This window comes from Paenibacillus lentimorbus NRRL B-30488, from assembly GCF_000411595.1.
Classification (GTDB): domain Bacteria; phylum Bacillota; class Bacilli; order Bacillales; family Bacillaceae; genus Bacillus; species Bacillus velezensis.
On sequence record NZ_ANAT01000025.1, the window covers coordinates 1 to 53,094 of the forward strand.

Annotated in this window: 47 protein-coding genes and 6 pseudogenes; 39 read left to right on the plus strand and 14 right to left on the minus strand. The window is 43.9% G+C overall.

Annotation, left to right across the window (positions count from 1 at the left end):
* Positions 1–261 precede the first annotated feature (261 nt).
* Entirely contained in the window at positions 262–537 is a 276-nt protein-coding gene (locus tag D368_RS20225; protein ID WP_486129263.1) for a hypothetical protein, read from the minus strand.
* A 3-nt stretch (positions 538–540) separates the two neighbouring features.
* Between D368_RS20225 and D368_RS20230 the strand changes: the two genes are divergently transcribed.
* The 17 genes and pseudogenes from D368_RS20230 to D368_RS13930 form a co-directional block, all read left to right on the plus strand.
* Entirely contained in the window at positions 541–744 is a 204-nt protein-coding gene (locus D368_RS20230; protein WP_076983281.1) for a thiazolylpeptide-type bacteriocin, read from the plus strand.
* An 84-nt stretch (positions 745–828) separates the two neighbouring features.
* Positions 829–2,406 carry a lantibiotic dehydratase gene (locus D368_RS13855; RefSeq protein WP_486129264.1) on the plus strand — a complete coding sequence of 526 codons (1,578 nt, stop codon included), beginning with the start codon at positions 829–831 and terminating at the stop codon, positions 2,404–2,406.
* Positions 2,407–3,494: 1,088 nt separating this feature from the next.
* Positions 3,495–3,989, plus strand: a complete 495-nt coding sequence (locus D368_RS13860) for a hypothetical protein (RefSeq protein WP_128574893.1) — start codon at positions 3,495–3,497, stop codon at positions 3,987–3,989.
* Between the two features lie 2 nt (positions 3,990–3,991).
* A complete protein-coding gene (locus D368_RS13865; protein WP_128574894.1) occupies positions 3,992–4,414 on the plus strand; it encodes a hypothetical protein in 423 nt (140 codons plus the stop codon).
* Positions 4,414–4,947, plus strand: a complete 534-nt coding sequence (locus tag D368_RS13870) for a hypothetical protein (RefSeq protein ID WP_128574895.1) — start codon at positions 4,414–4,416, stop codon at positions 4,945–4,947. The genes D368_RS13865 and D368_RS13870 overlap by 1 nt, the downstream gene beginning before the upstream one ends.
* A 110-nt stretch (positions 4,948–5,057) precedes the next feature.
* Complete coding sequence (locus tag D368_RS13875) at positions 5,058–5,936, plus strand: hypothetical protein (RefSeq protein WP_128574896.1); 879 nt, start codon at positions 5,058–5,060, stop codon at positions 5,934–5,936.
* A 484-nt stretch (positions 5,937–6,420) separates the two neighbouring features.
* Positions 6,421–7,278 carry a YcaO-like family protein gene (locus D368_RS13880; protein ID WP_128574897.1) on the plus strand — a complete coding sequence of 286 codons (858 nt, stop codon included), beginning with the start codon at positions 6,421–6,423 and terminating at the stop codon, positions 7,276–7,278.
* A complete protein-coding gene (locus D368_RS13885) occupies positions 7,262–7,624 on the plus strand; it encodes a YcaO-like family protein (protein ID WP_128574898.1) in 363 nt (120 codons plus the stop codon). The genes D368_RS13880 and D368_RS13885 overlap by 17 nt, the downstream gene beginning before the upstream one ends.
* Positions 7,621–8,499 carry a nitroreductase family protein gene (locus D368_RS13890; RefSeq protein WP_128574899.1) on the plus strand — a complete coding sequence of 293 codons (879 nt, stop codon included), beginning with the start codon at positions 7,621–7,623 and terminating at the stop codon, positions 8,497–8,499. Before D368_RS13885 ends, D368_RS13890 begins: the two co-directional genes overlap by 4 nt.
* On the plus strand, positions 8,496–8,933 hold the full coding sequence (locus D368_RS13895; protein WP_128574900.1) for a hypothetical protein: 438 nt from the start codon (positions 8,496–8,498) through the stop codon (positions 8,931–8,933). The genes D368_RS13890 and D368_RS13895 overlap by 4 nt, the downstream gene beginning before the upstream one ends.
* Positions 8,930–9,772: a thiopeptide-type bacteriocin biosynthesis protein gene (locus tag D368_RS13900; RefSeq protein WP_128574901.1), complete on the plus strand. Its 843-nt coding sequence runs from the start codon at positions 8,930–8,932 to the stop codon at positions 9,770–9,772. The genes D368_RS13895 and D368_RS13900 overlap by 4 nt, the downstream gene beginning before the upstream one ends.
* 18 nt (positions 9,773–9,790) lie before the next feature.
* A complete protein-coding gene (locus D368_RS13905) occupies positions 9,791–10,048 on the plus strand; it encodes a hypothetical protein (RefSeq protein ID WP_128574902.1) in 258 nt (85 codons plus the stop codon).
* Positions 10,049–10,056: 8 nt separating this feature from the next.
* Positions 10,057–10,344 (plus strand): nitroreductase family protein, encoded by a 288-nt coding sequence (locus D368_RS13910; protein WP_128574903.1) that lies wholly within the window; start codon positions 10,057–10,059, stop codon positions 10,342–10,344.
* A complete protein-coding gene (locus D368_RS13915; RefSeq protein WP_486129265.1) occupies positions 10,338–10,559 on the plus strand; it encodes a nitroreductase family protein in 222 nt (73 codons plus the stop codon). The genes D368_RS13910 and D368_RS13915 overlap by 7 nt, the downstream gene beginning before the upstream one ends.
* Positions 10,560–10,564: 5 nt before the next feature.
* Positions 10,565–11,584 (plus strand): hypothetical protein, encoded by a 1,020-nt coding sequence (locus tag D368_RS13920; protein WP_128574905.1) that lies wholly within the window; start codon positions 10,565–10,567, stop codon positions 11,582–11,584.
* Positions 11,581–12,312 (plus strand): ABC transporter ATP-binding protein, encoded by a 732-nt coding sequence (locus D368_RS13925; RefSeq protein ID WP_065180931.1) that lies wholly within the window; start codon positions 11,581–11,583, stop codon positions 12,310–12,312. The genes D368_RS13920 and D368_RS13925 overlap by 4 nt, the downstream gene beginning before the upstream one ends.
* Positions 12,313–12,505: 193 nt before the next feature.
* Positions 12,506–13,042: pseudogene (locus D368_RS13930) on the plus strand (ABC transporter permease); the annotation flags it as partial.
* 492 nt (positions 13,043–13,534) lie between these two features.
* Here the strand turns inward: D368_RS13930 and D368_RS13935 are convergent.
* The gene (locus tag D368_RS13935; protein WP_045206666.1) at positions 13,535–15,067 is read right to left on the minus strand and encodes an MDR family MFS transporter; all 1,533 of its coding nucleotides are present in this window, start codon (positions 15,065–15,067) and stop codon (positions 13,535–13,537) included.
* A gap of 114 nt (positions 15,068–15,181) precedes the next feature.
* Here D368_RS13935 and D368_RS13940 point away from each other — a divergent pair, with 114 nt between their 5' ends.
* From D368_RS13940 to D368_RS13950, 3 genes are all read left to right on the plus strand, one after another.
* On the plus strand, positions 15,182–15,643 hold the full coding sequence (locus D368_RS13940) for a MarR family transcriptional regulator (protein WP_003156626.1): 462 nt from the start codon (positions 15,182–15,184) through the stop codon (positions 15,641–15,643).
* 63 nt (positions 15,644–15,706) lie between these two features.
* The gene (locus D368_RS13945; RefSeq protein ID WP_007409057.1) at positions 15,707–16,336 is read left to right on the plus strand and encodes a LysE family translocator; all 630 of its coding nucleotides are present in this window, start codon (positions 15,707–15,709) and stop codon (positions 16,334–16,336) included.
* Between the two features lie 64 nt (positions 16,337–16,400).
* Positions 16,401–17,162, plus strand: coding sequence for a YqcI/YcgG family protein (locus tag D368_RS13950; protein ID WP_128574906.1), 762 nt, complete (start codon positions 16,401–16,403; stop codon positions 17,160–17,162).
* Position 17,163: 1 nt separating this feature from the next.
* On the opposite strand, the gene D368_RS13955 is transcribed toward D368_RS13950, so the two are convergent.
* Complete coding sequence (locus D368_RS13955) at positions 17,164–18,492, minus strand: amino acid permease (RefSeq protein WP_007409059.1); 1,329 nt, start codon at positions 18,490–18,492, stop codon at positions 17,164–17,166.
* Positions 18,493–18,616: 124 nt separating this feature from the next.
* On the opposite strand from D368_RS13955, the gene D368_RS13960 reads away from it, so the two are divergent.
* Positions 18,617–19,213, plus strand: coding sequence for a DUF1989 domain-containing protein (locus D368_RS13960; RefSeq protein ID WP_011996295.1), 597 nt, complete (start codon positions 18,617–18,619; stop codon positions 19,211–19,213).
* Positions 19,214–19,347: 134 nt separating this feature from the next.
* Positions 19,348–20,166: an ammonia-dependent NAD(+) synthetase gene (gene nadE, locus D368_RS13965; RefSeq protein WP_128574907.1), complete on the plus strand. Its 819-nt coding sequence runs from the start codon at positions 19,348–19,350 to the stop codon at positions 20,164–20,166.
* Between the two features lie 46 nt (positions 20,167–20,212).
* Here nadE and D368_RS13970 read toward each other — a convergent pair whose 3' ends face one another.
* From D368_RS13970 to D368_RS13980, 3 genes are all read right to left on the minus strand, one after another.
* Entirely contained in the window at positions 20,213–20,497 is a 285-nt protein-coding gene (locus tag D368_RS13970; RefSeq protein WP_077721764.1) for an antimicrobial peptide LCI, read from the minus strand.
* Positions 20,498–20,677: 180 nt separating this feature from the next.
* A complete protein-coding gene (gene tmrB, locus D368_RS13975) occupies positions 20,678–21,271 on the minus strand; it encodes a tunicamycin resistance ATP-binding TmrB (RefSeq protein WP_128574908.1) in 594 nt (197 codons plus the stop codon).
* Positions 21,272–21,325: 54 nt separating this feature from the next.
* On the minus strand, positions 21,326–22,114 hold the full coding sequence (locus D368_RS13980; RefSeq protein ID WP_128574909.1) for a sugar phosphate isomerase/epimerase family protein: 789 nt from the start codon (positions 22,112–22,114) through the stop codon (positions 21,326–21,328).
* A gap of 198 nt (positions 22,115–22,312) precedes the next feature.
* Here D368_RS13980 and D368_RS13985 point away from each other — a divergent pair, with 198 nt between their 5' ends.
* The 9 genes and pseudogenes from D368_RS13985 to D368_RS14025 all read left to right on the plus strand — a co-directional run bounded on the left by D368_RS13985 (position 22,313) and on the right by D368_RS14025 (position 33,069).
* Positions 22,313–23,623: an MFS transporter gene (locus tag D368_RS13985; RefSeq protein ID WP_032857845.1), complete on the plus strand. Its 1,311-nt coding sequence runs from the start codon at positions 22,313–22,315 to the stop codon at positions 23,621–23,623.
* Between the two features lie 125 nt (positions 23,624–23,748).
* On the plus strand, positions 23,749–24,309 hold the full coding sequence (locus D368_RS13990; protein WP_003156609.1) for a shikimate kinase: 561 nt from the start codon (positions 23,749–23,751) through the stop codon (positions 24,307–24,309).
* Between the two features lie 144 nt (positions 24,310–24,453).
* Positions 24,454–25,410, plus strand: coding sequence for a cephalosporin C deacetylase (cah, locus tag D368_RS13995; protein WP_025284201.1), 957 nt, complete (start codon positions 24,454–24,456; stop codon positions 25,408–25,410).
* A gap of 65 nt (positions 25,411–25,475) precedes the next feature.
* Positions 25,476–26,259 (plus strand): annotated as a pseudogene (locus D368_RS14000) (nucleotidyltransferase domain-containing protein).
* A 187-nt stretch (positions 26,260–26,446) separates the two neighbouring features.
* Entirely contained in the window at positions 26,447–27,358 is a 912-nt protein-coding gene (locus D368_RS14005) for a proline dehydrogenase family protein (RefSeq protein WP_087920787.1), read from the plus strand.
* 17 nt (positions 27,359–27,375) lie between these two features.
* Positions 27,376–28,923 (plus strand): L-glutamate gamma-semialdehyde dehydrogenase, encoded by a 1,548-nt coding sequence (gene pruA / locus D368_RS14010; protein WP_025650331.1) that lies wholly within the window; start codon positions 27,376–27,378, stop codon positions 28,921–28,923.
* 91 nt (positions 28,924–29,014) lie between these two features.
* Positions 29,015–30,469 carry a sodium/proline symporter PutP gene (putP, locus tag D368_RS14015; RefSeq protein ID WP_017419372.1) on the plus strand — a complete coding sequence of 485 codons (1,455 nt, stop codon included), beginning with the start codon at positions 29,015–29,017 and terminating at the stop codon, positions 30,467–30,469.
* Between the two features lie 157 nt (positions 30,470–30,626).
* A pseudogene (gene putR, locus D368_RS14020) lies at positions 30,627–31,861 on the plus strand (proline utilization transcriptional regulator PutR).
* Positions 31,862–32,058: 197 nt separating this feature from the next.
* Positions 32,059–33,069: an NAD(P)/FAD-dependent oxidoreductase gene (locus D368_RS14025; protein WP_128574910.1), complete on the plus strand. Its 1,011-nt coding sequence runs from the start codon at positions 32,059–32,061 to the stop codon at positions 33,067–33,069.
* Positions 33,070–33,123: 54 nt separating this feature from the next.
* Here D368_RS14025 and cobA read toward each other — a convergent pair whose 3' ends face one another.
* The 4 genes and pseudogenes from cobA to D368_RS14045 all read right to left on the minus strand — a co-directional run.
* A complete protein-coding gene (cobA, locus tag D368_RS14030; protein WP_128574911.1) occupies positions 33,124–34,563 on the minus strand; it encodes a uroporphyrinogen-III C-methyltransferase in 1,440 nt (479 codons plus the stop codon).
* A gap of 66 nt (positions 34,564–34,629) precedes the next feature.
* Positions 34,630–34,950, minus strand: coding sequence for a nitrite reductase small subunit NirD (nirD, locus tag D368_RS14035; protein ID WP_070081341.1), 321 nt, complete (start codon positions 34,948–34,950; stop codon positions 34,630–34,632).
* A 20-nt stretch (positions 34,951–34,970) separates the two neighbouring features.
* Positions 34,971–37,388 (minus strand): NADPH-nitrite reductase, encoded by a 2,418-nt coding sequence (gene nasD, locus D368_RS14040; protein ID WP_071392148.1) that lies wholly within the window; start codon positions 37,386–37,388, stop codon positions 34,971–34,973.
* Between the two features lie 118 nt (positions 37,389–37,506).
* A pseudogene (locus D368_RS14045) lies at positions 37,507–37,635 on the minus strand (hypothetical protein); the annotation flags it as partial.
* A 144-nt stretch (positions 37,636–37,779) separates the two neighbouring features.
* Between D368_RS14045 and D368_RS14050 the strand changes: the two are divergent.
* The 6 genes and pseudogenes from D368_RS14050 to D368_RS14075 all read left to right on the plus strand — a co-directional run.
* Entirely contained in the window at positions 37,780–38,982 is a 1,203-nt protein-coding gene (locus D368_RS14050; RefSeq protein ID WP_128574912.1) for a GTP-binding protein, read from the plus strand.
* A 64-nt stretch (positions 38,983–39,046) separates the two neighbouring features.
* On the plus strand, positions 39,047–40,183 hold the full coding sequence (locus D368_RS14055; protein WP_063174920.1) for a zinc-dependent alcohol dehydrogenase: 1,137 nt from the start codon (positions 39,047–39,049) through the stop codon (positions 40,181–40,183).
* 14 nt (positions 40,184–40,197) lie between these two features.
* On the plus strand, positions 40,198–40,632 hold the full coding sequence (locus D368_RS14060; protein WP_021494203.1) for an RDD family protein: 435 nt from the start codon (positions 40,198–40,200) through the stop codon (positions 40,630–40,632).
* A 117-nt stretch (positions 40,633–40,749) separates the two neighbouring features.
* Positions 40,750–41,025 carry a YckD family protein gene (locus D368_RS14065; RefSeq protein ID WP_369719109.1) on the plus strand — a complete coding sequence of 92 codons (276 nt, stop codon included), beginning with the start codon at positions 40,750–40,752 and terminating at the stop codon, positions 41,023–41,025.
* Positions 41,026–41,128: 103 nt separating this feature from the next.
* The gene (locus tag D368_RS20235; RefSeq protein ID WP_194298544.1) at positions 41,129–41,245 is read left to right on the plus strand and encodes a family 1 glycosylhydrolase; all 117 of its coding nucleotides are present in this window, start codon (positions 41,129–41,131) and stop codon (positions 41,243–41,245) included.
* Positions 41,244–41,462: pseudogene (locus tag D368_RS14075) on the plus strand (family 1 glycosylhydrolase); the annotation flags it as partial. The gene D368_RS20235 and the pseudogene D368_RS14075, both read left to right, overlap by 2 nt.
* Before the next feature lie 42 nt (positions 41,463–41,504).
* On the opposite strand, the gene comJ reads toward D368_RS14075, so the two are convergent.
* From comJ to hxlA, 4 genes are all read right to left on the minus strand, one after another.
* Complete coding sequence (gene comJ, locus D368_RS14080) at positions 41,505–41,903, minus strand: competence protein ComJ (protein ID WP_043866822.1); 399 nt, start codon at positions 41,901–41,903, stop codon at positions 41,505–41,507.
* 21 nt (positions 41,904–41,924) lie between these two features.
* Positions 41,925–42,362, minus strand: a complete 438-nt coding sequence (locus D368_RS14085) for a NucA/NucB deoxyribonuclease domain-containing protein (protein ID WP_003156588.1) — start codon at positions 42,360–42,362, stop codon at positions 41,925–41,927.
* 358 nt (positions 42,363–42,720) lie between these two features.
* Entirely contained in the window at positions 42,721–43,278 is a 558-nt protein-coding gene (gene hxlB, locus D368_RS14090; RefSeq protein WP_077721772.1) for a 6-phospho-3-hexuloisomerase, read from the minus strand.
* Entirely contained in the window at positions 43,275–43,910 is a 636-nt protein-coding gene (gene hxlA / locus D368_RS14095; protein WP_014304319.1) for a 3-hexulose-6-phosphate synthase, read from the minus strand. The genes hxlB and hxlA overlap by 4 nt, the downstream gene beginning before the upstream one ends.
* 231 nt (positions 43,911–44,141) lie before the next feature.
* Between hxlA and hxlR the strand changes: the two genes are divergently transcribed.
* Together hxlR and srfAA are read left to right on the plus strand one after the other, a co-directional pair.
* On the plus strand, positions 44,142–44,504 hold the full coding sequence (hxlR, locus tag D368_RS14100; RefSeq protein ID WP_016936795.1) for a transcriptional activator HxlR: 363 nt from the start codon (positions 44,142–44,144) through the stop codon (positions 44,502–44,504).
* 588 nt (positions 44,505–45,092) lie between these two features.
* Positions 45,093–53,094: pseudogene (gene srfAA, locus D368_RS14105) on the plus strand (surfactin non-ribosomal peptide synthetase SrfAA); the annotation flags it as partial.

Below are 53,094 nucleotides of genomic sequence, written 5' to 3' on the forward strand. Positions count from 1 at the left end.
AATAAAGTGAGGACAATAGATTCAATATAAATAGGATAATTTTGATATAATTCTTGACTGGGATAAGTTCAACTGATATTTTAGATTATAACAACATGAAAATAATTGAAATAAATCAAATAAAGTGTATACATACCCAATATTTCCTTTTTAACTTCTTGATGTTCTGTATTGTGAAGATGAAAAAGATAACTATACTTATTCACATTCTAGGAGGTGATGTGATAAATTAATACGATTATTATATCGAACATCACAGATTTATACATAAGCACAATTAAAAAGAAGGGGAGAATATGGAAAAAATGATGAACCAAACTGTAAAGGAAAAGAAGATTCTTTAGACTTAACATCTATTTTAAATGAAATTGAATCAATTGATATTATGGAAGTTTCAGAATCCATGCTGCTTTCTGAAACAGGTGCAACAAGCGGATCAAGTTCCTCAAGCAGTACATCATGCTGCGGTTCTTGTTCGTGTGCTAGCTGCGGTGCTTGTACAAGCTGCGGATAAGTAAATTGTAGGGTGGTGTCCAAAGTTTGAAAACCAAATTAAACGAGCAAAACTCATTAGACCTAACATCTATTCTAAATGAGATAGAATCAATTGATATTATGGAAGTTTCAGAATCCATGTTGCTTTCTGAAACAGGTGCAACAAGCGGATCAAGTTCCTCAAGCAGTACATCATGCTGCGGTTCTTGTTCATGTGCGAGTTGCGGTGGTTGTACAAGTTGCGGATAAATAAAATGAGACAAGGGCGAGATCATTCTCGTCCCAGTTCTCTTTTTTGTGATATAAAATTTAATGACGGGGATGGAGAATAAGATGCATGCTTTTCCGTGGTATATCATTAGAAAGAATCCTATATCCGTTGAAGACTTTTCAGGTTTCCGCGATATAAGATGGATAAAACAAATAGAGAAATTTAAAATGGAAGAATCAAGATATGAGCAAGAAAAACAAGATACCATCAAAAGATTGGAGCAAATGTTCAAGAGAGACAAAAAAAACGAAATTATTAATGTGAAACGAAAAGTATACAATAATAAAATCATCAATCCTGATCAATATTCTGAGAGTATCTTAATTGCAGCAAAGGATTATTTATTTAGAAAACAACAATTGAGAGATGCTGAAATTAAGCTAACTGCATTTTATGATGAAAAGCATATGAGCGATCGCAAGTTAATGCAACGATTAATCAGTAATAATCATGAATTGACCAACCCACTCCCTCTTGTCAACTTGAATTTCTTCCATAAAGTAAATAAGTTTTTAGAAATAGATGTAAAGGAACACACAGCAAATATAAGGAAGGTTGATTATCAGTTAAGCAGAATCATATCAAGAGCGGCTTTGAAAACAAGTCCTTTTAGTTCTTTTACAAGTATAGAAATAAAAAAATTCAATGAAACACATACAAATAAACGCAAAACAAAGGCTTATCACACGGAGATCAATTTTTTTCTCTTTCAGAAAATATTACATATACTTTCTATGGATAAAGAATATGCAAGAAACTTTCGTTATAAAATGTCGTCCTTCTATGAAAAAAATGATCATTTAATATTTATTCCGCAAATAGACTTGAACCGAGGTAAAGTCTTTAATAATGTTGAGAAAGAGTTCTCGGTAAAAAATAATATAATGTTCAGAGAAATAATTCAAACTTTTCGTACCAACGAAACTTTGTCTTACGAAGAATTAACGGGTATTTTAAAACATTATATGGATAATAAGACAGTTGAATCATTTATTACTAATGGGCTGCTGAAAAAAGGTTTGCTGTTTGCAGATGTACAAACTGATGAATACTCCGAAAATGTGATAGAAGATTTTATTAGAAAATTAGAAAAGTTACCGAATAACTCCGGAAAAACGGAAACAATCATAAATATTGTACAAGAAGTGTATCAAAAAACGAGGGAGTATGAAACTCAATTCATACAGAACCGTTTTAAAATAATGAGAGAACTAAAAGAAATTATCTCGAAACTGGAAAATGTACTAAGATATCCTATAGCAAGTGAAGTAATATTTTATGAAGACTATATTATCAATGGATCTAATGATTCTTTTAATATAGAGCAGAATAATTTAGAAGAAATAAATATCCTTCAAAAGCTAGCATTAATGATTAATATTCCTATTCAAGTCCAATTTGAATTTGCTGAGGTTTTTAATAAGGAGTATTCTGATAGAGAAATTCCAGTTAATTCCCTGGAACTGAAAGAAATATTTATGAGTGTAATTAAAAACTTCAGAAATTGGTCAGATTTACTTGCCCCAATTTCAAATTTGAAGTCAAAAAAAGCACTTGAAATGGAAGCGTTGAAAAAAGAAATAAAAAACCATTTTTTTATTTCAGAAATCGAGAAAAATAAAAGAAATAAACATAGATAGACAACTAATAGAAGACTGGTATAAAACATTCAAAACAATTTTTACGGAAAAAGAACTTATTCTTCTACAGCTCTCATACAAAAAAGTGGCAGTTATTATGTCTTAAATAAGCTGTATGCAGGAAGTCTGAGACTCTTTAGCCGTTTTTTTGAATATTTTCCGGAGATTTATGAAGATCCGGATTTTAGAGACTACACAGGACGGATATTTCCAAAAAATACAATAGAAATCAGAGAAGGATACGGGTTTAATGCGAATCGCCATAGAAAACTTATTCCAAATCGTTTGATACTTCCGAATAGCCGGGGAAGCGATGATGATATCAACAAAATTTCAATTGATAATTTGTACTTTAAATATAATAAACAGACAGAGCTTGTAGAGATTTTTTCAGGTGTTAACAATAAGAAAGTAGAAATTGAATGTCTAGGGAGCTTAGTGGATTATATGCTCCCAAATTCAGTGCGGATGCTTTTAAGTTCAGTTGTCCCTCGCTTAGATACTGACTTTATTAATTTATGGGAACATGAAGGTTCTGAGGATTCTTTTGTTATAGATCATATACCATCTATTAGATTGGGAGATATTATAATTTCCAGGGAGAAATGGCTTGTAAACACAGCTTTCTTTAAAAGAAGTTTAAGTGCAGCTAAAGATGCAAAAAAATCTCTCTGAATTTTTTATTAAGCATGGTCTTCCTATGGAGTTTTTCGCAAAAAAATACCTGGGCGAGGAAAATTATCAACATGCTACAGCAAAAAAACGGATATGAAACCGCAATATTTTAATTTATACTCTCCTATTTTTATTAAAGATTTTAAAAAGTTTTTAGAAAGTAACAGGATGATTATAATAGAAGAAATTAAACCGATACCTCAAAATAGAGGTTTTAATAAAGAATATCAGATAGAAGTTTTGCTGGAGGATGAATAATTGGCTGATTATATAGAAGTAAAAGCATTTTTCTTTGGAAATGAGGCCGAAAAAGAACAAGTATATCTTAATTTTATTTTACCGTTTTTTCACCGATCCTTGGTCGTTTTCATGCAGAGCGGGGATGGACCGGAGGACCGCACTTTCGAATTATATTGTCAAAAAGTGATACAAGTATAATTGAAACATTTCCAAGTGAATTTAAGCGATACTGCACAACACATTTCCCTGAATTAACAAAAGTTGAGATAGAAACCAATTTGTCCCCTTATTTGACTCATCAAGATATTATACCGAATATGGAAAGAAGAGAAAGCATTCCAATTTTGATTGAGAATCATTTAAGCGTTCTAATAGGACCTTACAATGAAGAATATATGTATAATACTTTTAATTCTTACGCTCATTTTGTAGCGCATACCAGAGCCCTTTTTATGATGCAAGAGTTTATTTCTGTTAATATTTATAAATTCAAAGAAATAAGCCCGGAAACACAGCTCAAAACTTTGACAAGAATGCTTTATGATGTTTTAGCATTTTCCAGTTATACGGACAAATTCTCTGTGCTGGTTTATGTTTCAAATACGGAAGGCGTTTTTTCAATAGCTGATAGTCTAAATAAAAAAGGTCATTTGAAGACTCATTCTTAAAAATGTACAAAGCTTTAGAAATCCCTGCCTATTTTACAAATCAATCATACAATCTATCTATCGGTTCAAGCTGGTTTGATACTGTTTCAAAAATCGTAGATTATACAAAAAAAAATTTAGATGCTTTGACAGATTCAGAAGATGGATTTTATTCGATTGAAAAACAGAAAGAAGATTTAGTAAAGAATATTGAAAGTATTGATAGCCCTTTTCATAAGAATCTCTTAAATCAAATTGATTCATTACTTAATCATAATGAGCATAAAATGTTCAAGTTTTTAATCAATATCATTTATAAGTCAGTTCATATGTTGGGGTTTACTTTTGTTAAGAAAAATTTTGCTTGCTTTGCTGTGTCCAAATATGTATTAGATAAGCATCATACAACATGGGAAGAGATTTTAAAAGAAAGAGAGCGAGTATAATGATATTAAAAACGCGTTCGAATTTTTCTATCATGCGTATAGATCAATCGATTCTCATAAAGAAAATAAATGGACAGCACCAAGCTGTTTTGTCAGATGAAGACTATAAAACTTTTATTGACATATTGGCGGAATACCGTAATCCAAAGATGTTATCTTTAGTCAACCAAAGCAATGACTATTTGAAACTGTTTAAGTTTGCTCTCAAGAGCGGTTTGCTCATAGAAGTGAAGGGAAAAGCAAATCACCTTACAACGTTAATTACACAGAATATTGAGAACCGTTTTGAAGATTTTGAAACAATTTTAGAAGATTTAGATGAGAGATCTATAGAATTGAAAGGTGCACCAGAACAGGTTATTTCTTTTTTTATGAATAATGGGATTCTTGATGATGAACGTGAGCAAAAATCCATAATTTATTTTAATGATAATATTAGAGAAGCTCCCCTAAAAAGTATATGTATAGAAATAAATGAAAGCGGGCGCAGTTTTCTGTTTAAGAAAAAAGTAAGGAGCAATATGATTTCTTAAAAAGATATGCTAATCAATATCCAAAAGCAGATGGTGAACTTGCCAGAAGAATTTTACCTTTTTTAGTATACGTTTATGTCACCTCTGATCTATATGAGAGTGAACGCCAGGTGCAAGATACTTTGTTACTTGAGGATGGAACAATAATTTCGATTCCTGAAAAGGATATTACCGGAGTAATTGAAAATTATGAGCGAAAGTTACCAAATGTGAATGATGATGAATTAACCATTATTCAAAAACTTGAATCTGCTTTTGTAAACTGCCCGTTGTTTAAGTGTGAGTTTAACTCAACTGAGACATCCAGAATAAATCAATTTATGGCAGCTCATTATCAAATTGATATTAACAATGATTTTAAATATATGAGTACACATATTAATTATAAAAAAGCTGCATTACATACTTTAATGCACAGCATAGAAAAATTCTTAACTTACGAATCTGAGAGAAATAAAGAAAATACTTTATGGATAGCAGATCTTGATAAAGATCGTTTTTATATAAGAGGGATTGCCTCATTTATAAAGAAAGAAAGCTCCATTCATCTTATTGAACGAATTGATATTACAGCAAAAAAATTGCTTCAAACGATTTATCATATGACTGAAATTAAAGAAGTATTAATTGGAATCGACTATTTGTTTAAAAAGGATGTCGGCATTGTTTATCTCATTGATGAAGATCATTATATCCTTTATAAAAGCGAAGTAACGACAGATTTTAATGAATCAATAATCCGGGGATTAACAGAGATCATAAGCAACAAGGCAAATGGTCTGCTTAAAAAAGGTGAATCGGTTGAATTATCCAGCTTTCAAGTCCGAGATATCGGTCGGAAAAGACCAAACTCACTAATACTGGCTGAGATGCTTGAAGTTTTTTCCGATTATGATATTAAAGAAAAACCATGGATATACCAACCACTATTTGAGTCCAGTAATTTATTAATAGGAAGTTTTCAATTAACCGGGGAGAATTTAGAATGATGTACTCTATAAATAAAGATTACCAAAAAGTTAAAAAGAAGATATTTATGGTAAAGTTAACTATTATGAAACTTCTTCTTATGTTTTTATCGGTCCGTATGTAAATGATATAGAAGATCCATGCTTTAACTGCTTTAAAGAAGCGGTTAAAGCAAATGGGAGCAGATATTATTGGTGCATAGAGCAGGAACGAACTGAGTTAACTAGCTTTAATCTATTTGCGGATGATGATAAATGTACGGAAGAATTAAGGGGCGCAGTACTAATTTTTAATAAAAATACAGGAAGCATTAAAAAGAAAGAAATTTACAAAAATGCTTTTTGTGAAAATTGCAGTTCTGATTTCTTTGAGAACAAAAGACTGAAAGATAATCATAATGAAAAATTAAATAAAGAGGGTAGAGTCATTTCATTTACTAATGTTATTAATAAGCTGAAGAAGCATGAAAAACTCTTAATTGATCAGGATACAGGAATAGGCAGAATGCTGTTCAGAGATGCAGAATCAGATGTTATACCTATGTATGGTATTGAAGCGTATATCGGACAAAGGCAATATCATTCATATGGCCGGGCAGAGAGTCTAAGTGCCTCTAAGTATTCCGCAATACTTGAAATGATTGAGCGCCATGCGAGTATGATTCCCCAATTCACTAAACCGCTGCGTGCTTCTTATCATCAACTGAAGCAAAAGAAAATGGATGTAATTAATCCTGAATCTTTTATTTTGCATAAGAGTGTTGAAGGAGAACATTTATATTCTCATGATAAGGAAATTTATTGGACAGCGTGCCGACGTTTAGATAACAATAAAGAAGTTTTAATTCCAGAGCAGTTAATTTATTTTGATAACCAAATCATACGTGGAGAAAATCGATTTATATATGAGACATCAAATGGGGCAGCTCTTGGGAACAGTATGAAAGAAGCAGTTATGTACGGATTGTTTGAGGTAATTGAACGAGATTGTTTTTTGGTTCATTGGTATTGCAAAAAAATACCTAAAAGAATAGACGTTTCATCATCAAAAAATTTACAAATCAAACTTGTTTTAAAACAACTTGACGATTTGGGCTATGACGTGCACCTTTTTGATATTACTCTTGAAACTGATATCCCCGCTGTATGGGTTCTTGCAGTAAACCGTAAGGATGGTGCAAATTTAAAGTATTACAATGCAGCAGGAGCTCACTATAATCCAGAAAAAGCTATTTTTTCTGGTTTAGTAGAGGTAGCCACATCTGCTTTAATTTATGAAAAAAAACTTGATAATGAGAAATCCCATTTAAATTACTTAATACAAAATCCAAGTGGCGTAAAAAAAGATGGAGGACCATGTTAATTATTATTCCTTTGAAGAAAATGGTAAAGCTTTTGATTTTCTTCTGAATAATCTGGAGCAAATGGAGCTAATAGAAGTGCATAAAATGACTCCAGCATTTCCATTTACGTATGATGCACTTAAAAGAGCGGTATTAGATAAGCACCCTGATATTTACATAGCTGATTTAACTCATTATTTAACTGAAAAATTAGATTTTCACACTGTGAAAATTCTTATCCCAAGTTTGCAGCCGATGACTTTTGGACTTCAAAATGAGCGTCTGAATTTGGAAAGACTTAAGCAATATTGCGAAGATCTATCGCTTTTAAAAAATAAGGAAAGAGAGCCGCATCCATTCCCATGAGTATTACTCTTAATGACCTTACTTTTAATAGATATGAAAAGAACCGTAAATCTTTGTCTTTTCAATTTGTTTCACCAAGAGGCACTTCATTTAAATATGAAAAGGACCAGAAAAGAAACTCTCATCAAAATAGACCTTTCCGAAAACTGGCCCTATTTGTTGAAGAGTTGTTTCGATTTCAGAGTTATGAATACCAAAGTCCTTACTCATTTCATAAATATGCCCCCTCAGCTAGAGGAATCTATTGTTTATACCCTTATGTCATCTGTATGGGATATGTATGGCTTTATGATGCTCCGGACCATAGATGGGTGTGTATTGGATATGTCCCTTCTAAAGTTCAAGCTGTCGAGATTATCATCTCTTGTGATTTCTGGAGGTTATGCTCTGTTTATGGAAGTTTTGGGCTTGCACTAGGATTGTTAGAACTTGGACATATGACAGCAGATATTAAAATGGATTCCGAAGATCATGGTTTTCCTGTTAAAAAGGTTGGTTACATGTTTAACCGTTGGTATTATTCAAAAATACTGAAGGCTCCTGAAGATATTCTTCTTGGATGTCTAATAGAGTTTGAGCAGTCAAAGCCGATTGATCAGCCTGACGTACGCCACAATATTTATAAGTATAAAAAGACTTATAACTATCAAAAAGAACTTCTTCAAATTGGCATTATGGACTACATAAACGCTTTGACTAAAATGGACGAAAGTTTTAAAATAATGATTGGTTTTACGAGGAGTCTTCAAAAGGTAATAAAGCTCACAGACATTCAGGTAACCATGTATTTGGCTTACTGGATATTAGCTCTGCTTATTGTAACAAGACTTTTTTATCACTTGTTTTATTTTTGCAAAATACTAAAGGAAGAATGAATAGGTCTAATCAGTTTTCAATTTATATTGCTGTTCAGAATATAGAAGATTGGAACAAAGGTATTTATTCTATAACTGAAAACGGGTGCAAATTAATATCATCTGATTTTGAAATAAAAAAATTCTTTTATGATACATACGATTTCTTTGAAATAGAAAGATCTCCTTTCACACTATTTGTTACATATACTGGTGACGGAGAAACAAATCAAGAAAGTATATATTATGCACATGTGGGAGCAGCTGGCCTTATTCAGTATGTTGCTAGGTATATGGCAGATGGGAAGGCTTATACAAGGCCCATTAAAAATATAAATGATTTATACTGCCACGCGAAATTTAAAACCGAACCTAATGAACAGGTCATTTATGCTATGCTTTTCGGTTACAACAATACAGGTATAAGGAAAGTTGAAGGGAGAGATTTCGTATGAATTGGCACTCTTACCATCTGTTTATTCATGATCAAGCATGTCATGATCTTTTTCTGAAAGAGTATTTAAAAAAGTTTTTAGACAAGGAAAAGGGCTTAATAAGTAAATTTTTTTTTATAAGATATTGGCAAGGAGGGCCGCATATTAGGTTTCGGTTTCAAAGCCACAATCCTGAGAAGGTACTAAGAAAATTAAAAATTGTATTTGCTGATTTTTTAAAAAACTATAACCCTTCCTATAGGTTAAAAAAAGAACAATATTATCAAAATCATACATTTGACGGAGAGCTGCCTGATGAAGAGGATATGTATTGGGTGGAAGATGGTCAGATAGTTTCTATCCCTTACAAGCCTGAGTACGAAAGATACGGAGGCTTTGATATTATGGAGGTTTCTGAGACAATTTTTCATCATTCAAGCCAATTAGCCTTGCAGGTTATTGAACAAATAAATGATCCTAATGTGTTAACAAAGATTATCTTGGCTTGTGATTTTTTTATGTTGGCAGAAAGTCAGTTAGCATATAGCCAGCGCAAGATATTAAATGAAAGATATCATTCGTTTTGGCTGCACTTTGCAGGTGAAAGTGAAACACCCATTGAAGAGAACCTTTCAAAAATAAAAAATGCATATAAAGCGAGGGTAAAAAAAACAGCCCCATTAGATCTCGATATATACCATACCTTTAAAAAAGTTTTAGAGGAACAGATTCGACATGCTACAGCCATAAAACCAGATGTAAATATAAATCAGTTGATTTTTTCACATATTCATATGTATAACAATCGTATTGGGTTGCCACCTTATTATGAAAATCAGATTCCTGTGATTATTTCATAGACTGGAGTGATGTAAAAAATGAAATGGAACTTCAATCAATCAATTACTTATGAAAATACACTTTACAGAAAATATCATCTGCAATCAAACCATGCCCCCCATATTCAGATGATAAATGCTCCAAGAAGGGAATATGCTATTCATTCCTTAGACAGTGTAGGTGCAAAAGTGAAATATAAGTTAAAAAGTATAGAGAATTTGCCTTCTTTAGAAGTGGAATTATCAGAAGTGCTAAAAAAAGAAGATCTTCCTGGGTATTTTCTGAACTGGATTTAACTTTTGAAATGTTAGAGCAGTTATTGACATATAGCTTTGGTATTAGTAATATTAGGGAAAAAAAGCGGACATATCCCTCCGGTGGTCAATTTTACCCCATAGAGGTCTATTTTGTGCCGACAGCAAGAAGTGTAGATAGCAATTTGTTAGAGGAGAAAGTGTATAAATATAACATAGATCATCAAGAGATTGTGGAAATCTGCGATTTTAATATTGATGATTTAAAAGCTTTTAGTGCATCTACTGATGTGGGTTTTTTTCTATTGATGGATGTCAAATTGTTTTATTTTTGGTAGCTGAAGACAAGGATATATTTGCGAAATATCTTGAGTTTACATATAGAATTATTCATTTAGATGCTGGGCATATGGCACAAAATTTTTTACTTACCAGCGCTGCTCTTGGACTTTCAAGCATTCCTATAGGAGGCTTTTATGAAAAAACAGTAAAACAAATACTCGGTTTAGATAATACGTCAAAAATGGTTATTTATACACTCTTAGGGGGATAATCTGTATGTCTGAGAAGCTCATAAAACTTAAAGAAAACTATCAAATCATACGAAATCCGCAAAATCCAAGTCAAGTATTTATTTATGATAAAAATAAAGAAATGGTTTTTTTGAAATTTAGCATGAGTTCATTGGAAAAATTAGAGAAAGTAGATTTTAATCGCTGGGGGCAGCATTTTCAATCACTTCAAATATTAAAATCCTCTATTGAAGGTAATATAATCATTTCATTATATAACAAATATCCAGATTTGTTTATCAGTAATAATAATAGCGAAGATTTAATGATTGATGCAAAAATACTGGAGAGCGAAAACATTATTAATTATAATCACTTTTATAGTACATATCAATTATCCAACCACCAATATGATTCATCTCGAATTTTTTTGTGGGGAGCATCCCAAACAAATTTACTTGTTTTTCATCAACTCATGAATCTCTCAATAGATGTCACACTTATTGTATCGTTAAAGGAAAAATTAACTCCATATGAAAATATTCTTTCAGGCAGAAGTCCATTTCAGCAAGTGCCGGACTTTATAAATAGTGTGAAAGACCATTATAACCTGGAAAACAAAAAAGCAAAGATTTTAATTTTTGAAAAAATATATGATTTTAAAACATTAGCAGGAAAAAACGTGATTCATATTGTTGACAACAAGATACTAGATAAATATGTTTTGCCAGAGCTATTTAATAGAATCGAATCCTCAAGAAATAAAGGTATTCTATATTATGGTTCTTATGAAAATGAGTTAGTGATCGGTCCCTTAGTATTCTCAGGTGAAACTGTTTCTTATTCCGATTTTCTTTTTAACTACGATAAAGAAACAAAGGCGCCATCTTCAGTTTTAAATTTCTTAGCTGCAGGAATGATTCAACGGGTTATCTCATATCTTAATGCTGATTCACTAAAGTATCTGTCTGAAGATGCTCAGCTTCCCTTAAATGCTGTATTTTGCATTGATAAGTTTTCTCTTAACTCTAGGATAATCCAATTAAAGAGAGAGGTTTTAAAATGAAAGTTATTACTCAAGGTTTGAACAAATCATATAAAGATAAAAAAGTTCTGCAGGATATTAGCTTCACTATTGAAAATAACGAGATTGTGGCAGTGTTAGGCCCTAATGGGGTTGGAAAAACAACCATGTTAGAAATTTTAATGACATTGAAAAAATACGATTCAGGTGATGTTCAAATATTAGGTCATAACTTACATAAAGAATCTAATATTCAAAAAGTGCGTTCAAAGATCGGAGTTGTTTTTCAGGAGGGAGGGATGTATGCATACCTAAAAACAAAAGAAGTGTTAGACTTATTCGCCTCGTTTTATGATATATCTAATGATAGAATCAATGAAGTTGTTAACTTATTCTCGCTTACAAAACATATGAATACAAAGTATGAGAAACTATCGGGAGGTTGGAAGAAAAGAGTTTTGTTAGCTACTGCATTTTTAAACCAGCCTGAATTACTTTTTCTGGACGAGCCTACAACGGGACTTGATCCTAAAGCGACAAAAGATTTATGGGATGCTATTAAGTTGGCGAAAAATAACGGAACAACAATCTTATTGTCTTCTCATTCTATGGAAGAAGTGGATATGTACGCAGACCGCTCCCTTATTCTAAAAGATGGCAAAATTGCAGAATTCGATTCTCCAACAGTGTTAAAAGAAAAGTATCAATGTACGTATTTTAAAGAAGTGTATTTTGCTATTTTAGAAAGGGAGTCTTCACATAATGGGTAAATCTTTATTTAAATTATGTAAATATGATTTTGTTGTTTTTTACGTGAACCTTTTTTCGCCTTACCAATTCTTATGCTGCCTGGGATTTTCTTTTTTGTCTTTATGTCTATTTTCAAAGAGCAGATTGGAGGAGCTGAAAACTTTGGTCCGTATATTCCAATTTACAGCTTATTAATCTCATTTCTCGTATTGTTTTTTTAATATTGGTCTTCAATATGTAACAGAAAAAGAAAGAGGAATTCATAAACGTTTAATTATGTCTTCTATTACAATATATCATGTAATTCTTACATATATTATTAGAGGAGTTCTTATCTCGTTAATTGGTTTTATTGAGATATTGCTTGTTGGTAAACTTGTTTTCCATACTATTTTGACAGATCATATGTTTTTATTCATTCTAACTTTCCTGATTGTAATCGGTATAACCTTGTTGTTTAGTTTATCTACTCATAATCTCTTTAAAAATTCAAGGCAAGTTCTTCCTTATACAATAGTCATGTTTCAATATGTCTTATTTGGATCCGGACTTATGTTTCCTATCGAGTCTGTTCCTGAATTTGTTAAGTATATTGTTTATATAAACCCATTTTATCACATGAAAAATTTGTTGTTATCTGTGTGGAATTGGCAACAGATAATCAACTGGCAAGGGATAGCATATTTGGTATTGGTTATTTTTGTATGTATATGCTTAATCTATATAAAATCGCGTTCTAAGGAATACTAAATTAAGGAATTGTGTATCGGCTGTTTTAGCGGCTTAAAATTCACACTATAAAAAAGCAGAATTGTTTAGAAGTATTATACTCCCCTTAGGCAGGCAGATGTTATCCTAATCTGCCTGCCTAAGGGGAGTATTTTCGATAACTATTATCTATAAATTCAAAGCCCGAAAAATTTGCTTAGTGGACATTATTCTCAATTAGAAATGATATACGAGTGTCTAATATCCAGTTCGTCAATGTCAGGAAAATTGATGAAAAAGGATAGTCATAAAGCAGCCATGAACGAATGGTTGCCCTATGACAAAGGGCAGTTCAACAATCTGCTTACTATAAGTTAATGAGCATTTCTTCCCTTATAAAGTTTAAGTATAGAAATGTTGAGTGCATAAGTAACCAGGCATTTAATGAACTCACCTATAAGTGGGTAAATACTATACTATTCCATCTCTACTTGACAGGGGATAATTAAGTTTCACTAAACCCGATCTTCTTCGTTAATTCGCTTTTTTCGCCATTTCCTGAGAGGTTTTTACTCTCGCTTTTCCCATAAACAAAATGGTAACGGCCGCAATGACGATCGGCGCCAGCGCAAGCGTAAATACATATGTGATGCTTTGCGACATGGCGTCAATAATGCGATCCAGAATGTGCGGCGGAATATGAGCGCGCGTGCCGGCCTGGAAAATGTCCTGCGGATTTCCGATGTTCTGCATCGCGCCGCCCGCTCCTTTCATGCCGCTGAATGAATCTGTGAGCTTGTTGGTAAACACATTCGTCTGGATGGTTCCGAAAATCGTCACACCGAGCGTCATACCGAATGATCTCAAAAACGAGTTTGTTGAGTTGGCGCTTCCGCGGTAACGCGGCTCCAGATCGTTCATGGACGCAGCCGGCAGCAGTGAGAAGTTGAAGCCGACGCCGAATCCTGAGATCAGCATGAATACCGTCAGCATCGTACGCGCCGTATCCGGTGTCATATTGGAAAGCAGCAGCATTCCGATAAAGAAAGCGACCACGGAAATCAGCATTAAATTGCGGAACCGCACTTTCGTCTGGAAAATTCCGCCGATCATACTTCCGATAACAGAACCGATCATCATCGGCGTCAAAATAAAGCCCGCGCTTGTCGCGGTGCTTCCGTACACAGCCTGAACGAAGATCGGGATAAACACCGCTAAAATGACGAACGTGGCTCCGTAAAGGAACGCCAGAATCTGTGCCGTAGCAAATAAACGGTTTTTAAACATCCAAAATGAGATAATCGGTTCTTCCGCTTTTCTTTCCACGATAAAAAAGGCGATAAAGAACACGGCGAACACAGCGAACAGACCGATGATCTGCACGGAGTTCCAATCATACGTTTTTCCGCCGAGCTCAAGAGCGAACATCAGACCGACAATGGAAACCACCAGCGTAATCGCGCCGGCCCAGTCGATTTTCTGCTTCTTATGTTCAAGGGATTCTTTATAGTAACGAAGAATGAAAAACAATGATAGAATACCGATCGGCACGTTGATATAAAACACCCAGTGCCAGCTGATGGAGTCGGTAATGAGCGCGCCTAAAAGCGGCCCGAGAACGCTGGACAGGCCGAAAACGGCACCGAACATGCCCGACATTTTTCCGCGTTTTTCCGGCGGAAATAAATCAAAAATGATCGTGAAGGCGATCGGCATCAGCGCGCCTCCGCCGATTCCCTGAATGACGCGGTAAATAATGAGCTGATCCATTGTTTGGGCGATTCCGCATAATGCAGATCCGATTAAGAAAAGAATAAGACCGAATAAAAAGAAACGCTTGCGTCCGTACATATCGGACAGTTTTCCGTAAATCGGCATACCGGCCATAACGGCTACCATGTATGATGCCGTCACCCACGCGAACTTATCGAAACTTCCGAGGTCCGCCACGATATTTCCCATCGCAGTGGCAACGATTGTATTATCCATAGCCGACATTAAAATGCCCAGCAAAAGACCGATGACGACAAACTTTGTCGAGGCGTCCTTCGCGGCTGTTTGTTCCATGCTTTTTTCCTCCCATACTTACTTTTGATCATTAAATTTGCTATGATCATATTAGATTTGCCGAAAATTATCTTGATCGTCAAGATAAATTGATTTTATAGGGAGGCCTGTCAGTTGTCAACAAGAAATACCAGAAGCGAGACGGAGGAAACCGCCATACAGTTATTCCGGAAGATGGCCACAAGGACGATCCTGTTTCATCAGGCGGCCGCTCAATCTCTCGGTCTGTTTCCGACCGATTTGAAATCAGCTGATATCTTAAATGAAGCAGGCCCGATGACCGCAGGCGAGCTCGGGAAAAAAACCGGCCTCAGCACAGGTTCGGTAACGGCGCTCATTGACCGGCTCGAAAAAGCGGGATATGTCATGAGGAAAAAAGACCCCGAAGACAAACGGCGGGTGATCATCGTGCCGCTGACAGCCGGAAAAGCGAATGTGAAGCAATTATTCAGCTCCTTATCCCAGTCCACGATCAGCCTTTGCCGGCAATATAAAGAAGAAGAACTGCGGCTGATATTCGATTTTTTAGGAAAAGCGACGGACATGATGGAAGACGAGCTTGAGAAATTAAAATAATGTATCATAGCACGGCCCATTCATGAATAACTTGTACAAGTTGCATGAATGAGGGGGAAGCCAATGAACATCTTTTTAAGCTACATCGTTCTCGGGCTGTCATTGTCAGCACCTGTCGGCCCGGTCAATGCGGCGCAAATTGACAAAGGCATCAAAAACGGCTTTTGGCATGCATGGATTTTCGGTCTCGGCGCCATGGCCGCGGACGGGCTGTATATGATTTTGATCTATTTCGGGCTGTCTCAATTTTTGACCGCTCCTTTTGTAAAAACGTTTTTGTGGCTCTTCGGTTTTTTCGTGCTGACCTACACGGGAGTCGAAACGTTAAAAAATATAAGGGAAGCCATGAATGTCAGAAGCGGAAAAGGAAAACCGGCTTTTTACAAAACTTTCGGCGCGGGGTTTTTTATTTCTCTTTCCAATCCGCTGAGCATTTTATTCTGGCTCGGCATATACGGGAGCATTCTCGCCAAAACCGCTGAATCCTTCGATGCAAATCAGCTTTTGATTTACAGCTCCGGCATTCTTCTCGGCATTTTGATCTGGGATTTCTGCATGGCGGTCGCCGCGAGCACTTTCAGAAATCTCCTTCATGAAAAAGCGCTCCGCTGGCTGACGGGAGCGGCGGGTGTGTCTTTGATCGTTTTCGGGTTTTATTTCGGATGGCAGGGGATTCAAATGCTCATCTCATAAATAGAAGAGTCACCCATCGCCTATCTCCGTCATAACGTATCATGACGATACTGGAGGTGGGCCGATGGCAAGCGGGCTGTACACAAAAAGTTGCCTTGAGGAAAAGTTATTGGATCTGCCAAATTGGCAGAGAATCGCTTTTGAGCTTCTATCAGAAAAAGTAGGCGATAAAGCGGATACGTTTCCGTGCATTCCCGGACGTCAGGGATTTTTGACAGATCAGCTCCGGATATCCTTTGCGGGTGATCCCCGCGAAGAGGGAACCCCGGAGGAAGTGGGGATGCTGCTGTCAGAGTACGGAAAGATCTCAAGGAATACCGGAAGATACGCGTCGCTGCTTGTGATTTTTGATACGCCTGAGGATTTAGCTGAGCATTATTCCGTTGAGGCGTATGAAGAGCTGTTCTGGTCTTTTTTAAACCGGCTGAGCGGCTGCGACCCGAAAGACTGGCCGGAAGACATGCCGGAAGACCCTGAACATTATAAATGGGAGTTCTGCTTTGACGGCGAACCGTATTTTATTCTGTGCGCGACGCCTGCGCATGAAGCGAGACAAAGCAGAAGCTTCCCGTTTTTTATGCTGGCGTTTCAGCCAAGATGGATTTTCGAAGGATTAAATGATTCAACCGCGTTCGGACGAAACATGAGCCGGCTGATCAGAAAACGCTTAGAGGCGTATGATGAAGCCCCTCTTCATCCCCGATTGGGGTGGTACGGAGGAAAAGACAATTTAGAATGGAAGCAATATTTCCTCCGTGATGATGAGACCCAAGTGTCAAAGTGTCCCTTTTCTTATTTGAAGAGACTGTTTAAACCGACGAAATAAGCTATGATCCGGCAGGGCTGTGTCCCTGCTTTTTTTGTACGATCCATGTCACGATCGCAATGACGGCGAGAAAACAAAGGCTGACCAGAAAACCGGGCCGGCTCGATTTCTCAAACAGCGTCCCGGAGACGGCCGCGACAATCAGCACAAGGGCGATAACAATCTGTACGGTTCCCATCTTTGTCGTTTCAAGCAGTTTCTTGCCCGAGAACAAAATGAACAGCCACGTATAAAGAAGCATCAGGCCCGCCGCGGTTGTCATGTGTTCATATATATTTTTCGGCAGCACCAATGACAGGATGATGGAGACGATGAGTCCGGCAAACGTCAATCCGAGCGCGGGCCAGCAGATTTTTTTGTTTTCCTTTAATCTGAAGCATTTCGGCGCATCCCCGTCATCGGCCATTGTACAAAGCAATGTCGTCACGGCAAACAGCGAGGCGACGAGCGTGGAAAATCCCGCAATAATAAAAATTCCGTTAAAAATATCAAGAATGATATCTAAATGAAAACCCTTCAGCGATGTAATAAACGGGCTGTCCTGTTCGGTGAATTTGCCCAGCGGCACTAACAGCAGCGCCAGGCCGAGAGAAATGACGTAAATTACCGCAAGAACGGCAAGCATCAGCCGGCCTGATTTAGAGGCTTCCTCCGGTTTTTTCAAATGCACGGTCATCAGCCCCAAGACTTCAATTCCTCCGAAGGCGTAAAACGCATAAATCAGTCCCGTCCATAACCCCATCGCTCCGTGCGGGAACAAATCCTTTGATTCGTTCGGCACCTGCACATCCGGTTTATGAGAAAATATACCGCACAGCGCCAATATGGCGATCACGATAAACATAAAAATCGCCGCCGTCTTGACAACAGCGAGCACATTTTCCGTTTTTTGAAAAACGGACAGCCCCGTAAATATAATCAAAAGACCGAGCACCGCATAGATGGAGGCGAAAATCCACAGCGGCACATTCGGAAACCAATGCTTCGTAAACAGCGAGATCGCTGTCAGCTGGCTTCCCGTGATCAGCATCTCGGACGACCAGTACACCCATCCGTTGCTGAAACCGGCCCAAGTGCCGAAAGCCTTTCTCGCATAGGCGCAAAAAGACCCCTTTTCGGGCTGTTTGGCCGAAAGCTTCGCGAGCTGCTCAAAGACAAAATAGGTGCCAAGCCCGGCAATAAGAAATGAGATCAGCGCGGAATATCCGCTTTTGACAATAGCGATGCTGGACCCGAGAAAAAAGCCCGTCCCGATTGTGCAGCCGACACCGATTAAGGAGAGCTGCCACCAAGCGAGATTTCCTTTAGGCTGGTCCTGTGATTTACCCATGAAGTTCAACCCCTTTATCAAAGCTTAGATTGCGGCCGTCAGAAGGGGAATATACATCCAATAAATTGCTTTACATGAAACAAACGGCCGGAGTTCATAATAGAAGAAAAAAAGGAGCAGTCTGATGACACAGCAATTTATCGTACCGCCGAAAAAAGGGCTTGGCCTGAAGGTTCACAAAGGGCAGATCATAAAAGTAGTCGATGTGGAAGGACAGCAGGTGGCTGATTTTACGGCGTATCATGCCAAGGACTTTTATGAGCATCTTGATCAGGGCGCGACGATTGATGCCAACCAGTCCATTCATGTAAAAACGGGTGACCATATTTATTCGAATTTATACAAGCCGATGCTGACGCTGATTGAGGATACAGTCGGCAAGCATGACCTGCTGCTTCCCGCCTGCCGTCCGGATATGAACAGGCTTTTATACGGAAAGCATAAAGATGAGCTCCAGGATACGTGCTATGACAATATGAGCGGGGCGCTTGAACCGTTCGGGGTGCCGCGGCCGCATATGCATTACCCATTTGCCATCTTTATGAACACGGTGCTCGATGAGAAGGGAAACTTATCAGTCGAAACGCCTCTTTCTGACGCGGGTGATTATGTACGGCTCCGTGCGGAAATGGATCTCGTCGTCGCGTTTTCATCCTGTCCGATCGAAAAAGGAAAATGCAACGGCGACAGCATCACGGCGCTGCGGGTGGAAATCAGCTGATCCCGGTGTATTTGATTCACTTAAAATCCGCACCTGTGCTATATTTAACAAAGAGTCGTACATAGTGGCATGATTCATTTTCAGCGTGAACGGGAAATGAATCATAAAGAAACAATGCAGGAGGAGTGATCGGGATGAGCATCCAGAAACAAATTATGAATGATCTCCATGTAAAACCCTCAATTGATCCGAAACAAGAAATTGAGGACAGAGTGAACTTTCTGAAACAATATTTGAAAAAAACAGGTGCCAAAGGCTTTGTGCTCGGCATCAGCGGGGGGCAGGATTCCACGCTTGCGGGACGCCTCGCCCAATTGGCGGCTGAAAGCATCAGAGAAGAAGGCGGAAACGCGGAATTTATCGCCGTCCGTCTTCCGCACGGCACACAGCAGGATGAGGATGACGCCCAATTGGCGCTCAAATTCATTAAGCCTGATAAATCATGGACATTTGATATTAAGGCCGCTGTCAGCGCGTTCGCTGATCAGTACAAAAAAGACACGGGCGATCAGCTGTCTGACTTTAACAAAGGAAATGTAAAAGCCAGAATGAGGATGATCGCTCAATATGCCATCGGCGGACAAGAGGGCCTGCTTGTCATCGGAACCGACCATGCGGCCGAGGCAGTGACCGGTTTCTTCACGAAATACGGTGACGGCGGAGCTGATCTGCTGCCGCTGACCGGATTAACGAAACGCCAGGGCAGACGTTTATTAGAAGAGCTCGGCGCGCCGGAACGCCTGTATTTGAAATTACCGACGGCCGATCTGCTTGATGAAAAACCGCAGCAGACGGATGAGACCGAACTCGGCATCACATACAATGACATTGATGATTATTTAGAAGGCAAGGACGTTTCTTCCGAAGTGATTGAGGCGCTGGAAAAACGCTACCTCAGTACGGAGCACAAGCGCCAGGTGCCGGCATCAATGTTTGATGATTGGTGGAAATAGAATGAAAAAAACCTCCCTTTTGAAAGGGAGGTTTTTGTTATCGTTTTTATTTATCTACACTTTCATAAACCCCTATCCAAATCCCTCTGCCGCTGTCATAAGTTTTACTTTTGAAAATCCACGTTGTTCCGTTTAAAACGAAAGAAGCAGCGAAATTGCCGTCAGGGCTTTGAACGAGCTTGATGGCATTAATGCCAACATCTGCTTTCGTTGAGATTGGGCTATTTTCCACGGATGCGGATGCTGTTGGTGATGCGGCAAAGGCAGGAGCGGCAGACATCAGTAAGGCAAGAGACAGCGCAGAACCGGTTAACACTTTTTTGAATTTCATTTCGAACACTCCCTTTTCAAATGAAATGTATTACAGTGTTAATAATTAGATGATTATCCATATAATTCCTTCTTTATTTCTAAAATTTTTTTCTTAAATTGAAAAAAAACATCCCTTCGGAGGGACTTTTTATTTATTGATCCATTTGCATGGATCAGGGACATGTTTTCAAAACGTTTTTTATTTGATACGGATATGATTCAGCTTCACCATCAATCTGTTGGTGAATCTTCGAAGGCTGCCTCTCGAATCAGGCTCAAGAGGCAGATTTGCTTGGGCAACGATCGTTTCTGCGACCTGCTGAATAGACATTTGGTCTGTATGGAGATGTTCTGCGAAGAGGCTATCAGACAGGCTGTTGATGCAGCGGTCGATTTGTTTTGCGGCCCAGGAGTTTTTTCCTTCCGCTCTGGTGCGCAGGCGTTTCAGCAATGTTTCCTTTGAAGCCAGCAGGGTAAAGTGGTGAATGGTCCGGCCATCCTGTCTCAGCCTGCTGATAATGTCATGGAAGTATTGATCGTTCGTAATGGTCATGGGCACAATGATGATGCCCTGATATGTATCTGACAAATAGGAAAGCATGCTGTAATTGAATTCCCGCCACAGAGGGTAGCTTTGAAAGTCATCTTCAGCGATATCCGGCGGTATCATCGAACGCATCGCAAACCCCATCTTTTCAGGATCATATACGTAAGACGGTTTCAGTCTTCTGTGCAGTTCAAACGCTGTTTGTGTTTTTCCGGAACCGAAAGCCCCATTTATCCAAATGATCATCATGATATCCCCCTTTTTCTATATGATACAAAAAAAGACCCTTCGATCGAAGAGTCAGCGGGAAAAAACAGACGTATATTCCCGGAGCGATTCCTTTATATGCGTAAAGGCATGTTCTCCAAAATACTCAAGAGAAACAAAACCGTCATATTGTCTGTTCATCAGCTCTTTTAAAAATGCTTTTTGATCGAGATCTCCTTGAAAAATCGGAGTTGGCTTGCTGAGATACCAGTTGTCAAAATTCCAGTGATAGTTTTTCAGATGAATATGGCTTACGGTATGATACAGCTTTTCTAAAGCGGACATTTGGTCAACGTGATTGACGTGTAGGTTGGAGCCGTCAAAAATGGTGCGGACCCGCGGATGTCCGACATCCTCCAAAAATGCCAGCGCCGCCTCCGGTGTATCCGCGTACGTATCGTAATGAATCTCAAGCCCGATATCGACTTCATAGTCATCTGCGAGCCGTGCCGACTGCTGAAATTGATCAACCGCACGTTGCCACTTTTCCGGTGACGTCCGATGCGCAGGAAGATTGCCGGCAAAGACTCTGATCAAGGGGCTGTGCAGCTGTCGTGCCGCGCTTAATGCCCTTTGAACATCCTTTAACGCCTGCCTTTCATCCTGAGCGGCGAAGTCAGTGTACAAACTGACGGCAGGCACCCCGATGCCTTCCTCCTGAAGCTGCTGATCAAGCCTGTCGAGCGGGCCGATTTCCTCTATATATTGTTTAGCGTGTCCGTACCACAGTTCGATTCCGTCAAAGGAGTGCTCCTTTGCGAAAGAAATGATGTCGAAAATATGCTTTTTTTTAAATCCTGTCGTGCAAAAACTCAGTTTCATCGGTAATCCTCCCGTAACTGTATATGTGTACTTTTCCCCGGGTGAGATACGGATAAACAGGTGAAAAGGGCAGACACTTTTATAAGCAGGGTGTCAGTGCGGCATACAAATTGTTTAGCGCTTTTTTGCGTCAAAGTATTAAATAATTGACCGAAGTGTTGTACAATTAATTTCATTCGAGTAAGGGGGGAGAAGCCATTGAAAAATGAAACGGAGCTGACGGACTTCAGTCCCGTCCGCAATAAACCGACTCGCGCTCGTTATGTGATACTGTTTCTTTTGTTTTTTATCACTGCGATTAATTATATAGACCGTGCCAGTGTATCCATCGCCGCCCCGTCCATTCAGACATCGCTGAACATAAGCCCCGCGCTTTTGGGCGTCGTCTTTTCCGCATTCAGCTGGACCTATACGGGTATGCAGATTCCCGGCGGGCTCATTTTGGACAAATTCGGGTCAAAACGGACGTACGGCGTTTCTTTAATGATCTGGTCTGTTTTCACCGGAGTGCAGGCTTTTGCGGCCAGTTTCGGGTTTTTATTCGGCTGCCGCCTGATTATCGGGCTGGCTGAATCGCCTGCGTTTCCGGCAAACAACCGGATTGTCACGACATGGTTTCCAAGGCGGGAACGCGCCTTTGCGACGGGTGTTTATACGGCGGGGGAATATGTGGGACTGGCGTTCGCCACACCGGTTTTATTCTGGGTGTTAACGGCATTTGACTGGCGCGCCGTCTTTATTTCTTCAGGCGTGCTCGGGCTTGTTTTCTCCGTTTTCTGGTTCAAAATGTATCACGAGCCGAATCGGTACCGGAAAGTGAACCGGGAAGAGCTTGATTATATTAGAGAAGGCGGCGGACTGACAGAGGTGTCTGAATCAGCCGGCAGGATCACGTGGCGGGATTTCGTCCAGCTTCTTAAATACCGCAAGCTTGTCGGCTTGTATATCGGCCAATTCGCCGTAGCCTCCACGCTGTTCTTCTTTTTGACATGGTTTCCGACTTATCTGGCGGAGGCAAAGCACATGGCATTCTTGAAAGTCGGCTTCGCCGCATCAATCCCGTATATCGCCGCCTTTTTCGGCGTATTGTTCGGCGGATATTGGTCTGACGGAATGATGAAACGGGGCGTGTCGGTGAACGTTGCCCGAAAAACCCCCGTCATCCTCGGTCTTCTGCTGACAGGCTCCATCGTGCTCGCGAATGTTACGGATTCTGCTCCTGCGGTTTTGACGATCTTATCCATTGCTTCTTTTGCGCAGGGCATGTCCAATATATCCTGGACGATGCTGAGTGAGGTGGCGCCAAGCGAAACAATCGGATTGGCAGGAGGCGTGTTTAACTTTTTCGCCAATATGGCCGGCATTATCACCCCGCTTATCATCGGGTTTATCGTTTCTGCGACCGGTTCATATAACGGAGCGATTCTGTTTGTCGGCGCTGTCGCATTTATCGGGGCATTTTCTTATATTTTCATTGTCGGAAAGGTGGAACGCATTACGCTCCGATAGAAAGAAAAACTCATCTCTTCTTATAAAGGATGGGTTTTCTTTCATTGCATTATCTCTATATTTCAATATTGAGTTATCATATAATAAACATAACTTTTTCATTTCTTAGGAGGATTTCGCCGAAGATGAACGCAAAACGTGCCATTCCCGTAAGAGAAAGAAATATCGTACTGATCGGATTCATGGGGGTCGGAAAGACAACAATCGGCCAGCTGGTCGCTAAGAAATTATACAGAGACTTCATTGATATTGATTTGCAGATTGAGAAAGATTTCAATATGTCCATCCCTGAAATGTTTGAGAAAAAAGGTGAAGCCTTTTTCCGTCAGACCGAAAAGGATTATATATTAGATATCTGCCGCAATACGAAATTCAAGATCGTGTCGCTTGGGGGCGGTTCGTTTAAACAAGAGGAAATCAGACAGTGCTGCCTTGAAAACTGTCTCGTGCTCCATCTGGATCTATCATGGGAGAATTGGAAGCAGCGGGCTGACCTGCTGATTGAAAGCCGTCCCGTTCTGCATAACCGTTCCATGGATGAAATGCAGCAGCTCTTTAACGAGCGCCAAAGCATCTATGATAAACATAATTCAAAAGTGGCAACGGATAATCTGGAACCAGAAGAAATCGCCGATTATATCGTAGAAACGTTAAAAATCGGCTGGGATCTGTATCAGCCGATGTAAAAAGAGCCGTGACGCTGTGAGCGTACGGCTTTTTTGTTTTCTTTTAAACAAACGTTTATTAAAATGTTTAGAAAATGAGTGTAAAATCGTGTTAAGATAGAGTCAGAAAATTAAATCTTATAAAACAAAGGAGAATAATCGGATATGCAATTATACGACTTGCCGCTCGACCAACTGCAAACCTATAAACCAAATAAAACCGCTCCTCATGACTTTTCGGATTTTTGGGCATCATCATTACATGAGCTTGCAAAGGAAGAGGCAAAGCCTGAATTGACGGCTGAAAGCTACCCGGCTGACGGCGTGAAAGTATTCCGGCTGACATACCGAAGCTTCGGCAAGGCGGAAATTGAGGGATGGTACGCCGTTCCCGACCGGCAAGGACCGCATCCGGCAATAGTGAAATATCACGGCTACAACGCGAGTTATGACGGAGATATACATGACATCGTAAATTGGGCGCTTCACGGATATGCCGCGTTCGGCATGCTTGTCCGCGGCCAGCACAGCAGCACAGATACAAGCGTTTCACCGCACGGACACGTTCCCGGCTGGATGACGAAAGGGATTTTAGATAAAGATACATATTATTACCGCGGCGTGTACTTAGACGCCGTCCGGGCTTTGGAAGTCATCAGCGGCTTTGATGAAGTGGATGAGACGAGAATCGCCGTCATCGGGGGGAGCCAGGGAGGCGGACTTTCAATCGCCGCGGCGGCACTATCTGACATTCCGAGAGCGGTTGCGGCCGATTATCCTTATTTAAGCAATTTTGAGCGGGCCATTGATGTCGCTCTTGATGAGCCGTATCTTGAGATTAACTCCTTTTTCAGAAAGAACGGCAGCCCTGAGACGGAGAAGGCCGCGATGAATACACTGGCCTATTTTGATATCATGAATCTGGCGGACCGCGTAAAAGTTCCGGTGCTCATGTCCATCGGGCTGATTGACCGCGTGACTCCGCCGTCGACGGTGTTTGCCGCTTACAATCATCTGGAAACGGAAAAAGAATTGAAGGTGTACCGATATTTCGGACATGAATACATACCTTCTTTCCATACGGAGAAGCTGGCCTTTCTGAAAGCGCATCTGAAAGGCTGACAACAGCGAAAAGCCCAAGTACTTGGGCTTTTTTCAGGAATGATCACGGAAAAGGACGGATACAGATGGAACAAAGGATCATCGAAGAATTAAAACGAATTGAAGCACAGCACGGCGTCAAGGTGCTTTACGCCGTAGAATCAGGGAGCCGCGCATGGGGATTTCCGTCAAGCGACAGCGACTACGATGTGCGGTTTCTCTATGTGCCGAAAAAAGAATGGTACTTTTCGATCGAACCGCATAGGGATGTCATAGAAGAGCCGATTCATGACATGCTAGACATCAGCGGCTGGGAACTGAGAAAAGCGCTGCGGCTTTTTAAAAAATCAAATCCGCCTCTTTTGGAATGGCTCTCTTCTGAGATGATCTATTATGAAGCTTTCTCAGCGGCTGAAAAGCTTCGAAAACTGAAAATCCGTGCCTTTTCACCTGAAGCCTGCATTTATCATTATCTCAATATGGCAAAACGGAATGAAAAACGGAATTGCAGGGCAGTGAAGTGAAGATTAAAAAGTATTTTTATGTTCTGCGTCCTCTCCTTGCCTGCAGATGGATTGAAACGTTCGGCTCCGCACCGCCGATGTCATTTCCCGTACTGGCCGATGCCTTATTGACGGATGAAGCGCTCATTTCTGAAATCAATATACTGCTTACAAGGAAAAAAGCGGTCAGGAGCTGGCTCCGGAACCGAGAAATACGTTGATTCATGCGTTTATAGAAGAAGAAATAGAACGCATCGGACACTATGTCAAAACGATCAAAACGTCGAAACCTGACATAACGGAGGAACTGAATCAGCTATTGATTCAGACCGTCGAAGAGGCGTGGGGGGAAAAAGGCGGAAATTGACGATTGCCGTCATTTCCGTCCGCCTTTTTTCGACATAATCCGCCTGCTATCTAAGAAGCTGATTGTGGTAAAACCACAAAAATTTATCAGAATCTTTGTATTTTTAGAATATTGTGAGAGGATGTTTTGTCCATTTACAATAGACTCATACAAATACTTCTTAGATTGCGGGGTGTTAAGGTTGGAAGTGATTACAAGAGATTTTTTCTTATTTTTATCCAAGAGCAGCTTTCTCAATAAGATGGCGCGAAGCTGGGGAAGCCGTGTGGCAGCCGGCAAAATCATCGGAGGAATGGATTTCCGCAGTTCTATCCCGACAATCCGACATTTGAACAGCCAGGGGCTGTCAGTTACTGTCGATCATTTGGGAGAATTTGTAAACAGCGGTGACGTCGCGAAAGAACGCACCGAGGAGTGCATGCAGACCATCGCCTTAATTGCTGATGAACAGCTGAATTCCCAAGTGTCATTAAAAATGACGTCTTTAGGTCTTGATATAGATCTCGATCTCGTCTATGAAAATATGACGAAAATCCTCCAGACGGCTGAAAAACATAAAGTCATGGTGACGATTGACATGGAAGATGAAACGAGATGCCAGAAAACGCTGGATATCTTTAAAGACTTCCGGAGCCGGTATGAATATGTAAGCACCGTGGTGCAGGCTTATCTGTACAGAACGGAGAAGGATCTTGATGACCTCAGCCCGCTGAATCCGTTTCTGCGGCTTGTCAAAGGGGCCTATAAAGAATCGGAAAAGGTGGCCTATCCTGAAAAAAGCGACGTCGATGAAAATTATAAAAGACTCATCCGCAAACAGCTTTTAAAAGGACATTATACGGCAGTCGCCACGCATGATGACAAAATGATCGAGTTTACAAAACAGCTTGCCAAAGAGCACGGCATTCCAAACGACCGTTTTGAGTTTCAGATGCTGTACGGCATGCGCTCGCAAACCCAGCTCAGCCTGGTGGAAGAAGGATACCGCATGAGAGTCTACCTGCCTTACGGGGATGACTGGTACGGCTATTTCATGAGACGGCTCGCCGAACGCCCCTCAAACATCGCATTCGCCTTTAAAGGAATGACTAAGAAGTAAAAAAGGGAGAGATGACAATGACTACACCTTATAAACACGAACCATTCACGAATTTCCAAGATCAATCGAACGTTGAAGAATTTAAGAAAGCGCTTGCGAAGGTAAATGAGTATCTGGGAAAAGATTATCCGCTCGTCATCAACGGTGAAAAGGTAGAGACGGAAGCGAAAATCGTTTCAATCAATCCGGCTGATAAAGAAGAAGTCGTCGGAAAAGTGTCAAAGGCGTCCCAGGAACACGCTGAGCAGGCGATTGAAGCGGCTGCGAAAGCGTTCGAAGAGTGGAGATACACATCCCCTGAAGAAAGAGCGGCCGTTCTGTTCCGCGCAGCTGCCAAAGTCCGCCGCAGAAAGCACGAATTCTCCGCCCTGCTCGTCAAGGAAGCGGGAAAACCTTGGAACGAAGCTGATGCGGATACGGCGGAAGCCATCGACTTTATGGAATACTACGCGCGCCAGATGGTTGAATTGGCAAAAGGCAAGCCGGTCAACAGCCGCGAAGGCGAGAAGAACCAATATGTCTACACACCGACCGGCGTAACGGTCGTCATTCCGCCATGGAACTTCCTCTTTGCGATTATGGCGGGAACGACGGTGGCACCGATCGTAACGGGCAACACGGTCGTTCTTAAACCGGCAAGCGCGACACCGGTCATCGCGGCGAAATTCGTAGAAGTGCTTGAGGAATCAGGCCTTCCGAAGGGCGTTGTCAACTTTGTGCCGGGAAGCGGAGCGGAAGTGGGAGACTATCTCGTCGATCACCCGAAAACAAGCATCATTACGTTTACGGGATCACGTGAAGTCGGTACGAGAATTTTCGAACGCGCGGCGAAAGTGCAGCCGGGCCAGCAGCATTTAAAGCGTGTTATCGCTGAAATGGGCGGTAAAGATACGGTTGTTGTCGATGAGGACGCGGACATTGAATTGGCGGCTCAATCCATCTTTACATCAGCATTCGGCTTCGCGGGACAAAAATGTTCTGCAGGTTCACGTGCAGTTGTCCATGAAAAAGTGTATGATCAAGTATTAGAGCGCGTCATCGAAATCACTGAATCAAAAGTGACGGCAAGCCCTGACAGCGCTGACGTGTATATGGGACCTGTCATCGACCAAGGTTCTTACGACAAGATCATGAGCTACATTGAAATCGGAAAAGAAGAAGGCCGTTTAGTAAGCGGCGGCACCGGAGATGATTCAAAAGGCTACTTTATCAAGCCGACGATCTTCGCTGACCTTGATCCGAAAGCCAGACTCATGCAGGAAGAAATTTTCGGGCCGGTCGTGGCGTTTTCTAAAGTATCAAACTTTGATGAAGCACTGGAAGTGGCCAACAATACTGAATACGGTTTGACAGGCGCGGTCATTACAAATAACCGCAAACATATTGAACGGGCGAAACAGGAATTCCATGTCGGCAACCTGTACTTCAACCGCAATTGTACGGGAGCGATTGTCGGCTACCATCCGTTCGGAGGCTTCAAAATGTCCGGCACTGATTCAAAAGCGGGCGGCCCGGATTATTTGGCCCTCCACATGCAGGCGAAAACAATCAGTGAAATGTTTTAAGAGGGACTGAATGGGCATCCTCCTCGCGGGGGGTGTCCATTTCACCATAAACCTATAAAGCGGAGGAGGAAATGCCATAGCAAACATTCAGTTGATTATTTCCATTTGTATTTATATGGCGGGCATGCTGTTTATCGGTTATTTCGCCTACAGACGGACGTCGAATCTGACGGATTACATGCTCGGGGGGCGTTCTTTAGGCCCTGCCGTCACAGCGCTCAGCGCGGGAGCGGCGGATATGAGCGGATGGCTCTTGATGGGGCTTCCTGGCGCCATGTTCTCGACGGGATTAAGCGGCGCTTGGATTGTAATCGGACTTGTGCTCGGGGCTTGGGCGAACTGGCTTTTCGTGGCGCCGAGGCTGAGAACGTATACCGAAAAAGCGGGGAATTCCATCACCATTCCGGGTTTCCTTGAAAACCGTTTCGGTGATCATACGAAGCTTCTCAGACTGTTTTCGGGTCTCGTCATTCTCGTTTTTTTCACATTTTACGTATCATCCGGCATGGTGTCCGGAGGCGTCTTATTCAACAGCATTTTAGGGTTGAATTACCACACGGGACTGTGGGTCGTGACAGGCGTCGTTGTCGCCTACACCTTGTTCGGGGGCTTTTTGGCGGTAAGCTGGACGGACTTTGTTCAAGGGATCATTATGTTTGCGGCGCTTATTCTTGTGCCGATTGTGACGATTTTCCATACGGGCGGCCCGGGGGAAACCGTTGCCGATATCCGTTCCGTCAACCCGGAACTGTTTAATATGTTCAAAGGGACGACCGTCCTCGGCATTATTTCTTTATTTGCGTGGGGGCTCGGCTATTTCGGGCAGCCGCATATTATTGTGCGTTTTATGGCGATCACATCCGTGAAAGAGATCAAACGCGCCAGACGGATCGGAATGGGATGGATGATTTTGTCTGCACTCGGCGCGCTGTTTACGGGTCTTGCGGGAATCGCGTATTACCACCAGCGCGGGTTGAAGCTGGATGATCCGGAAACCATTTTTATTCAGCTCGGCAACATTCTGTTCCACCCGATTATTACGGGATTTCTCATTTCTGCGATTTTAGCGGCCATTATGAGTACGATTTCGTCTCAGCTGCTCGTTACGTCCAGTTCTTTAGTGGAGGACTTGTATAAGTCCATGTTCAGGCGTTCAGCTTCTGATAAGGAACTCGTATTTCTGGGGAGAATGGCAGTGCTTGCGGTGTCAATCGTCGCCCTGGTGCTCGCCTGGGAGAAAAACAACACGATACTTGGTCTTGTCAGCTATGCATGGGCGGGATTCGGCGCTTCATTCGGGCCGGTCGTACTGCTCAGTTTATTTTGGAAACGGATGACGAAATGGGGGGCACTCGCCGGCATGATTGCGGGAGCGATTACCGTAATCATTTGGGCGAATGCCGGTCTTTCAGACTTTTTGTACGAAATCATTCCGGGCTTTGCTGTAAGCCTTGCCGCTGTATTTGTCGTCAGCTTATTGACACAGGCTCCGTCAAAAGATGTCACAGATCAGTTTCATGACTACCGTGATACACTTTCTCAATAAAAGCAAGGAACGAGAGGAAGAAGGGACCGCCCTTTTTCCTCTTTTCACGATACAGGCTTTCGGATCATTCCGTTTTGGGAGTATATGAATTTTTTTCTATACAAAAAGTCACCCCTCAGAGTATGATAAAGATAAAAAGAGCATAGGAGAAATAGGTATGGAAGAGCTTTTAGAGAGAGTTTTTTCATTTACGGACATTGATAAATTAATTGATTTCATCAGTTATGAATTGCAGAAGCCCGTTATTCTGGAAAGCGCGGATTTCTTTTTGCTTGCCTATAATTCTTATTACATTAATCACTTCGACTCCGCCAACCAGCAGACGATATTCTCAAAAAAATGCCCCGTGCAGATTTTTGAAAGGTTTCTGAAGGACGGGGTGATCGAAAAGCTGAAAACCGTTCCTGAACCGTTCCGTGTCGAAAAAATAGACAGTATCGGACTGAATCAGAGAGTGGTTGTAAGCGCAAAACATAAAGGGGAAGTGATGGGCTACATCTGGATTCAGGAGCTCGACCGAAACTTGACGGACGAGGAGCTCGATTTTTTATATGAAACTTCATTCCATGTCGGAAAAATCATCTATAAAACGAACCGGCTGAAACAGGAAAAAGAAGAGAGAGCGGAAGACCTGGTGAAACGGGCGATCTTTCAGCAATTCTCCTCTGAAAAGGAGTTCAGGCGGGAAGCGGAAAAGATGAACGCCGTGCTGCCGTCGGTTTTTTCGGTAGTCGTCCTGCACGCCGCAAATGGGGATGGGGAGGCAGTCGAAGATGTAAAGGAAAATATCAAATCGTACTTGAATTTGCGGGATAAAGTCAGCCACGTCTTAACCATTGATTCCAATATTGTCATCGTCGTCGCAAGCTTCTCGCAAAAAAGCTCCGGCACTTCGGCAGCATCTGAATTCATCCACAAACTGCTGACTCATTTTCACTTTCAGAAGATCCCCACTCCCATCTATATCGGAATCGGCAATGAATACAGCAGCATCCTGAAGCTCGGGAAAAGTTATATAGAAGCCCTTGAAGTCATAAAGGCCGCCGAAATTACCGGAAATCAGGAAAATATCCCGTACGAATACAGTAAGCTCGGGATTTACCGCTATCTTGAAAGCATCGAAGAAAAAACGCCTCACTGGAATATGTAAACGATGATTTAGCGTTATTAAAAGCCAAAGACAGAGAAAGCAGCACCGAACTGCTGAAAACGTTAGAAATCTATCTCCTCAATAACTGCAAAACAAAACCAGCCGCAGAACAGCTTTTTATTCATCAAAACACATTGAACTACCGCATCAAACAGATTCTTGACATGACATCAATTAATTTAAACGACTTCAGGACAAGGTGCCAGCTGTATCTCGATATCATGCTGATGAAAAAGAGATAAAAAAGAAACCAGTCGCCGTACTGGTTTCAGTTTTAATACCTTCCCGCTTATCAATCTCAGAACCTCGCTTCTGAATCACTCCTTTCCCGCAAGATGAGAAATGAATAAACACTGCTCCTCAATATGTGTTATACTTTCATTGATATTGATTCTCAATTAAAAATGTATGAAGTATAGATATAACGGGAGGCAGAACGATGGCGGAAAATCATGAGGTGTATGACGTCACGATTATAGGCGGAGGCCCGATCGGCCTGTTTGCGGCTTTTTATTGCGGGATGCGGGAGCTGAAAACGAAGGTGATCGAGTTTTTACCGCGGCTCGGAGGGAAGGTGTCTATGTTTTTCCCTGAAAAAATCATCCGTGATATCGGCGGAATACCCGGGATTGCCGGAGAACAGCTGATTAAGCAGCTGAAGGAGCAGGCGGCGACATTTGAGCCGGATATCGTGTTGAATCAGCGGGTGGCCGGATTTGAGCGGCTGAAAGACGGAACCATTGTGCTCGAAAGTTCCAAAGGGGAAAAGCACTATACGCGCACGGTGATTTTGGCCGTCGGCATGGGGACGCTTGAGGTCAATGAACTTGACAGCGCGGATGCGAGCCGTTATTCAGGAAAGAACCTTCATTATAAGGTGGAGAAGCTTGATGCGTTTCGAGATAAGCATGTCGTGATTTCCGGAGGGGGAGATACCGCGGTTGACTGGGCGAATGAGCTGGAACCGATTGCGGCGTCTGTTACCGTCTTGCACCGCCGTAAGGAGTTCGGCGGTTTGGAAAGCAGCGTGGCGAAAATGAAGCGGTCTTCCGTGCGGGTGCTTGCGCCGTATCGTCTGAAGCATCTCAATGGCACCGGGGAACGGATCGAGAGCGTCACCGTTTGCCAAACTGAGTCCGGACTTTCTGAAGTCATCAAGCTTGATGAGCTCATTATCAACCACGGGTTTAAAATTGATCTCGGTCCGATGAAGGACTGGGGGCTTGAGATAGAAGAAGGCAGGATTAAAGCTGACAGACATATGCGGACGAATCTTCCGGGCGTGTTTGTCGCCGGTGACGCCGCCCATTATGAAAGCAAGCTCAGACTGATTGCCGGCGGTTTCACGGAGGGGCCGACCGCCGTGAACAGCGCCAAAGCCTATTTGGACCCGCAGGCGGATCAGATGGCGATGTATTCGACTCATCATAAAAAATTGGTGACACAATAAAACAGGGCTGACCCCCGATGCTGAGCCTGGGGGTCAGAAAAGCATTCCGGCGTATCAGCTGTGAACGAGCATGTCTTTCATTTCATTTCGTATAAACGCAAATAACTGTTTCTGATTTTTCACGGCGGTAAACCCGCAGCCGGCGGGGACGTCTTCGCCCATGCAGATGACGGGAGGGCGGTTTCCTGACGGATTCGGTGATATGCCGATTTGTTTTCCGGCGCTGATCAAATGCTGAGCGGATTCTTTGCCCGTACAGATAATCATTTGCAGAGGAGACTCACTGATCGTGCGTCCGATCATGGAAGTGAACCGCTCATCCGCGATATGTTCATGGGTGATATAAAACGGGCATGATTTTGAGTCTGACAAGTTTTCTGCTGCTTGACGGCTTCCTACAATGAGCGAGTGCGGAGAATCATTTTGCCATTCGGATAGGAGAAAGCCCCGTTTTGTCAGTTCCGTCTTTGCGGCTTCAGTCGCTGCATTCAGGCTTGCGGTCACCCGGCGGATGTCGATCTGCTTGAAAGCCAGTGTGTCAAAGAATTCGCATACCGCAAGGCGTGATGTGAAAAATAGTTGTTCAAAGGTGCTGATCTGTTTCAGGATGTTTTCGTTTGCGGGCATTTTTTTAACGATCCGCTTCGGCCATTCAATAACATCGGCGCCATACTCGCGCAGCTTGTCTGTCAATGTATGTTCATCATCGCCATGAGTGACCACCATGATATGCCGTCCGATGAACGGTTTGCTTTCAAACCAGCTGTGTGTTTGAAAATTGACAATATCACCAATGACGATAATGGCAGGATTGGTGATGTTTTGGCTTTGAACTTTGTCATGGATATCCTGAAGCGTTCCTTTAACACTCCGCTGCCGCCCCCACGTCCCCCATTGAATGACGAGTACGGGAACGGAAGGGGATTTTCCGTACTCCATAAGCTGCCGGCATATAAATGACAGATTTTTTACGCCCATGTAAAACACAAGCGTTTGAACGCTTCGGGCAAGCCCTTCCCAGTCGAGATTCGGCCTGCCGTGCAATGATGTATCATGAGCGGTGATCATCGCGAAGGACGAAGTGAAATCACGATGGGTGACGGGGACTCCCGCATACAGCGGCGCTGCGATTCCCGAGGTGATGCCGGGCACCATTTCGTAGCGGATGCCGTGCTGATGAAGCGCCTCTGCCTCTTCGCCGACCCTGCCGAACACACTTGGGTCTCCGCCTTTCAAGCGGACGACGGTGTAGCCCTCCGCCGCTTTTTCAATCAGCAGGGCATTTATCTCAGACTGTTTCATAAAATGGCGGTCGGGCAGCTTTCCGCAATAAATGAACCGGCAGTCAGGTGAGGCGTATTCTAGAAACTTTGGGTTTGCGAGCCGGTCATACAAAATGATATCCGCTTTCTCCAGAGCCTGTTTTCCTTTTACGGTGATCAGCCCCGGGTCTCCTGGTCCGGCACCGACAAAGTATACGATTCCGTTTTTCATGATGGCGTCATCCCTTCAGCAATTTAAAAAATGAAGGACCACTTGAAAAAGTGATCCGGTCTTTGATCAATACAGGATGTATACATTCTCTCCTTCGATCAGTGTTTCGTATGTTTTGACACAGCCATGGTCCGGCTCTTGGACTTTTCCGTCTTCTAAGGAAATTTTCCAGTCATGCATCGGGCAGAAGACGTATTCTCCGCTGACGATGCCTTCAGCCAGGACGCCCCCTTTATGGGGACAGCGGTTTTCGACGGCACGGATGTTCCCGTCAGAAAGCTTAAATACGGCAAGCTCTTTATCTTCTATATATACGGTTTTTCCTAACTCCTCGGGTAATTCGTTTACTCTGCCTATGCAAACCTTTGTCATATCTTTATTAACCATGTCCCTTCCCCCTTACTGTTTTATGAAGTCGTGACGACATTTTCGAATAGATCTTTAGATGCTTTTTTATCTTCAAGGAAGTATTGCCACGGATCTTTGTGGACAGAGAGTGTCTCATTCATTCTGTCGTTGAGCTCCTGCCGTTTTTCCGGATCGTTTAATACGGATTGGACATGAGATAAACCGACGCGCTCAAGCCATGCGGATGTCCGCTCCAGATAGTTTGCCGTTTCTCTGTAGTACTGAAGGTAAGCACCCGCGTATTCTAAGACTTCTTCATTCGTTTTTACTTTCATCAGCAAATCACCGGCGCGCAAATGGGTTCCGCCGTTTCCGCCGACATAAAGCTCCCAGCCCCCGTCGATGCCGACAACGCCAAGGTCCTTAATGCCTGATTCCGCACAGTTCCGCGGGCAGGCGGACACGGCCATTTTGACCTTATGAGGCGTATTGAGCCCTTCGAATTTTTTCTCAAGCGCAATACCCAGTGCCATGGAGTCTTGCGTGCCGAAGCGGCAGAATTGTTCGCCTACGCACGTTTTTACCGTGCGGAGTGTTTTTCCGTACGCATAGCCTGACGGCATATCAAGCTCGGCCCATACTTTCGGCAGATCTTCTTTTTTTACGCCGATGAGATCAATTCGCTGGCCGCCGGTCATTTTAACGAGCGGGATCTCATATTTGTCGACGACATCGGCGATCTTGCGGAGATCTTGAGAGTTGGTTACGCCCCCGTACATCCGGGGAACGACTGAGTATGTTCCGTCCTTTTGAATATTGGCGTGCATCCGTTCGTTCACAAAACGGGATGTTCTGTCATCCTCGTATGTAGCCGGATTAATCATGCCTAAGTAGTAGTTGAGGGCAGGGCGGCATTTGGAGCAGCCTTCCGGCGTTTTCCAGCCGAGCACGTTCATGATTTCTCTTGTATGTGAGAGCCCTTTGGCTTTGATTTCTTCTACGACTTCATCTCTCGACAGTGAGGTGCAGCCGCAAATCGCTTCTTTTTGCGCGGATGCGTCAAATTCTGAGCCCAGTGTATATTGAAGAATGTCTTCTACGAGCGGTTTACAGCCTCCGCAGGAACGGGATGCCCCGGTGCATGCTTTGATTTCGTCCGTTGATGTGCAGCCTTTTTCCTGAATGGCTTGAATAATCGCGCCTTTTGAAACGCCGTTGCAGCCGCAGATGATTTCATCGTCGCTCATCGCCGCGGTCATGCTTGCGCCTGCTTCCTGATCAAGAGGCTGTAAGATTGATATTTTGGAGGTTTCAGAGATATCTGCTTCTTTTTGAATCATAGAAAACAGGCGGTTGCCTTCGCTGCTGTCTCCGAACAAAACAGCGCCGACAATTTGATTGCCCCTCAGGACAATTTTTTTATAAATGCCGTCCTGTTCATCGAACACTTTAATCGCCTTTTTGTCCTCTGATTCATCAAAGTCGCCGGCAGAGAACACCTCGACGCCTGATACCTTTAATTGAGTGGAGAGAACGGAGCCTTCGTACGGTTTTGTTTCAATGCCGCAAATATGCTTGGCCAGCACTTTTGCCTGTTCATAGAGCGGCGCCACAAGACCGTATGCGATTCCGCGGTGCTCGGCACATTCACCGACCGCATAAATGTGCGGAATTTCAGTCTGCATATAATCGTTAACAATGATTCCGCGGTTTACCGGGATGCCGCTTTCTGTGCCAAGCTGTGTATTCGGGCGGATGCCGACAGCCATGACGACCAGGTCAGCTTTGATGCTTGTGCCGTCTTTGAAGCGTACGCCTTCGACACGGTCAGTACCGAGAATTTCTTCGGTTTGTTTTTCAAGGAAAAAGGTCATGCCTTGTTTTTCTAACTCGTTTTGCAGCAGGCGTCCCGCCGCTGCGTCAAGCTGGCGCTCCATCAGGAATGGGGCGAGGTGGATGACAGACACGTCCATGCCGAGATTCAGCAGTCCGCGCGCGGCTTCCAAACCCAGCAGTCCTCCGCCGATGACGGCTGCTTTTTTATATTGTTTTGACGCGGCGAGCATCGTGTCGGTATCTTTTATGTCTCGGAATGCCGTGACGCCTTGTTTGTCTGCGCCCGGAATCGGAAGGATAAAAGGGACAGAGCCTGTCGCCAGGATGAGTTCATCGTAAGGCTGGATTCTGTCTGCATCGGTGATGACGGTTTTGTTTTCCGTGTCAACTTTGATGACTGTTTCACCGGTGTACAGCTGAATGTTGTTTTCTTTGTACCAGTTCCAATCGTTTAACGTAATGTCTTGAATGTCGGTATCGCCTTGCAGCACTTTTGACAGAAGGATTCGGTTATAGTTGGGATGAGGTTCGGCCCCGAATATTGTAATCTCAAATTCGTCTTTTGAAACACGCAGTATTTCTTCAATCGCTCTTACCCCGGCCATTCCATTTCCAACAAGGACTAGCTGTTTTTTTCCCATCAGATGATCCGCTCCTATCTTTGTTTTTTTCAGCGTAGCACAGCAAAAACAAATATTTAAGATGCATGTTATGAAATGTAACAAAAAATACGAAAAAATCTAAAAATTTTATGAAAAATTAGATAGGGCTGATTCGTACCGCACACATCTTAAAACCGGGCATTTTACAGTCCGGATCGAAGGCTTCACCAATTAAATCGTTGACGTTTTGCGTGTCAGACCAATGGATGGGGACAAACAATGTATGATGTCTGACTTTTACTTGATTTTTAACGGAGAATATATCAAAATAAATAGTAACGATTACGATTTGTAACCATGTACATCGTGATAATAAGGGAGTTGCGGGATATAAATCGTAATCATTCTATTTTGTTAGGGGGCTATTGATATGAAAAAAATTCCGGTTACAGTATTGAGCGGCTATCTTGGTGCCGGAAAGACGACCGTTTTGAATCATATTCTACAAAACCGCAACGGTTTAAAAATTGCCGTCATCGTCAATGACATGAGCGAAGTAAATATAGACGCGGGCTTGGTGAAGCAGGGAGGCGGTTTGTCAAGGACGGATGAGAAACTCGTGGAATTATCCAACGGCTGTATCTGCTGCACGCTGCGTGAAGATTTATTAGTCGAAGTTGAGAAACTCGCGAAAGACGGCATGTTTGATTATATTGTCATTGAATCAACAGGGATCAGCGAACCGATTCCCGTTGCCCAGACATTCTCTTATATAGATGAAGAAATGGGCATTGATCTGACAACATTCTGCAGGCTGGACACAATGGTGACCGTGGTGGATGCAAACCGCTTCTGGCATGATTTCCAGTCCGGTGACACCCTTCTTGACCGGAAGGAAGCGGCGGGAGAAGAGGATGAACGGGTGATTGCCGACTTATTAATTGACCAAATAGAGTTTTGTGATGTGCTCATTTTAAATAAATGCGACATGGTGGGCGAAAAAGAGCTTGAACAGCTGGAAACGGTTCTTTGCGCATTACAGCCCCGTGCCAGACTGATCCGGTCCGTCCGCGGAGAAGTGCCCGCCGAATGCATATTGAATACCGGTTTATTTGAGTTTGAGGAAGCGAGTTCATCAGCAGGGTGGATAAAGGAACTGACGGCAGGTCATGAAGCGCACACTCCGGAAACGGAAGAGTACGGCATCACTTCGTTTGTGTACTCGCGGCGTCTGCCGTTTCATACCGTTCGTTTTGACAGCTGGCTGCATCAATCAATGCCTGACAACATTGTGCGCGCAAAAGGAATTGTTTGGTGCGCAACCCGCAACAGCCTTGCGCTGCTGATGTCTCAGGCGGGTCCGGCGGTTTCGATTGAGCCTGTTTCTTATTGGGTGGCGGCAATGCCGAAACTTGAGCAGGAGCAGATCAAACAGCAGGAACCGGAGATTCTGGAAGATTGGGACGACCAATTCGGAGATCGTCATACGAACCTGGTGTTTATCGGAACAGATTTAGATGAAGCAGCCATTACAAAGGAATTGGATCAGTGCCTGCTCACGCCGTCTGAGTTCGATTCCGACTGGTCGCAGCTTGAAGATCCTTTTCAATGGGATATTCAGCGGGCCGAATAACATACCGGCCAAGTTTAGAAGCAGGTGAAAAGGGAAGGAGTGATGAAAAAGGAGCTGACCAAGTGTGAAAGCATTGACATACCAAGGAAAAGAACATATGGAAGTGAAAGAAGTCCCGGCACCCGCCATTCAAGATGAGAGAGATGTCATCGTTCGAATTACCGCAACCGGGATATGCGGTTCAGACCTTCATTTATATAAAAACGGAATACCCGCCGATCCGGGTTATATTGTCGGGCATGAGCCGATGGGAATCGTGGAAGAAACGGGCAGTCAAGTCAAAAAGCTGAAAAAAGGCGACCGGGTCGTGATTCCTTTTAACATCGGCTGCGGAGAATGTCATTATTGCAAGCATCAGATGGAAAGCCAGTGTGATGAATCAAATCCAAATCCTCATACAGATGCCGGCGGTTTATTCGGTTTTTCGGAGTTTAACGGAAATTACCCCGGCGGGCAGGCTGAATATTTACGTGTTCCTTACGCTGATTTCTCTTCTTTTCTGGTTCCGGCAGACAGTGAGCTTGAAGATGAGCAGGTGCTGCTTCTGTCAGATGTCATGCCGACCGCCTTTTGGAGCGTCCAGCACAGCGGAGTGAAAAAAGGAGATACAGTCGTTATTCTGGGATCAGGTCCGATCGGCTTAATGGCGCAAAAATTCGCGTGGAAAAAAGGAGCTAAACGGGTTATCGCAGTTGATCAAGTCCCGCATCGCCTTGAACATGCGAGACGCATAAACGGAGCAGAGACCTTCAATTTTTCAGAACATGATGAGATCGGGAAACTGCTGCACGAACAAACGTCAGGGGGCGCGGATGTAGTGATTGATTGTGTCGGAATGGACGGCACGCCGCTTTCAAAAGAAAAAGCAGAGCAAAAACCGAATCAGTTCGGAACGATCAGCCCGATTCTTACAGCATCAGAAGCCGTTAAGAAGTTCGGAACCGTGCAGCTCACGGGCGCATACATTTCTGAAGCGGACGGCTTTCCGCTCGGCGATTTTTTCACACGCAACGTTTCTTTAAAAATGGGCCAGGCACCCGTTATTCATCTGATGCCGAGGCTGTATCAAATGATCGAACAAAATGAAATTGATCCGACAGATATCATTACACACAAAATGAGTCTTGCGGAAGCTCCTGCTGCATATGATATATTTGACAAAAAAGAAGATGGCAACATTAAAGTGATTTTGAAGCCATAGCGAGGGGAAACATGATGAATATTTACAGACCGGCGGGATTTTGGATCAGATTGGGAGCCGTTGTACTCGACTATTTAATTACTTCAGTGCCTTTGGCGATTATTTTTATGCTGGCAACAGGAAAAGACCCGAATGAGAGCGCAATGATCAGCATCATTTTGACTCTTTATGGTATTTTGCTCCCTGTATACTGGAACGGCTATGTTATCGGCAAAAAGATCTGCGGTATCCGCATCGTCAAAAAAGACGGAACTCAGGTAGGCTTTCTTACTATGATTTTGAGAGTGCTTGTGGGCGGCCTGATATATGGCGTGACGTTTGGAATCGGTGTGATCGTGAGCGCATTCATGGTCGGAATGAGAGAAGACAAACGGTCAATCCACGATTTTGTAGCGGGAACGTATGTCACATACGCGCTGCCGGACGAATCGATTGAAAAGAGCGAATAATTTCGCTCTTTTTTTTGCATAAAAAATGGATGAGGGAGCAACATATAACAAACGTTAAAGGAGGAAAGAGTCATGAAAAAAGCTGCATTGTCTTTAGCTGCGTTTTTCATTACAGCAATGGTTTTCACAATGCCGGCACACGCCGAAACAAAAATGCCTTCAACAATGTCACTCACGGAACAGCAGAAAAAAGAAATTGAATCACTTGAAAAAGAAGTGCTCGAAAAACGCAAACATGTCATATCCAAATATGTTGAGTACGGGGTCCTGCCGAAAGAAAAAGCAGAACATATTAAACAGCATATGGACAGGCGCTTTAATATGATGAAACAAAATGGCTTTGTCCCGAAGCCTCCGCCTCATAAATTGGAAAAGCGGCATCATCATTCTTAAGCATCCGGCAAGCCGGATGCTTTTTTGTTTTTATCGGGATTGCTCTGAAATGAGTTTCATAACGTGTGATATCAATATCATACGCATCAGGAGGATGAAACACATGGTACATAAAAAACAGGGTCTGTTCCCTGATACATTTCTATGGGGGGCAGCTTCGTCTGCCTATCAGGTTGAAGGAGCTTGGAATAAGACGGTAAAGGACCTTCAGTATGGGTGAACAGTGCAGAGTGGCTATTAGTGACGGAGTTCATCTCATCGGCTGCTGCAGCTGGTCATTCACGGATCTGTTAAGCTGGCTGAACGGCTATCAAAAACGCTACGGTTTTGTGTATAATCAATCGAGATAAAGAAGATGAAAAGGATTTGAAACGGATCAGGAAAAAAGTTTTTATTGGTACCAGAATGTAATTGAAACAAACGGTAAAAGTTTATAGGAAAGTTCCCTGAGAGAAATATGATTCTCTCAGGGATTTCTTTTACATTGCGTCTGCATCAATAATATACGTATCCGCATGAAGATCGGATATTTCGGCAGGCACTGAATAACAGGTAAGGCTGTATCGGCCTTTCGGAATATTAAAGAAAAGCCGCTTTGACATCACGCTTTCAATCTCAATTCCATCTTTTACAGCCTCAAAGGGAACAGTCGCTTTTTTCTCATAGGATAGTACCGGTTCACTTGTGTTAAGCCTGAGGACGATAAATGCCCTCGTATTTCTCCTTGCTTCAAATGAAACAGCTCCGTCAGCTTCCGCATATCCTTTTTCAATGGCTTCATCGGTCCAATCGATAACAGGCGGTTCTGAATCTTTTTGGAAGATTGTAAATTGATGATAAGAAATGGCCAGTTCTTGCGGTTTCCATGATTTATTCAATGCGCTGTTCCTCCTGTTTTTTTACTTGATTTTAAATAATACTCTCGTTCCGTCGGGATCATTGGTAAGCTGGTGTCCGACCCAAGAGCCGGCTCCGCGGTTGTCTGCCGGAGAAATATATTCTACGGAGGCATTGTTTCCGCCCTGTTTACAAACCGCCATCGGCCATTCATCCCTATCGTATCCCGTTTTGACAGGCACATGTTTAAGAGATTGCTCCCGCCGCTTATGTACTCCGTCTCTGTCAATGGTGCATATGCTGGAATGTCCTTCTTTTATCGCGTCCTTAATATGCTTTGCTGTTTCCGGATATCGATCGGACGGAAATAGGATTACTTTGTCGTAATCACTCTTCTGAACGGTCTGCTCGTTATCTGAGAAAAGATCACCCTTGATCAGGGCCGCGACTGCTCCGGCAATGATGATAAGAACAAGCAGCAGTGCTTTTAATGTTTTCAAGAGTATCAATCACCTCCAGTTTTAAATTGCTGTAAAGCTGGTCCAAGAATAAAGCAGAATCGGCCGGCTGTAAAGCTGTTAAAATATATTTCTCAGCCGCAATTCAGCTGAATATCTGTAGAACCATCCGTACAAATCAATTTTATTCATTAAATATCCGATCAGAAAGTGTTTTTTGCCGTTCCCCTATTCAGAAATGAACGGTTGCGGCCGTATCGTCAATTGACTTATTATAGCGATAAGCTCACCGGCAGGATATCTTCGTCTGCGAGTGTCCGACCCGAAAATCTTGGCCTGCATGACCGTGCGCAACAAGACGATAAAAAGACGGCCATCTGATAAGAAGGCCGTCAGCAAATCATTCCAGATTCGCATGCTTTGTAAACATGTCTGCTGAATTCAATTCTTTTTTCTCCATGATTTTTAGAATAACCGCATCGTAAAACAGCAGAAGAGTTTGTTCGAATAAAGAACCCATCGGCTGAATCGTCTTTCTGTCTCCGCCGGTCTCTTCCTTAGGAGAGCCGGGAATCGTTATCGTAAGATCAGCAAGTTTGCCGAGACTTGAATCGGGGTTAATCGTTAATGCAGTGATGATGCCGTTAAGGCTTTTGGCTTTTTCAGCCGTATGAAGCAGACTTTTTGTTTCGCCTGAGCCTGAGCCGATGATGACGAGACCGCCTTCTTGGAGGGGAGGGGTAAGCGTCTCACCGACGATGTAAGCGTTCAGGCCGATGTGCATCATCCTCATGGCGAACGCTTTAGCCATAAAGCCGGAACGCCCCGCTCCGGACGTGAAGATTTGATCTGCCGATAAAATCTGATCTGCAAGCTTGTCAGCTTCACTGTCGGCTATTAATGCTGCGGTGCGGGATATTTCATTTAGTATTTCATGTAAGTATTCAGTCGTTTTCATGATCCTTGTGAGATCAGCTGTTTCATTTTAGCAGCAGCATCCGCTTTATTGTCAGCTCCCGTAATGCCTCCGCCGACAATGATTAAATCTGGGTTTTGTTTGATGGCTTCAGGAAGCGTATCAAGTTTAATGCCCCCGGCAATTGCGGTTTTAGCGCTCTTGACCGCTTTTTTAATCGCCGTCAGTTCCTCGAATGAATTCTTTCCTTCTGCTTGAAGATCATAACCTGTGTGAACACAAATATAATCAACACCGAGTTGGTCAATTTCTTTTGCCCGTGTTTCAAGGTTTTTTACGTTAATCATGTCGACGAGAATTTTTTTCTGCTGTTTTTTTGCTTCGGCAACCGCCCCTTTGATCGTTGAGTCGTCTGTCGCTCCTAAAACGGTGATGATGTCGGCGCCCGCTTCTGCCGCTTTCATGATCTCGTAGCCGCCTGCATCCATGATTTTAAGATCGGCAAGCACTTTCAAGTGAGGAAAGGCTGATTTCATTTCCTGTACGGCTTTCAGGCCTTCATTAATGACAACGGGAGTGCCGATTTCTACAACATCTATATATTGTTCGACCTCTTTCACAAGTTCAATTGCTTCCGGGATATTCACTAAGTCTAATGCCAGCTGTAATTCCACTTTATATCCACTCCTCTTTTTCATGTATTTACATTCTATAGAGTGCCCCGCATGTTGAGAAGTACGCACTTTGAAGTCTAATAGTTACTTTGAGGATACTGTCCCCGCAGGCAATGCGCTTTGTTTCAGCAAAACTGCGTGGTAGTATAAACTGATGAAAGTTGTGTAAAAAAGTAAGCGTGTATGAATAGATGATGAACGTACAAAAAGTAAGAGGAAGGAGAATGGCCCGTGAGCCGAATGGATAAGAAAACGTTTAATTGCGAAAAGGAATTGACGCTTGCCGTGATAGGCGGGAAGTGGAAAATGCTGATTATGTGGCACCTGGGAAAAGAAGGGACAAAGCGTTTTAATGAGCTGAAAGCTTTAATTCCGGATATTACGCACAAAATTCTTGTGAATCAGCTCAGGGAGCTGGAGCAGGATCTGATCGTTCACAGGGAAGTTTACCCTGTCGTCCCTCCGAAAGTGGAGTACTCATTAACGGAGCAAGGAGAGACCCTTATGCCGATTTTGGACGCCATGTATAAGTGGGGAAAAGAATATATGGAATTAATCAACATTGATAAAACTGCAATAAAGGAATCTTTTTGAAGCGCTCTATGTAAAATAGAGTGCTTTTTTTGCGGTTTAATGAAATCATATTGCGAACGATTAAATCTCCTGTTTCGGTTCTTGCGCTGTTTTTTCCCCATCAGCTCATATATGAAAACTATTTTCATTCTGCCATAACTGGATATTCGAAAGATTTATACTATAGTTTAAAGATTTTTAATTTTACATAAATAATATTTTTAAAAATAAATTGCGGGATGCCGCAAAATACCCTCTGGAATTGTCGGAATTTTTTTCGGTGTGCCGAATGAAACTTTTCACCCATTTTTCGGTGATAAAAACAATAATTTCATATAAAGTGAACGTAAGTAGATATATAGTAATTCATGAAGAAATAGGTAAACCCTGTTGCTTACAAACATTGGATTCTTGTCTTGATTTCTCATAAATTTGAGCCGCATTTCGGACTGTGCGGGTGAGTGGATTGCGGATTTCGGCGGTGATTGAATCGGGATCGTTTTGGAGGTAAGTGGTTCTTTTGGCTTGATAATGAGTTAGGGACATTGAGGGAGGCTGTTTCTAAGGGAGAATTGACAATTTTATCTTAAAAAGGGGAGGCGCACACATATGGAAATAACTTTTTATCCTTTAACAAATGCTCAAAAACGTATCTGGTATACAGAAAAATTCTATCCGAACACAAGTATTTCAAATCTTGCCGGGTTTGGGAAACTCATTTCTGATGACGGCGTACAGGCTCATTACGTTGAGAAAGCGATACAGGAATTCGTCCGGCGGTATGAGTCGATGAGAATCCGTCTGCGGCTTGATGATGAGGGGGAGCCCGTTCAATATGTGAGCGAATACCGTCCGCTGACTATCGAACATACAGACATCAGGCAAGCCGGCTGCTCTGCGGAAGAGCTGTCAAAATGGGGACGTGACGAGGCAAGCAAGCCTCTGGCATTATATGATCAGGATTTATTCCGTTTTTCCGTGTATACCATCAGCGAAAATGAGGTCTGGTTCTACGTTAATGTGCATCACGTTATTTCAGACGGGATTTCCATGACGATTCTGGGCAATGCGATTACTGATATTTATTTGGAGCTTTCGGGCGGATCAAGTGAGGAACAGACGGAGATTCCTTCCTTTATCGAGCATGTGCTGACTGAGCAGGAATATGTGCAGTCGAAGCGGTTTAAAAAGGATCGGGATTTTTGGAACGGGCAGTTTGAGACCGTGCCGGAGCTTGTGTCCCTGAAACGGAGCCAGGCAGATGCGGGTCTTGATGCGAAACGGTTTTCTCAAGAAATTCCTCACGACTTATATGGCCGCATTCATTCATTCTGCGAGGAGCATAAAGTCAGCGTACTATCTCTGTTCCAGTCAGCTCTGATCACTTATCTCTACAAAGTGACCGGCCGGGATGACGTTGTCACAGGTACGTTTATGGGAAACCGGACGAATGCGAAAGAAAAGCAGATGCTCGGGATGTTCGTATCTACGGTGCCTGTGCGGACAAGCGTTGACGGAGGACAGTCGTTCTTGGAATTCGTTAAAGGCCGGATGAAGGATCTGATGAAAATTCTCCGCCACCAAAAGTATCCGTATAACCTGCTTGTCAATGATTTGCGCGCTTCGAAAAGTTCGCTGAGCAGATTGTTTACGGTATCTCTGGAGTACCAGGTGATGCAGTGGCAGAAAAAAGAGAATCTGTCCTTCCTGACAGACCCTATTTTCAGCGGAAGCGGTACAAATGATATTTCGATTCATGTGAAGGAACGATGGGACACTGGGAAATTGACGATTGATTTTGACTATCGCAGCGACATATTCAAGGGAGAGGAGATTGTATCTGTTTCTGAACGTTTGATCACGCTGATTGAAGATGCGATTTCATCTCCTGATCGCATAATTGATGAGCTTACTCTTCTTTCTGAATCCGAGAAAGAGCGGCTGCTGACACGGGCCTCCGGCAATCCGGTGAATTACCGCGGGGAGATGACGATACCGGGGCTGTTTGAAGAGAAGGTGAAGTCACTGTCTGACAAACCGGCGGTTGTGTATGAAGGCCGAACATTGTCCTATCGCACATTGCATGAACAGTCAGGCCGAATTGCCGGACGCCTTCTTAAAGCCGGGATATCAGCCGATACTCCTGTCGCGGTGCTGCTTGGCCGTTCTGAGCGTGTCATTGCGGCAATATTGGGAATTTTGAAAGCGGGCGGCGCCTATGTGCCGATAGATCCTGATTTTCCCGCGGATCGGATTCAGTACATTTTGGAGGACAGCGGAGCGAAGGCTGTTTTGACGGAGGCCGGAATACAGGCGCCTGTATCGGATGCCGAACCGATTGATTTTGACGAGGCTGTTCAGTTTGAAACGGCTGCGGACGGTGTCAGCACACAATCAGACCGGCTGGCTTACATCATCTACACGTCAGGTACAACCGGGCGGCCGAAAGGCGTGATGATTGAGCACCGGCAAGTTCATCATCTGGTGCAATCACTGCAGCAGGAGATTTATCAATGCGGTGAGCAGACATTAAGAATGGCGCTTTTGGCTCCGTTTCATTTTGATGCGTCCGTCAAACAGATTTTTGCCTCGCTTCTTTTGGGACAGACGCTTTATATCGTGCCGAAAACGACTGTAACGAATGGCTCGGCACTGCTGGACTATTATCGTCAAAACCGGATTGAAGCCACTGACGGAACCCCTGCGCATCTGCAGATGATGGTTGCGGCGGGAGATGTCAGCGGAATTGAATTGCGCCACATGCTCATTGGGGGAGAGGGCCTGTCCGCCGCTGTTGCTGAACAGCTGATGAACCTCTTTCATCAATCGGGCAGGGCGCCGCGTCTGACGAATGTCTACGGGCCGACAGAAACGTGCGTAGATGCGTCCGTGCATCAGGTGTCAGCCGATAACGGAATGAATCAACAGGCGGCGTACGTTCCGATCGGAAAACCGCTCGGCAACGCCCGTCTGTATATATTGGATAAGCACCAGCGGCTTCAGCCCGACGGCACGGCCGGTGAGCTGTATATCGCGGGTGACGGTGTAGGCCGCGGCTATTTAAATCTTCCGGATTTGACCGCAGAGAAGTTTTTGCAAGATCCGTTTAACGGAAGCGGCCGCATGTACCGCACGGGTGATATGGCGCGCTGGCTGCCGGACGGGACGATCGAATATATCGGCCGTGAAGATGATCAGGTGAAAGTCCGCGGCTACCGTATTGAGCTGGGAGAAATTGAAACGGTGCTCAGAAAAGCTCCGGGCGCGGCGCAGGCCGTCGTGCTGGCACGGCCGGATCAGCAGGGCAGCTTAGATGTTTGCGCATATATCGTTCAGGAAAAAGGAACCGAGTTTCACCCTGCCGAGTACAGGGAGTATGTGTCCAAGCACCTTCCAGATTACATGGTGCCCGCTTACTTTACAAAAACGGACGAAATTCCGCTCACGCCGAGCGGTAAGGCGGACCGCAAAAAGCTGTTTGCGCTTGATGTGCAGGCTGTCAGCTCATCCGAATATGCCGCGCCGAGAAATGAAACGGAGGAAACGCTCACCGTCATCTGGAAGGAAGTCCTCGGAATGGATAAGGCGGGCATTTATGATCATTTCTTCGAGTCAGGCGGTCATTCATTAAAGGCGATGACGCTTCTGACGAAAATTCATAAGCAAATGGGCGTTGAAATTCCGCTGCAATACTTGTTTGAGCATCCGACGATTGCGGCGCTTGCCGATTATGCGGAAAAACGAAACGAAGGACAGGCATTCAGTGCGATTGAGCCGGCTGAGAAGCAGGCGAGCTATCCGCTTTCGCTCGCTCAGCAGCGGACTTATATCGCGAGCCAATTTGAAGACGCGGGAGTCGGATATAACATGCCGGCTGCGGCCATGATTGAGGGCGCTTTAGCCCGTGAAAAGCTTGAGCGTGCATTTTCTGCCTTAATCAGCAGGCATGAAGCGCTCAGAACATCGTTTCAATCAGAGGACGGCACGCCGAGACAGGTGATTCACGAACATGTTCCGTTTCATATTGAAATGATCGAAGCGCGCGGAAGAACGGATGAACAGGTCATGAAGGACTTTGTGCGCCGTTTTGATTTATCTGAGGCGCCGCTGTTCAGAATCGGCCTGCAAACGCTCGGTCACAATCGCCATATGCTGCTGTTTGATATGCATCACCTGATTTCTGACGGGGTGTCTATTTCCATCATGCTCAAGGAACTGGCTGACATCTACGGCGGAAATCAGCTGCCTGATTTGCGCATTCAATATAAAGATTATGCCGTATGGCAGGCGGAACGGGCGAAAGAAGGCTACAAGAAGGAGCGGGCGTACTGGAAAGAAGTCTTCAGCGGCGAACTGCCGGTGCTTCAGCTGCTCCCTGATTATCCGCGGCCGCAGGTGCAAAGCTTTGAAGGTGACCGCGTGTCCGTCAAGCTGCCGAAAATGCTGCGGGAACGGCTGCAGAAGCTTGCCGAGAAAAACGGAGCCACTCTTTACATGGTGCTGTTATCGGCATACTATACGCTGCTTTCTAAGTATTCGGGACAGGAAGACATCATCGTGGGAACACCGTCAGCGGGAAGAAATCACTCTGATACCGAGGGGCTTATCGGGATGTTTGTCAACACGCTTGCGCTGCGAAGCTCCGTGAAGCAGGATCAGACATTTGCCGGCTTGTTAGGTCATGTGCGCAAGCAGGTGCTGGACGCGTTTTCCCATCAGGATTATCCGTTTGAGTGGCTGACCGAGGAGCTGAACGTGCCCCGGGACATGAGCAGGCATCCGATATTTGACACGATGTTCAGTCTGCAAAATGCTTCGGACGGAATTCCGGAGATCGGCAACCTGACGCTGTCTCTTCATGAAACCAACTTCAATATCGCTAAATTCGATCTGACAATGCAGGCCCGGGAAACAGCGGAAGGCATTGCGCTCGATTTGGATTATTGCACGAAGCTGTTTAAGCGCTCAACTGCGGATCGCATGCTTGCGCACTATGTCCGTCTGCTGGAGAGCGCGGCAGCTCAGCCGGATGCGAAAATCAGCGAATATGATCTGCTTTCTGAACGGGAGGCTTTGAACCAATTACAGCGGTTCAATCCGGAGCGCACGGCATACCCGAAAGAGCAAACGATCGTGCAGATCTTTGAAGAACAGGCCCGAAAGAACCCTGACCGGACGGCTCTTCAGTTCGAAGGGGAAACTCTGTCGTATCAGCAGCTGAATGAACGCGCCAACAGGCTTGCGCGGCATATTCTTTCGGTCGGAGGCGGCGGGAAAACCGCGGCTGTTTTATGTGAACGGTCAATGGACATGATTGTTTCCATTATGGCTGTGTTAAAAGCGGGGTCCGCCTATGTGCCGATTGATCCTGAGCATCCGGTTCAGCGGATTCAGCATTTCTTCCGCGACAGCGGGGCGAATGTGCTCCTGACTCAGCAAAGCCTCAAGCCGCTTGCGGAAAAGGCCGGTTTTCAAGGCGTCATTGTGCTTGCTGATGATGAGGCGAGCTATGAAAAGGACTCTCGCAATCCAGCATTGCCGTTTGATTCCAAAACGATTGCCAATCTCACTTATACATCAGGCACGACGGGAACGCCGAAAGGAAACATCGTCACACATGCCAACATTTTGCGGACGGTAAAAACACGAACTATTTGACCGTTTCTGAAGAGGATACAGTGCTCGGTCTGTCAAACTACGTCTTTGACGCTTTTATGTTTGATATGTTCGGTTCGCTGTTAAACGGTGCAAAGCTTGTGATCGTCCCGAAAGATACGGTGCTGGACATGTCGCGCCTGTCCCGTGTGATCAAACGGGAGAACGTCAGCATTCTGATGATTACGACGGCCCTGTTCCACCTGCTTGTTGATATGGAGCCGTCCTGTCTGACGACGCTTCGGAAAATCATGTTCGGGGGCGAAAGAGCGTCTGTAGAACATGTCAAAAAGGCGCTGGCGGCAGTCGGAAAAGGAAGACTGCTTCATATGTACGGCCCGTCGGAAAGCACGGTGTTTGCGACATACCATCCGGTGGATGTCATTGAAGAGGATACGCTCTCCGTTCCGATCGGTAAACCGGTCAGCAATACGGAAGTCTTTATTATGAACTCAGCCGGACGCATTCAGCCGGCGGGTATCGCGGGAGAGCTGTGCGTCAGCGGGGAAGGTCTCGTAGAAGGCTACTACAACCGTCCTGAACTGACGGAAGAAAATTTGTAAAGCATCCGTTTAAGGAAGGTGAACGGATGTATAAAACGGGCGACTTGGCCAGATGGCTTCCGAATGGCGGTATCGAGTTTATCGGACGTATCGACCATCAGGTGAAAATCCGCGGTCAGCGGATTGAGCTTGGCGAAATTGAGCATCAGCTTCAAAGCCATGACCAGATTCAGGAATGCATTGTGCTCGCTGTGGATCAAGGCGCGGGTGACAAACTTCTTTGCGCGTATTTTGTCGGCCTCAGGGAAATCTCTTCCCGGGAGCTGAGGGAGCATACGGCGAAGGATCTTCCGGCTTATATGATTCCGTCCGTCTTTATTCAATTGGATGAACTGCCTCTTACAGGGAACGGAAAAATCGACAGACGGGCGCTGCCGATGCCGGATGTGACCGCAGCGAATGCCGTGTCATATACGGCGCCGCGCAATGAAACAGAACAAAAACTGGCGGATATTTGGGCTGAGGTGCTGCAAATGGAACGGGTCGGCGTCCATGATCAGTTCTTTGAGATCGGAGGCCATTCGTTAGCGGGAATGAAACTGCTTGCTCTCATCCAGAAGACATTCGGCGTGCAGCTTACATTAAAGGATCTGTTCACTTCTCCGACGGCTGCGGGGCTGGCGCAGCTGATTGAAGGCGCTGAGCGGAAGACGGCTGAAAGCATCGTACCGGCGGCCGAGCGGGAAACGTATCCGGTTTCTTCACCGCAGAAGCGGATGTTCGTGCTTCAGCAGCTGGAAGGCGCTGAAACAAGCTATAACATGCCGTCTGTGCTCCGCTTAAAAGGAAAGCTTGATGCAGAAAAGCTGAAATCCGTCATGAAACAGCTGACAGAACGCCATGAAGCCTTCAGAACGACATTTGACATAAAGGATGGAGAAACGGTTCAGCGTATATGGGCGGAAGCTGATATCGACATGGAATATTATGAAGCCTCTGAAGAAGATGCTGAACAGATTATTCAGAGCTTTATCCGGCCGTTCCGTCTGGATCAGCTTCCTCTCGTCAGAACGGGACTGGTCAAGCTGGCTGAACATGACCACCTGCTGCTGTTTGATATGCACCATATCATTTCGGACGGCGCTTCAGTCGGCGTGCTGATAGATGAACTGTCCCGCTTGTATGGCGGCGAAACGCTTGAGCCGCTGCGGATTCATTATAAAGACTATGCGGTATGGCAGCAGAAATTTATTCAATCAGAGCAGTACCGCAAGCAGGAGGAGCATTGGCTTCGGGAGCTTGACGGCGAGCTTCCGGTATTGACGCTGCCGGCTGATTACAGCCGTCCGGCCGTGCAAACCTTTGAAGGAGACAAGCTGGTCTTTTCTCTGACTGAGGAACAGACGTCGGCTCTTCGCAGTCTTGCGAAACAAACGGATTCTACCATGTACATGGTGCTGCTGGCGTCGTACAGCGCCTTTCTCTCAAAACTGAGCGGACAGCATGACATCATTGTCGGCTCGCCGGTTGCGGGACGGTCACATGCGGATCTCGCAAACGTCATCGGTGTTTTTGTGAATACACTCGCGCTTCGTACGTATCCGGAAGCGGACAAAACGTTCACGGACTATCTTAAAGAAGTGAAACAAACCGCTTTACATGCATTTGACGCGCAGGATTATCCGCTTGAAGACCTTCTGCAAAAGGTTGAGGTGCAGCGTGATACGAGCCGAAATCCGCTGTTTGATGCGGTATTCTCAATGCAAAATGCAAATGCTGAAGATCTGGTCATGGAAGGAATCGAGCTGAAGCACCATCCGTTTGACAGAAAAACAGCCAAGTTTGACCTGACGATGACGGCTGAGGACACAGGCGAAGGCTTAACGTTTGTGCTTGAATATAACACCGCGCTGTTTAAACCGGAAACGGCAGAGACGTGGAAGCATTACTGGCTTCAGCTGTTAAAAGCCGCAACGGAAAATCCGGCTGCGAAGCTTTCTGAGCTTTCATTGGTGAATGAAACAGAAAAACAAGCCCTCCTTGACGCATGGAAAGGAAAACAATTTCTGTGCCGCGGGACAAAACGGTTCACCGTCTCTTTGAAGAAACGGCCGCCCGCCACGCGAACCGGCCGGCCGCGGCATATAACGGCGCGAAATGGACGTACGGTGAGCTGAACGCAAGGGCGAACCGGATCGCGCGCATTCTCATGGACTGCGGCGTCACGGCTGACGAACGTGTCGGCATTTTAACGAAACCGTCCTTGGAAATGGCCGCGGGCGTACTCGGCGTCTTAAAAGCGGGCGCGGCATTTGTGCCGATTGACCCCGACTACCCACAAGAGCGGATCAGCTACATTCTGCAGGACAGCGGCGCCAAGCTGCTTCTCACACAGGAAGCGCTCGACGTGCCGGATGGCTACAAAGGAGAAACGATCCTGCTTGACGGCGGAC

Bases quoted from the DNA above. Each gene is read 5' to 3' on its own strand.
- D368_RS13910 (WP_128574903.1), top strand. From the start codon at position 10,057: ATGTTAGAGCAGTTATTGACATATAGCTTTGGTATTAGTAATATTAGG.
- cah (WP_025284201.1), top strand. From the start codon at position 24,454: ATGCAATTATACGACTTGCCGCTCGACCAACTGCAAACCTATAAACCA.
- D368_RS13865 (WP_128574894.1), top strand. From the start codon at position 3,992: ATGTACAAAGCTTTAGAAATCCCTGCCTATTTTACAAATCAATCATAC.
- D368_RS13855 (WP_486129264.1), top strand. From the start codon at position 829: ATGCATGCTTTTCCGTGGTATATCATTAGAAAGAATCCTATATCCGTT.
- D368_RS13885 (WP_128574898.1), top strand. From the start codon at position 7,262: ATGGAGGACCATGTTAATTATTATTCCTTTGAAGAAAATGGTAAAGCT.
- D368_RS13895 (WP_128574900.1), top strand. From the start codon at position 8,496: ATGAATAGGTCTAATCAGTTTTCAATTTATATTGCTGTTCAGAATATA.
- D368_RS14065 (WP_369719109.1), top strand. From the start codon at position 40,750: ATGGTTTTCACAATGCCGGCACACGCCGAAACAAAAATGCCTTCAACA.
- D368_RS13870 (WP_128574895.1), top strand. From the start codon at position 4,414: ATGATATTAAAAACGCGTTCGAATTTTTCTATCATGCGTATAGATCAA.
- D368_RS13900 (WP_128574901.1), top strand. From the start codon at position 8,930: ATGAATTGGCACTCTTACCATCTGTTTATTCATGATCAAGCATGTCAT.
- D368_RS13955 (WP_007409059.1), bottom strand. From the start codon at position 18,492: ATGGGTAAATCACAGGACCAGCCTAAAGGAAATCTCGCTTGGTGGCAG.
- hxlB (WP_077721772.1), bottom strand. From the start codon at position 43,278: ATGAAAACGACTGAATACTTACATGAAATACTAAATGAAATATCCCGC.
- D368_RS13925 (WP_065180931.1), top strand. From the start codon at position 11,581: ATGAAAGTTATTACTCAAGGTTTGAACAAATCATATAAAGATAAAAAA.
- tmrB (WP_128574908.1), bottom strand. From the start codon at position 21,271: ATGATCATTTGGATAAATGGGGCTTTCGGTTCCGGAAAAACACAAACA.
- D368_RS14025 (WP_128574910.1), top strand. From the start codon at position 32,059: ATGGCGGAAAATCATGAGGTGTATGACGTCACGATTATAGGCGGAGGC.
- nadE (WP_128574907.1), top strand. From the start codon at position 19,348: ATGAGCATCCAGAAACAAATTATGAATGATCTCCATGTAAAACCCTCA.
- nirD (WP_070081341.1), bottom strand. From the start codon at position 34,950: ATGGTTAATAAAGATATGACAAAGGTTTGCATAGGCAGAGTAAACGAA.
- D368_RS20235 (WP_194298544.1), top strand. From the start codon at position 41,129: ATGGTACATAAAAAACAGGGTCTGTTCCCTGATACATTTCTATGGGGG.
- nasD (WP_071392148.1), bottom strand. From the start codon at position 37,388: ATGGGAAAAAAACAGCTAGTCCTTGTTGGAAATGGAATGGCCGGGGTA.
- D368_RS13990 (WP_003156609.1), top strand. From the start codon at position 23,749: ATGAACGCAAAACGTGCCATTCCCGTAAGAGAAAGAAATATCGTACTG.
- D368_RS13890 (WP_128574899.1), top strand. From the start codon at position 7,621: ATGAGTATTACTCTTAATGACCTTACTTTTAATAGATATGAAAAGAAC.
- D368_RS13950 (WP_128574906.1), top strand. From the start codon at position 16,401: ATGGCAAGCGGGCTGTACACAAAAAGTTGCCTTGAGGAAAAGTTATTG.
- D368_RS13980 (WP_128574909.1), bottom strand. From the start codon at position 22,114: ATGAAACTGAGTTTTTGCACGACAGGATTTAAAAAAAAGCATATTTTC.
- D368_RS13970 (WP_077721764.1), bottom strand. From the start codon at position 20,497: ATGAAATTCAAAAAAGTGTTAACCGGTTCTGCGCTGTCTCTTGCCTTA.
- D368_RS14050 (WP_128574912.1), top strand. From the start codon at position 37,780: ATGAAAAAAATTCCGGTTACAGTATTGAGCGGCTATCTTGGTGCCGGA.
- pruA (WP_025650331.1), top strand. From the start codon at position 27,376: ATGACTACACCTTATAAACACGAACCATTCACGAATTTCCAAGATCAA.
- cobA (WP_128574911.1), bottom strand. From the start codon at position 34,563: ATGAAAAACGGAATCGTATACTTTGTCGGTGCCGGACCAGGAGACCCG.
- D368_RS13960 (WP_011996295.1), top strand. From the start codon at position 18,617: ATGACACAGCAATTTATCGTACCGCCGAAAAAAGGGCTTGGCCTGAAG.
- D368_RS13920 (WP_128574905.1), top strand. From the start codon at position 10,565: ATGTCTGAGAAGCTCATAAAACTTAAAGAAAACTATCAAATCATACGA.
- D368_RS13945 (WP_007409057.1), top strand. From the start codon at position 15,707: ATGAACATCTTTTTAAGCTACATCGTTCTCGGGCTGTCATTGTCAGCA.
- D368_RS13880 (WP_128574897.1), top strand. From the start codon at position 6,421: ATGCTGTTCAGAGATGCAGAATCAGATGTTATACCTATGTATGGTATT.
- D368_RS14060 (WP_021494203.1), top strand. From the start codon at position 40,198: ATGAATATTTACAGACCGGCGGGATTTTGGATCAGATTGGGAGCCGTT.
- D368_RS13935 (WP_045206666.1), bottom strand. From the start codon at position 15,067: ATGGAACAAACAGCCGCGAAGGACGCCTCGACAAAGTTTGTCGTCATC.
- D368_RS13905 (WP_128574902.1), top strand. From the start codon at position 9,791: ATGAAATGGAACTTCAATCAATCAATTACTTATGAAAATACACTTTAC.